The organism is uncultured Succiniclasticum sp. (assembly GCF_902793885.1).
GTDB lineage: Bacteria > Bacillota > Negativicutes > Acidaminococcales > Acidaminococcaceae > Succiniclasticum.
This window is the reverse complement of the sequence record NZ_CADBFF010000006.1, coordinates 57,672-115,342: the sequence shown is the minus strand read 5'-3', so window position 1 is coordinate 115,342 and position 57,671 is coordinate 57,672. Positions and strand designations below refer to the sequence as shown.

The window sequence follows — 57,671 nt, the reverse complement described above, 5'->3', positions numbered from 1 at the left end:
GGCGTTTGCCCAGGCCCTGGGGCAGGAACTGCATGTGAAGCATGTCCAGGCGGATAAACTGATCCATCGTTACGTGGCGGCAGCTGCCGGTGCGGTGGTGTGTCCGCTGCCCATGACGGATTCGGCAGCGCTGATTGCCATTCAGACTACGATGGCTACCCATCTTTTTAACTTCTGGGGTATTGACCGGGGGACGGATAAGATTAAGGAAGTGTTTGTCAACGTGGTGGTCGCCAATACGGGGCGCATCTTCTCCCGTTCGCTGCTGAAGCTGATTCCGGGGGCCGGCTCCATTGCGGCAACTGTGGTGAACAGCGGCGTGGCTACTTCCTTCACTTACGCGTTCGGCAGAGCGGTGAACGAGGTCTGCTATAAAACCGCATCCCGTATGGCCAACGGGGAAAAAGTGGACATTACGTCCGCCTTTGCCATGGACGTGATTATGAAGTTAATACAGAAGTATTATAATAAAAAGTAGAAACCGTTTAAGCATGTTCAGTGCAATGCAGCACGCAAACCGATAATACAGCGTGATGCGTAAGTGCAAGACTATTCTGTGAAAATGCAGGTGACATAGTTTATGCCAATCAGAATCTGGAACCGGACAGGAGGCAAAGGGCCGGTGAAACGGGAAAATGCTTCTCCCCATACGGAAAAGGCCGGACAGGATAACCATGACCGGCAGAAAACGGAAAACAAACCCAAACCACATAAACCTACAGTGCGGAACATTCTGGTGCTGGGCAAAACCGGTGTGGGCAAAACTTCCTTGTTAAATTATCTGTACGGCTTTGATCTGCCTACGGGGGCGGGTCTGCCCAAAACAGGGAAAGGCTTACATGAAAATGTCATTACCCGCAATGGAACGGCGTATCATATTTTCGATACCTGGGGCATCGAGGCGGATTCCATGCCGGAGTGGCGGAAAGAAGTGCTGGCCCTGGTCCGGAAGCGTAACACTTCGCCCCATATCAGCGACTGGTTCCACGCAGTGTATTACTGTTTTTCTGCTAACACGGCCCGGATTGAGGAAGCGGAGATCGAAGAGATCCTTGTGCCGCTGCTGCAGTCCGGCTGCAAAGTAATCATAGCGCTGACCAATGCGGAGGATGGGTTCCGGAAGCAGGAAAAGCTGGAAGGCATGAAAGAGTATTTGCAGGAAGAACTGACGAAACGCCTGCATCGGGACCCACAGTTGGAAATAATTCCGGTTGTCAGCATTGCCGGCGAAACCCTGGCGGGAGATTCCATTTCCCGTTTCGGCCGTACCGAATCGCTGGAAGCGGCGCGGTATAACCTGGCGGACGATATTGAAAAACGACTGCCCGCCATTTACAAAATGAATGTGATGAACAAGCTGGGCGCCTGGAAGGAGCGCAGTCTGCTTCTGCTTGCAAACGGCAAGATCAGTTTTGTATTGAACAACAATTCCGCCAAGCAGCTGATCGATCTGATCAATTACGATCTGCTGAATACTTTCGGCGCAATCGACGCAGACGGGGATAAGATGGAAGCGGAAGCCAACGAATACCTGTTGACGGCGGGCAACAAAAAGCCCCTGGACCGGCGCTGGCGTCCGGAGTTCAGCCGTATCACCTATGTAAAAGGTTATGAGTACAGCAAAGGCCTGTCCGTTGGTTTGGCGTTAGATGTGGCATCCAGCCTGCTGCGTTCCGCCAAAAGTATCCGGGAAAATCTAAGCCGCCGGGTCGTAAAGACCCACGCGGCCATTATAGAAAGTATGCAGAAAAAGTAAGTTGTGTGTAAAAAGGTGCGGCATGGACAAGGCATAAGAAAGCCGTCGGAAACGATTGCGTCATTCCGTGAGATGAAATGAGCCGTCGTGGCGAGGCTGTTTGAGGGACGGAGTCCCGAGTTCCGAAGCCACAGGCGAATAAATCCACGGAATCGTAATTGTTTCCGGGCTTTCGATGCCTTGCCCTGCCACCGTTTTTCAGAAATAGTAAAATCCAGTTTTCAGGAGGCTCGATTCGAGTGCTGAAAGAAATAGCGAAGGAAAAAATAGGTGAAGTCGTCAAGGCGATTGTGCCAATCGTTGCCATCGTCCTGATTTTGTCCGTGACCATTGTGCCTATGCCTACCCATGTGGTCATGGTCTTCTTTTACGGCTGTATCCTGCTGATGATCGGCATGGTATTCTTTACCATCGGATCCGAACAGGCCATGGAGCCCATGGGGAAACAGGTAGGCGCCCGCATCACAAAAACGAGGAAGCTTTCTCTGATATTGCCGTTAGGACTTTTGTTAGGGTTTATGATTACCATCTCCGAACCTGACCTGCAGGTATTGGCGAACCAGGTCCAGTCCATCCCCAACAGTGTTCTGATTATGTCAGTGTCGGGTGGGGTGGCATTTTTCCTGGTCATGGCTCTGGTCCGCATGGTATTGGGAATTCCCCTGCAGCGGATGCTGCTGGTATTTTATGTGATCGCGTTCGTGCTGGCGTATTATACCCCCCGCGATTTTCTGGCGGTGGCATTTGATTCCGGCGGCGTGACCACCGGACCGATGACAGTTCCCTTTATCATGGCTTTTGGTGTGGGTGTGTCTGCGTTGCGCGGTACCAAACACTCTGCCCAGGACAGTTTCGGACTGATTGCGCTTTGTTCTATCGGGCCTATCATCGCGGTCCTTCTGCTGGGGCTTATCTTCCGTCCGGAAAATGCGACCTATGAAGCGATTACCGTACCGAGGGTGTTGCATTCCATGCAGCTGGGCGGAATGTTTATGGATGAGATTCCGGACCAGATGCGCGAAATCGCGCAGGCGGTCGTACCGATTGCCATTTTCTTCGGCATCTTCCAATGTATTTTGCTGCATCTGGAAAAGAAAGCGCTGCTTCGCATCACGAACGGTATCTTTTTCACGTTTATCGGTCTGGTTCTGTTCCTCACCGGCGCCAACGTGGGGTTTATTCCCGCCGGTTTTGATTTGGGCGGTATTCTGGCGGCTATGTCGTATAACTGGATCATCGTTCCTATCGGCATGCTGATCGGGTATTTTATTATTAAAGCGGAACCGGCGGTGTATGTGCTGATGAAGCAGGTGGAAGATATCACCGACGGAGCCATCAGCGGACAGGCATTACAACGCAGCTTGTCTATCGGTGTGGCGATTTCGGTAGGACTGGCTATGGTGCGGGTATTGACCGGGATTCATCTGTTCTATATGCTGATTCCGGGGTATGCGATTGCGCTGCTGCTGACATTTGTTGTGCCTCCGATTTTTACGGCCATTGCTTTCGATTCAGGCGGCGTGGCGTCCGGTCCCATGACAGCGACCTTTTTACTTCCTTTTGCCATGGGCGCCTGCATGACGGTGGGCGGCAATGTGGTTACAGATGCCTTTGGCGTGGTGACGATGGTTGCGATGACGCCGTTGGTTGCAATCCAGTGTCTGGGACTTGCCTACAAGCTGAAATCCAGGAAAGTGCAGAAACCGCAGGTTCAGGAAGATACGCTGGAAGGTTTCGGCGATTATGACATTATCGATCTGTAGGAGGTAGCGGACCGTGAGCGAATTATATTTTATGATGACCATCACGAGTAGGGATATGCTTCCGAAATTTTTAGAAGCATTTGACAAAAATAACCTGCCAATCGGTTTTGTTTCATTGGGATACGGTACTGCAAAAGACGATATTCTGGATATGCTGGGACTGGTCCGGTCAGAGAAAGCAGTTGGGATGACAGTGGTTACCGGCGCAGGATGGGAAGAAGCTAAATGGTATTTGCGAAAAAAAATGTATATTGACGTGCCGGATACGGGAATCTCGTTCATTATTCCCATGAGCAGCATCGGCGGTAAGCGGGAACTGGCGTTTCTGACAGCGGGGCAGAATTACCGGAAAGGAGAAGAATCGGTAATGAAAGATACAACGATGGAATTATTGGTGGTAGTCAGTAACCAGGGACATAACGATCTTGTCATGGATGCGGCCAGGGGCGCCGGCGCTTACGGCGGCACGGTAATACATGCCCGGGGTACCGGCATGAACCAGGCGGAACTTTTCTTCGGGGTGTCGCTTGCTTCTGAAAAAGACCTGACCTTCATCGTAACGAAAAAAAACCAACGCAATGCCATCATGTCGGCCATTATGAAAGAAGCCGGCATGGATACGCCGGCCCAGTCCATTGTTTTTTCCCTGCCGGTTACGGATGCAGTGGGACTGAATACGGGGGGCGAAGATACCAAATAGATTGCGCTTGGGAGCAGGAGATCGCAGCGTTTCATGAATTGAAATGATAACATTAAGAAGACAACAAGTCCCGTTATGCCGGTTTTGTTCAGCATAACGGGACTTGTTTTTATTAATGTTGAATTTTTAATTTGCTGCTGCAAAAGACCGGTGAGGTTTTTGCAACTCTACGGAGTACTATACCCGTTGGAGGGCGTGTCTTTGTTTCAACCTAAATCTGGCATGTTGGCCGTTCTTACTTTACTTCCGCAATCATACTCTTGATGTCGATCTTCTTCTTCTGCATATCGTTGGCCAGCAAAAATTCCTGGGTTTCTTCCAAATCTTTCAGGTCTTTGGCGGTGATGGAGGTAGAGAAATCATACCAGGGCGCCATCAGTTTCACGTCCTCGGGGGAGAGACCGGTTTCTTTGGCGGTGAACTCGAAGGCTTTGTCCTGATTCTTTTTCATGAAGTCGATGCTTTCCTGATGCAGGGCCATGTATTTTTTCACAGTCTCCGGATGTTCTTTCAGGAATTTTCCGCTGACGCCGATGACGATGGTAGCGTTCACCAGGCCTTCTCCGTTTGCCAAAATGCGTGCGCCGGCTCGTTGGGCGCGCAGGACATCCGCACCGGCAACCAACGCGGCGTCAGCTTCCCCGGCAAGCAACGCGTTGACGGCGGCAGGGATACCGATGGACCGAAACTCCACATCTTTTAAGGTCAGTTTTTCTTTCACCAGCGCAGCGGCTAAAATCTGATGAAGGATTGTACCCTTGGGCCCTACCACCCGTTTTCCTTTCAAATCGGCCGTGGTTTTGATGGCCCGATCCTTTACCATGATGTTAAAAGCTTTCGGCGCACGGCTGTAGATGCCTACGACTTTTACGTCCGCACCGTTGGAAGCAGCCAATATGGCGCTGGTGCCGCCAAGGCAGCTGGCGATGTCCAAAGAACCCGCCGCCAGGGCTTCAGTCTGCTTGGCGCCGGAACTGATTTCCGGAAATGTGACCTTGGTTCCGTCTTTCTCAAACCCCTTTACGATTGTCTTGTTCGCTTTATCTACAATGCTGGGAATGTTCAGAGGCTGCTTCACGTACGTGACTTTCAGCTCCTTCAGCGGAGCGGCTGCTTTTTTTTCCGGCGCTTTGGGCGCGCTGCCGCCGCAGCCTGCAAGGATGGCGGTCAGGGTGAACAGTGTGAATAATACCAGTACAATTCTTTTTTTCATGGTTTTCCCTCATTTCCTAATCAATGTGTGATAAATCAAACGCAATACCTGCTTGGGTTTAGCTTGAGTTACCTATTGCTAATTATAGCATGATTTTTGAAAAAGGGAAGATACTATTGTAGGAAAATATCCCGACGAAGCTGGGAGGATTTGCTGATAATTTAACACCTTTTATGATAATCTGTTTGCAAAATCGAGCAAATTGTTGTAAGATGAGTACAGTATATATATAAGTAGGCTGGGTAGAATGGCCCGGCCGGCTAAAAAATGAAATTATATTGTTCTAAGGTTTTAGAGAGGACACCATGGACTTGACGAAGACGGCTGAGGCATTGAAAAAACGCGGATACGAAGTGAGCTGCTTTGGCACGGGAGCGGAAGCGGCGGCGTATTTAAACGGCAAAATTGACGGCATGACTGTAGGCTTCGGTGATTCGGAAACGCTGTTGCAAATGCATCTGTTTGAAATGCTGCAAACGCATAACGACGTGTATCACCCTAAATATCCAAGGGAGGGGAAAAATTTCTATTCCACTGCGAAGGACTGCCTCACTACGGATATCTTCCTGCTGTCTGCCAATGGGCTGGCAGAGACAGGGGAGATTGTGAACATTGACGGGACAGGCAATCGGATTGCCGGCTCTCTGTATGGACATAAGAAAGTGTATTTTGTCATCAGCCGGAATAAAATCTGTCCCACGCTGGAGGAGGCGGCGTTCCGGGCCCGGAATGTGGCGGCGCCTTTGAATGCAGAACGGCACGGATATAAAACGCCCTGTGCAATTAAAAAGGACCGCTGCTATGATTGCCGGAGTCCCCAGCGAATCTGCAGCGCCCAGACCATTTACTGGCGCAAGATGAACTATACCGAGATGGAAGTAGTATTGATTGACGAGGACATGGGATATTAATTTTATGAGGAGGAAATAATCATGATGAAGAAAATGTTGTTATCTGTTATTACCGGAAGTATGGTTTTAGTCGGATCTACCTGCTCGGCAACCGTACCTGCTGACCAGTTGGTACTTGGCGGGATACAGTATGGCGCCTCCATCAGCGCAGTGGAAAGCGCCTATGGAGCTCCCCGCAAGTCGGAACGGGAAATGAAGCCGTATGGTGATAAGGTTGAATACAAATACGGAAATACACTGGAATTTGAATTCCTCAACGGCAAGGTGGTTAAAATTAAGGCCGACGATTACAGCGATGCCAAAACAAAGGCGGGCATCGGCTTGGGAATGGATGCCGCTGCTTTGAAAAATGCATATGGCGCTCCGGACGCTATCCATGAAGAAGACCATATTTATTACGCGGCCGGAATGCAGGGCATCGGGTTAAAGTTTGAAGTAAAATACGGGAAAATAACCGACATTAAAGTGGGTTCCTTGTATTAAGTTGCGATATAACGGCTGTGCTTACAAATGTAGGACGCTGTAATACTGCTAAAAAGCTTAGGGGGTAGTAGTGTGAAACTCACAGCAAAACAAAGAAAATACTATAGTGAGCTGTCCCGCAAGATTGCGGTGGGGCTGGCCTCCGGTCTGCTCTTTGTGGGGATTGGGCAGTACCCGTCCATCGCGTTCGCGCATCCGGATCCATCTACAACAGGCAGCTACAGCACTACCGACGACGTGTCCGGCGGGAAGTACACCGTGGAACGAGGGCCCGGGTTAGCTGTTACTACCGAGGCCGCCGGCGGCGCCGCTGTCAATCCGGACAAACCCGCGGTTTCTGTCACCAACAGCACCCTGACGGTGAACGGTATGCTGAGTAACAGCGGCTACGGCGGCTATGCTTACCGCGACGCTCTCGCTGCTGCGGCAGCTACGCAGAACAGTCTCGTACTAAACGGCACCATTATGGTCACCGCCGACGACGACAGGCTGTACGGTGCCTTCGGCGGCTTTGCTTATGCCGGACTGGAGAAAGTTCCCGTTGGCAGCGACGGCACGCTGGGCGCCGACGCGTCAGGCAATACCGTAACAGGCACGGGCGCAGATTCCACATTCCATTTCGTTACAGATTTCAGCAAGATAACCATTCCGGAAGTTACGGAGTACAGCCCGGGAACCATTTCGCCGGAAGCCGGCCTGGAACTGAAGTCGGCTCTTATGGGCGGTTACGCCGCGACTTCGGTGACGAGCATTGAGGGCGCCGCGGGGAAACGAAACGCGCAGTCTATCCGTGCGTCGGCTGTAGCCGATAACAATACGGTAACGTTTTCCACACTGAACCTTCAACCGGAAGTTGCTGTCACAGGGCAGGACGGTTCCCAGGGACAGGCCATTGAGTACCGCAGCATGGTGACGGCGGGCGGCGGCCAGGCCATGGCCCTGAACAATACCAGGGGCAGTTATGTGGACCACAGCGACACCAACACCGCCTCCTCCGACGGAAATACATTCATCGTCGGCACGCTGAACCTGGAAGAAAGGGTCAACTCCGTTAAAGCTGAGCTTGAGCAGACTACCACCCTCAGCGGCGGCGACGCGCTGGCCCGGTATCAGTCTCCCTCTTCCATGGAGAAGCTGGAAAGCGAAGATCCCCAGAAGAATGGTAAGGTAAGCATAATCACCGAGAGTTACCAGAATACTACATACAGCAATATCATCAATACGGCAACCGCCGACAATAATACAGAAACGCTGGACGCCATCATTCTTGGCGGCAAACTCAATACTGACGACCAAGGCCAGGCAGCTACTGACATTGAGGCCGAGGGAGAGCTGGAAACAAGGGCTGGTCATGCCGAAGCTATCGTCTTCCTGAACGACATGGATTCGAAGCTAAACGGTCTTGTGAATAACGCCCAGGCCAATGGCAACGCCCTGACCGTAAGGAAAGTGGAACAGAATATCGCGCAAAATACCCAGCAGGATGCACAAGGAACCGTCATCCAGGCCTCTACCGTGACTATGATGTTGCACGGCGGCAATGCCCGGACCGAGGTCACACAAAACGGTACGCACAACGTAAGCTGGACGAATGTACAGAACTCTGCCGCAGCAAACAACAACACGATCACGCTGGAAAACATCAGCTCAAACGCAACGGAAAGTTCCCTGACCGGCGGCGCGGCCACTTCGGATATCATGCCCATGGAAGGCACGGGCGCCATGACGGTAATCATCGCATCTAATACAGCCTCAGCCAGCGGCAACACGGCGCAGATGGGTCTAAACACGCCGGTGAATATGGGGTTGGGTTGTGTCGTCAGCAGCGGTGTGGCTGACGTTTCCGTAGCGGCTCAAAACAATTTCAATAACAATGCCGGTACGGACAACGGCCTGACGATGACCGTGGAAACCATGAATGCCGACGCCAGCAACAATACCATTAAAGTGAATGGCAATATTGACAGCAGCGGCAACAACCAGTCCCCCGCCACGACTATCACTGCAAATGGCGGCTCGGCCACGGCGGGTCTGAGCTTTGTCGGCGCCACAACGAATACATACATAAGCTATGACAAGGCTTCCTGGCAAAACGGCGCAATTACAGCCAATAACAACACAGTGGATCTGACCACCGCGTATACCTATACAGCGGCGGGAAAAGGCGCCCTGCCAAAGGCTGCCCTTCCTACCTTTACAGCGGTGGGCGGCAGTGCCAGCGGCAGTCTGGGCAATATGAATACCAACGCCAATGTGACATTGGGGAATTTGCGCCTGGAGGGAACCGGCAATGCAATCACCATCAATAACAGCATAGACATTACCAACGCGCCGAAGGGTCAGCTGGACACGAGCTATACACTGACCGGCGGTGCGGCTTCCTTTGGAATCAATAATACAGCGCCGGTGCTGAAGGACGCGCAGGGGACAGCGCTGCCAGTTACTCCCCAGCCTTTCAATATCGCCAGCGCTGCGCCTACCATCACGGCCAGCAGCAATACCATCAACGTAACGGAGACCATCACGGGCACGGCTGGTTCGGCATCCGGGGAGACGGCTGGTTCTGCATCTGGGGAGACGACTGGTTCTGCAACCGTGGATACTATCGAAGGCGGTAATGCGTCCTTCACCTATCTGGACGATACAAGCACCGAATCTACGGTCAACCTCACGCCCACTATTGAGGTTGCCGGCAATACGGCCACAATTACAAGCACGGATACCAGCAATGGGGACGTCGCATCCATTGAAGGAAGCACTTTCTCCGGCGGTACGGCAGCTTCCACCATCACCAGCGGCAAAGCTCCGGCAGCGGGTGAAACAGCAGCTACCTATACGAAAGATAACACAATAAAGTATGCCCCGACGATGACCGTCAGCGGCAATACGATGACCCTCTCCAGCAGCTTTGACGCTTCCACCGGCACTACCGCAAGCGGGACAGCGGCCGGTGTCATCAGCGGTGGCAAGGCGATTCTCGACTTCGTCAATTACGGAAACAACACCGTCTTTGATGTCAGCCCCCGGGCGGACGTGACGGGTAATACGGCCCAGGTCACCCTGAGCAACATGGCTGCGACCAGCACCTTCACGGGTCTCGCCCGGGCTTACGGCGGCGCGGCGGAGATGACCCTTACAAACGGCTCCGCTGAGTCAAGCTCCAATGGCTCTACTGAGTCAAGTTCAAATGGTAGCTCGGGAACTGAGACAAAAACCGAGACAAAAACGCCGGCCTCCACGCCAAAAGGTCTTTCCTTTACCGCTTCTCCGGTGCTGAATGCCAGCGGCAACACGCTGACGGTTCAGGACACGGCCAGTGATGGAGCCAGTGCTTCACAAGCTGCAGGTGTCACGGGCCTTTACGGTGGACGATCTGCAGTGCATGTAACAGATCTTGGCACTGGCACTAAGTCTGCACTGTCTGATGGCAAATTGACCGCCGATAATAACACCGTCACTACGAACCGATCCGCGGTGGATGTTTACGGCGGGCAGGCGGCCATCGAGACAGATGCTCCACAAGATGCCCCGCTCACTGCCACAAATCTTACGATGAGCGCCAGCGGAAACGAAGTGAATATTGACGGAAACTGTGCAAAAGACGTTTATGGCGGCAATGTTCTGCTTTCAACCAATATAACGCTTGCGGATACGCCGACCCTCAGCGCGGATAACAATACCGTGAACTACAATGCCGGTAACGTGCTTGGCGTACTCTACGGCGGTCTGATCGATAACGGTGGGACGCAAAGCTTCGGAAAAGGAAACACGCTGAACGTAAGAGGTACCGGTCTTACAGCGAAAAATATCGCTGCATTCAACACGGTGAACTTCTACACTTCTCCCGGGAAGATAAAGGATACGACCCTGCTGACATTAAACGGCGGGCAACAGACAGACCTTTCCGGGGTGCAAATCAATACTACGATCCATAATGGTTCTGTATTGTCTGCGGGGGATGTGGTGCATCTTTTGGCCAATGACGCGACCATCAAGACCGATGCGGCTACAGATATTACAAACCCGGTACAAAGCGGGGTAGTTGAATACAAGGGCACAACGAAGTTAAGCGAAGATGGGAAGAGCCTCGACTTCACCGCGGAATCCAGTTCCCTCACCGAGCAGTCCAAGTCCCTGACGGAGACCCGGGCCGCCACCACCACCTTGCTGAACTCCGGCGCGGACTTTTTCGCCTCTGTCGGCATTACAAATGCGGTCGATGCGGCGGTACGCGAGGCCTTTGGCGACGCCGGGGGCGCGTCGGCAGGTGCACTGTCAGGCGGCGCCTCATCTGATGGAAGTAACACGGAAAGTGGAAACGACTCTGCTGGCGAAGTGAAAGCGGTACGGAGCGGCAGCTTTACTCCTTTCGTTGCCGTGGGCGGCTCAAACATGCGAGCCAAATCCGGCTCCTACGTTGATACGCATGGCTGGAACATCAACGCAGGCTTTGCCCGTGTACTGAAAAACAAGAACGGTACTATGGCCTTCGGCCCTATCGTGGAATATGGCCGGGGCAACTACACCTCCCATCTGGACGACGGCACCCGGGGCGATGGCGATGCAAAGTTCTTCGGCGGTGGATTGTTCCTGCGGCAGGACAATACGAGCGGCTTCTGGTACGAAGGGAGCCTCCGGGCGGGTCATATGAAGAGCGATTACCGGGGCAACCTGAACCTGGCGAACGTGACCTACGACACTAGCAGCAATTATTTTGCTGCCCACCTGGGTATCGGTAAAGTAAATAAAGTCAGCGAAAAAGGCAGCCTCGACCTCTACACGAAACTGTTCTATGCCCATCAGGGCAGTTCCGGAGCGGATCTGTCCACGGGACAGCATTTCGAATTCGGCGCTGTGGACTCGGTACGTTGGCGCGTGGGAGGCAAATACAGCCACCAGGTCAGCAAGACAGGGCTCATGTACGCAGGCCTCGCTTACGAATACGAGTTCAAGGGCGATGCTACGGCTTCCTATCAGGGCATGAGCACGCCCGGCCCAAGTATCAAAGGCAGCAGCGGTCTTCTGGAACTGGGTTACAGGATGAAACCGGGCGCCAAGAGTCCGGTTACCCTGGATTTCGGTCTGAATCTATGGGCGGGGAAAAAGAGAGGCATCGTTGGTCTCCTCAATGTGAGCTGGTAAGTGTAAGTAAAAAACCACAACCAGGTTGGCGGAAAACCAATAAACCGTTCCCTGTTAAGAAGACAATAAAATACTATTTTGAGACGCTGGCAGCTTCATGTTGCCAGCGTCTTTTGTCTCTATAAAAACCTTGACATAGTGGCGGGGTTTTAAGCATACAAAAGCAAAAATCCGGAGCTTTGTGACTCCGGATTTATTATTCTGCCAGCAAATCCAGAATTTGCTGGCGCATTTCCTGCAGTGGAGGATCGGCTGCTTTGCGGGGAGGAGGGAGATTAACCGGCATATCAGCTTTGATATTGCCGTTTTCCATGACCAGGATGCGGTCGCCCAGCAGCAGGGCTTCTTCCACGTCGTGGGTGACGAACAGGATCGTTTTTTTCTGATGCTGAAAGAGTCGCAGCACCATGTCCTGCAGGTTACGGCGGGTGAAGTAATCCAGCGCGCTGAAAGGCTCGTCCATGAGAATCAGTTCCGGATCGTAAAACAGCGTGCGCCCCAGGGAAACCCGTTGGGCCATACCGCCGGAAAGCTGTGCGGGATAAAGGTCGGTGGCTTCCGTCAGTTCCAGTTCCTGCAGCAATTGCCGGCAACGTTCTTCCGGTGAAGGTAACGAAATATCTGAATTAATTGAAGTGGTATTTTGCTTATGCGTTTTTTCTTTCTTGTTTTCAGAATTGGGTGAAAGGTTAGATACTGCCCATTGATTCTGATTCGAATTCGTTGCATTTCCGTCCAGTCCTTTCTGCGAAAACATGATATTTTCTTTCACCGTGAGCCAGGGCATGAGCCTTGGTTCCTGAAAGACGGGGGCGGTTTTGGCAGGCAGGCCGGTGATGCAGGAGGCAACGTTTGTGTTTTGACCGGTTGTGCTGTATGATGCAGTCGTCTGGTCTTTTACATTCGTAACAGTATCCGGCGTTTCCAGTCCGGCCAGCAGTCGCAGCAACGTAGTTTTACCGCAGCCGCTTTTGCCGACGATGCAGGTGAACGAGTGGGGCTGAATCGCCAGCAAATCAATGTTGACCGCTGTTTTATTGCCGTAAGTCTTCTTTAAGTTGTGAAGTGTAAGAAGAGTAGTATCCATAATTGTTTGTGCTTGCTCCTGTTGCCGAAGAGAGCGTCTGACTAAAAAGGGCATTTGTAAGTTATTTGTTGACGCGTAGTTTAAAACAAAGCAGTTTTACTTTTTCTGATACCAGGGAATGAGACGCTGCAGGATATGCAGGAACACCCAGTCCAAAATGCTGCCAATGATGCCGATGCACAGCATGCCTGCCAGAACAATATCCGGGCGCGACATTTCCTCGGCGTCAAGGATCAGGTACCCGATACCGGCAGAAGCGGCGATGAGCTCGGCGCCGATTAATGCGCGCCAGCTGTAGCCTAACGACAGCTGCAGTCCGGTGACGATGGCTTCCAGTGCGGCAGGCAACTGGATATGGCGGATCAGCTGCGTCTTGGAGAAGCCCAAAGACCGGCCTACTTCCAGCAGCTTCGGGTCGCAGTTGCGGATACCGCTGCAGGTGTTCAGGAACAGGGGAAAGAAAGAAGCCAGAAAGATGATGGTGAGCTTGGAGGCTTCATCGATGCCTGCCCATAATATGATTAAGGGAATGGCGGCCAAAGGCGGCACATGCCGTAAGAATTCCAGCAAAAACCAGCAGTAGGTGTAAAAATACCGGCTGCGCCCGCATAAAATACCCAACGGGATCGCGGTGCAGGCTGCCAGCAGGAACCCGAAAAATACCCGGCGCAGACTGATGGACAGGTGTTTCGCCAGTTCACCGGAAGCGGCCAGTTCCGTCAGCGCCTCCCATACCATTCCCGGGGAGGGGAGCAGATAAGGGCTGAAGACCTGCATGCGGGTGATGATATACCACAACAGCAGCAGTATTACCGGTAAAATCATTCCGTTACGAATTCGTTTCATGGATAACTCCGAAAATGAAAATTAGAGCGGCACAAATCTGTACCGCTCTAAGTATAACATGAATACGAGGTCAAGAAAAGATACGGACCAAACAACGGAGAGAATTATATTACTTCATTGTCGGCTGATTAGCGCAATGGCTGCAGTGGGAACATTTTCCGCTGCAACAGCTGCAGCCGGTTTCACCCCCGTCGTTTTTTAATGCACTGAAGAGGCGTTTCATCAGCCGGTAAGCGGTGAAAACGAACGCCAGAAAAATAACGGCGAAAAGAATAGAAGATGGAAGATTCATGACGGGTCTCCTATAAAAACTGAATGTGTTGCCAATACTATTTATGCATGTACATTTTCCTGCGGCTTCACATAGGGCCTGGCCGGACGGAGAATGAAGTACAGCGCAACCAGAACCAGGAACAGCGCGATACCCTGCATGGGTCCGAAGGGCACGTTGCCGATGTACCAGCTGCCCAGATTATAGAATACGAAAGCCAGGGAGTACCCTAAAATCGCCTGGAACGCAATAGCGAAAAGTCCCCATTTACGGCTGCCCATTTCACGGTAGCAGGTGGCCATAGCAACAAGGCACGGTGGGTCAAACAGGTTCAGGATCATGTAAGAGAAGGCTGCCATGGGAGGCATCAGTTTGGACAGGGATTCCATAACCTGGGCTTCCTCTGCATCTTCCGCAGCGCCGGCCAGCATCGCCAGCACGCCGACGGCGTCTTCTTTGGCCAGGAAGGCGGCAATGGAAGCCACAGTGGCCCGCCAGTCGCCCAGACCGATGGGGGCGAAGATCCAGGAAATGCTGTTGCCCACAACGCCTAACATGGATTCTTCTACTTCTTCTACCATTTCGAAGCTGAAGTTATAGGTCTGCATGAACCACAGCAATACGCAAATCGGGAAAATAATCATGCCGGCTTTGATGATAAAACCACGGGCCCGTTCCCACATGTGGATCAGCACGCCTTTAATAGAAGGCATGTGGTAAGCGGGGAGTTCCATGACGAAGGGAGCCGGTTCCCCGGCAAACCAGGAAGTTTTCTTTAACGCGATGCCGGCCAGCACGATGATGGCCAGTCCCAGGAAATACATACCGGGAGCCATGAACACGGAATTGGGGAAGAATACGGCGGTGATCATGCCTATGATTTCCGCTTTGGCGCCGCAGGGAATAAAGGTGGCCAGAAGAATGGTCATGCGGCGGTCCCGCTCTTCTTCAATGGTACGGGCAGCCATGATGGCAGGCACGCCGCAGCCCATGCCGATGAGTACGGGGATAAAAGACTTGCCGGACAGGCCGAACTGACGGAAGATACGGTCCATGATGAAAGCAACGCGGGCCATGTAACCGGAGTCTTCCAGTAAGGACATAAAGAAGAAAATCAGCAGGATTTGGGGAACGAAGCCCAGTACGGTGCCTACGCCCCCGATAATGCCGTCAACCACCAGACCGCTGAGCCATTCCGGCGCAGCGATGGATTCCAGCATGTTTTTGGCCGCATCGGTGACGATTTCACCGAAGAACACATCGTTGGTCCAGTCGGTCATCCAGCCGCCGACGGTGGTGATGGAGATGTAGTACATCAACGTCATGATAATGAAGAAGATGGGCAGACCCAGGAAGCGGTTGGTCACCACCTGGTCGATTTTGTCGGACAGGGTCAGCGCATGCTTCGGACGGTTTTTGGTAATGCAGGCGTCGATGATGCTGCCGATATATTCATACCGCTGGTTGGTGATGATGCTTTCCGCGTCGTCGTCCATTTCCGCTTCGCAGTCTTTGATATGTTCTTCCAAATGGGCGGTGAGGCCGGCAGGAAGCTTCAGATCTTCCAGCACCTGCTCGTCACGCTCGAACAGCTTGATAGCAAACCAGCGCAGGGTGTTTTTGTCCACCTTGTCGCTGATACTTTCTTCGATATGGGCCAGGGCGTGTTCCACGCTGCCACGGAATACGTGCGGCAGTTCCGGCGCTTTGAATACCTGATGATTCTCCGCAACCTTTACCGCAGCTTCGGCAACGTCAAGGCAGCCTTTGCCTTCTAGGGCGCTGATGGGGTAGACCGGGGCTCCGATTTCCGCAGACAGTTTCTGCAGGTTGATGGTGTCGCCGTTCTTGTTGACCAGATCCATCATATTGATGGCGATGACCACGGGCAGACCTACTTCGATCAGCTGGGTGGTGAGGTACAGGTTGCGTTCCAGATTGGTGCCGTCGATGATGTTCAGGATCACGTCGGGCTTTTCGTTGATCAGGTATTTACGGGTGACAGTTTCTTCCAGCGTGTAAGGGGAAAGGGAATAGATACCGGGTAAATCCTGAATGATGACATTGTCGTGGCCTTTCAGCCGGCCTTCTTTTTTCTCAACCGTAACGCCGGGCCAGTTGCCAACGTACTGGGAACTGCCGGTGAGTTCATTGAACAGGGTGGTCTTGCCACAGTTGGGGTTGCCTGCTAACGCGATTTTGATATCCATTTCGTTTCTCCTTACTGTACTTCGATGCTTTCTGCTTCGCTCTTGCGAATGGAAAGTTCATAGCCCCGCACGTTTAACTCCATGGGATCTCCCAGGGGGGCAATCTTTACGACCTTGATCTCTACGCCTTTGGTGATGCCCATGTCCATAATTCGCCGGCGCAGTTTGCCTGTGCCGTTCAGTTTGGTAACGGTGCAGACACCGCCTACCGGAATTTCGTTTAATGTCATTTCAGATATCCTCCTTGCAATTTATGATTAGTTATTGCTAACTTAGGGAAATAATGATGCTGTATTTTTCAGATTTTAATGAGCTTGGTAATTCGCTAATGCACTGCTATAGTAAACTGTACTGATTATGTACTGGTCAGATTGCACTGACCGGCTTGAATAACTGCTTAGTACATGATGCGCCGTGCCATGGATTCGTCCAACGCTACGCGGGAATCGCGTACCTGCAGGATCATGTTTCCGCCCAGACGGGTGACGACGGTGATTTTGCTGCCGACGGTGAAGCCCATTTCCGCCAGATGCAGGCGGGTGGCATCGTTGCCGGTGATTTTTTTGATTTCCAAAACTTCGCCTTCCTGAGCGGTGGGAAGTGGTAACATGGTGAGAACCTCCTTGAACAGCATATATGATTAGCTGTAGCTAACTTATGGCTAAAATATTGGCCCCGGTCGAACTGTCCGAATCATAAAGCGTTAGCCGGGACTAACCAAATGATACACCAACCCCGGAAGTTTGTCAAGGCTAACCGGATTACGACTTACAGAAACGCTGATTCATTTGTCTGCACACAAACTCATTGAATCAATGTCTCCTTAAAAAAATCAAATTAGTTCTTGACATAGAGTCAAGTTTAGCAGGTATAATACATATATAAGGTAGGAAACATATAAACAGAGATTTTGAAAAAGGGAGGAAGCATCATGGAAAAATCAAAGGTGTATTTTACAGATTTCCGGGTACAGGTGGGCGTAAGCCTGTTGCAGAAGCTGAAAACGCTCTGCCTTGTGGCAGGCATTAAGAAGATCGATATGGAAGGCAAGTTTGTGGCTATCAAAATGCATTTCGGCGAACTGGGCAACATGGCGTTCCTGCGTCCCCAGTATGCGAAGGTGGTTGCCGATCTGGTGAAGGAGCAGGGCGGGATCCCCTTCCTGACAGACTGCAATACCCTCTATCCCGGCAGCCGCCGGCATGCGCCGGAGCATATGGACTGCGCGAACCTGAACGGTTTCAATCCCACTACAACCGGCTGCCAGATCATTATTGCTGACGGTCTGCGGGGCACGGACGAAACCGAGGTTCCGGTTAAGAACGGCGTGTACGTGGAAAAAGCGAAAATCGGACGCGCTATCATGGATGCGGACGTGTTTATCAGTCTGGCCCATTTTAAAGGACATGAAATGACGGGGTTCGGCGGTGCGCTGAAGAATATCGGTATGGGCAGCGGCAGCCGGGCCGGTAAAATGGAACAGCATTCTTCCGGGAAATGCGTCGTGGATGAAGCATTGTGCCGGGGCTGCCGTCGCTGCGCCAAGGAATGCGGCTCCAATGCCATCACCTATGAAAACAACAAGGCCCATATCGACAAAAATATCTGCAAGGGCTGCGGCCGCTGCATCGGCGCCTGCACCTTCAACGCCATCAGCAACGATGAATGGGATGCCGGCGACAAGCTGGACTGCAAGATGGCGGAGTACGCCCAGGCCGTGTGCCAGGACCGTCCCTGCTTCCATATCAATCTGGCCATGGATATTTCCCCCAACTGTGACTGTCACGGCGATAACGACGCAGCGATTCTGCCCAACATCGGCATGTTCGCGTCCTTTGACCCGGTAGCGTTGGACCAGGCCTGCGTGGATGCCTGCCAGAAAGCGGCGCCCATGCCCAACAGCCAGCTCAGCGACAATCTGGCGAAACCGGACTGGAAGCACTATCACGATCACTTCATGGACAGCAATCCCCATGTGCACTGGAAAGAAACGCTGGAACATGCGGAAAAGATCGGCATGGGTACCAGAGAGTACGAGCTGATAAAGGTGAAATAAAAAGGACGTGCTGACAGGTTTTAAGCAGGATGAATGGGAAAAGAAACTGCTGTAAACGTCTTTAATACGAATCGTAGCGGCCTGATAGAGCTGAAACCCTAAAACAGTCGTGGTATTTCCACGACTGTTTTGATATAATGGGAGATAATAAAAGATTGTGGGGAGAAATCTATGCGTTATTACACAGTTCTTATGGATGGGGAAGAAAAAGTTGCAACCAGTGTGGACGGCAAATCATTGTATGTGTTAGACGGATTTAACGATATGGACGCCCTGATTGCTGCCGGGGGAGTGCAGGGATTTCCAAAAGATGCGCGGAAGGTAAGTCCGGAAGCCGTTAAACTTCTTTCGCCGATTCCCCGGCCCCGGCAGGACGTGCTGTGCCTGGGTATCAATTACACGGCCCACGCGGAAGAAGCAGAGCGGTTTTCCAAAGAAAGCTTCGGCGGGGAACGCCCGTATCCCATTTTCTTTTCCAAACGGGTCTGCTATTCCCAGGGAACGGATGCACCCATTCCCGCGTACACAGGGCTGGTGGATTCCCTGGACTATGAGTGCGAACTGGGGGTTGTCATCGGTAAAGACGCGAAGAATGTAAAACGGGAAGACGTGCCGGACTTTATTTTCGGTTACACCATCGTCAATGATGTAAGCGCCCGGAATCTGCAGACAAGGCATAAGCAGTGGTACTTCGGAAAGAGCCTGGACGGTTTCACACCCATGGGTCCCTGCATCGTGTCCGCAGATGAGTTCGCGTTTCCTCCAAAACAGCGGATTGCCTGCCGGGTAAACGGGGACGTGCGGCAGGATTCCAGTACGGCGAACCTGATCACCGGCATTACGGATATTATCGTCATGCTGAGCGAAGGGATGACACTGAAAGCCGGAACGGTCATCGCTACCGGTACCCCGGCGGGCGTGGGAATGGGCATGAAGCCGCCCACATTCTTAAAGCTGGGCGATGTGGTGGAGTGTGAAATCGAAGGCATCGGCGTACTGCGGAACTATATTGAAGGGTAAGATTGCAATCAGTACACACTGAGATTTCCGTAAGACTTTTGCTGTTTATTTTGGTTTGGGACAGAGATTATGCAACAGTCAGTTCATCAGCGATGGATCATGCACGTAGACATGGACGCGTTTTACGCATCGGTAGAAATACTGGATAATCCCAAATTGAAAGGATTGCCGGTCATTGTGGGAGGGCGGTCTGCCCGGGGCGTGGTTTCCACCTGCTCTTACGAGGCCCGCAAATTCGGCGTCCATTCCGCCATGCCGCTGTTCGAGGCAAAACGGCTGTGCCCTCAGGGTGTTTTCGTGCCGGTGCGCATGGGCCGCTATGCTGAAATGTCGGCAAAGATCATGATGATTTTCCGGGAAACGTCACCGTTGGTGGAACAGCTTTCCATTGATGAAGCCTTTGTGGATTTAACCGGCATGGAACGGCTGGGCGGGGCAGAGGCCATTGCCCATCAGGTGCAGGACCGGATCCAGGAAGAGCTGAAACTCAGCGCGTCTGTAGGACTGGCTCCCAATAAATTCCTGGCCAAACTGGCCTCGGATATGCGCAAGCCTCACGGCTTTGTGAGAATCACGCCGGAAGAAGCGGCCGGGCTGCTGGCTCCCCTGCCGGTGACCAAAATATTCGGCATCGGACGCAGCGCAGAAGAGAAGCTGAAACAGTTTGGTATTGAAAAGATCGGGCAGCTGGCCGCGGCAGATGTGGCAATACTGCGCAAGGTGTTCGGCGTAAATGCGGAACAGGTGAAGCGGCTGGCCCTGGGCTTAGACGACAGGCCGGTTGTCAATGAAGAAGAGGCAAAGTCCATTGGCAGGGAAACCACCTTTGACAGGGATCTTACAGATATGGATTCCTGCCGGGAGGCAGTACTGGACCTGTGCGGTCAGGTGGGCTGGCGTCTGCGACGGGAGCATCTGGCAGGGCACACGGTGACACTGAAAGTGAAGTTTGCGGATTTTCACACGATTACCCGCAGTTCCACCGGCGACAGACTGATTGCCTGGGATGAAGACATTTTCCTTTTGGCGGAGCAGATGCTGCAGAAGATTAATGTGAAGCCGGGCGTTCGCCTGTTAGGGATATCGGTGAGCAGTCTGTTCCGACCGGAGGACGAGCCGGTACTGGGTTTTGAAGACAATGAGCGGATGCAGAAGCGCAACCAGGCCATCGACGCCCTGAAAAGCAAATTCGGGGAGAACATCATCAAGCGCGGCATTACGGGGAAAAGAAAATAGGAAATTGGTGACTGCGTATGAAACAGAGCAAAAGCTTCTATAAAAATCTGATGGCAGTTTTGCTGACGCTGGCCTTTGGCATATTAGCCCTTGTGTTTGGCGTGTTGTTTATTGGCTGCGGTAACGGAGCGCCCAAAACGGGATCCGGGAAGCCAGAGGAGCGTTATATCGCCTTTACGAAAGCAGACGCCTTTAATCTCCGGCAGGTGATTACGGCTGACAGTTCTTCGTCGCGTACCATCATGTGGCAGTCGGAACCGGAAAACAAAGACGCGTTTGTGGAATACCGTGCGATTAGCAAAGCAGACGCACCTTCTAGCACACAAGATACTAAACCGGTGCAGAAAAATACAAACGATGCCGCAGTGAAAAGCAGTGTTTCTACACAAAAAGAACGCCTTAACGACAAGTTTACCGATAACGGAAAAACCACCTACGTCCACACGGTGACCCTGCAAAACCTGCAGCCCGGTACGGAATATGAATACCGGCTGGGGCATGAAAACCGGCGCAGCCAATGGTACCGGCTGAACACGGCGAATACTCACAACACCTATAAGGCACTGATTTTTCCGGACAGTCAGAGCGCCAAATATAAAGTCTGGGAAGAGGTAGCCATGCCGGCCTGGGAGCGCAACAGGGACGCCCGGTTCTTCATCACCATGGGAGACCTGGTGGATAACGGGGAACATTCCTACCAGTGGAATGAATGGTTCACCCGCATCGGATCCATGATCACCCGGATTCCCGCGGCGCCGGTTATGGGTAATCATGAAACGTACACCATGGACTGGAAAGTGCGGATGCCCCAGGCATATCTCCATTATTTCCAATTGCCGGAAGGAGCGCCGGCTTCCTACAAGAACCAGTTTTATTCCTTTGATTACGGTGACGTGCATTATGTTGTGCTGAATACCCAGATGCGGGAGATGGAAGAGTTTCAGCCCAATCTCCTGCAGGATCAGCTGGCCTGGTTCAGGGCGGACATGGAAAAAACCAGGAAAAAATGGAAAGTGGTGCTGATGCACAAAGACGTACTGCGGTATGGCTTCCTGACCCGCAAAACGCCAAGGGAAGAAGGCGTTTCCGAAGAAGGAAAAATCTTTATGCCGCTGTTTGACAAATATAATGTGGACGCAGTACTGACTGCCCACCTGCACACGTACCGGAACCGGGGGCATATTTACGGGTTCAAGCGGGACACAAAAGGGCCGCTGTATATTCTCACCGGAGTGGCAGGAGATGTGCGGTACCCGAGCCTGTGGAAACGGCATTTGCTGGACGTTGCTGTTGCGCCCCAGCCGGAAACCAATAACTACATGGTACTGGAAGCTTCTGCCGGGAGTTTGCGGTTCAGCTGCTATCTGCCGGACGGGACGAAGATTGATGAAGCGGAAGTAAAAAAATAGTGTTGTGTTCTCAAAATGCCTGATTTGTCGGAACACCTGTTTCAGCCCTGAAGGAATATGCGCCTTCAGGGCTTTTGTATGCATGGATACAGTATATTTTTCGACGATCATATGAAAGTGTTAAAAATATAATATAAATATCTTTTTGCAATGGATTTTATGTTCCTGAATACTGGTTTTTTGTTGACGGTTTTCGATTATATTGTTATACTGTGTACATATATTATTCTGATACAAAAAACCTGGCATAATTGGAGAAGGTGCCAGGTTAGGATTCAGTAAACACCGGTTACCGGAGTTTGTACGTGTACGGAGTTTGAACGTGTACAGACGAAAGAAGCCGTGATTTATGGGAGGGGGAACATCTATGAATCGGAAACTGAGAGATTTACCGGCGCCGCAGGGCTTATATGACCCGGCGTTTGAACATGACGCCTGCGGTATCGGGTTTGTTGTGAATATTAAAGGGGAAAAATCCTACAGCATTATCGACGATGCCCTGAAGATTCTGGAGAACCTGAATCATCGCGGCGCAGAAGGCGCGGACCAGAAAAGCGGCGACGGGGCCGGTATTTTGGTACAGATTCCCCACGACTTTTTTGTCCGGGAATGCGAGGTGCTGGGCTTTTCCCTGCCACCGGCAGGCGAATACGGCGTAGGCATGATCTTTGCCCACCGCTATGAATCCTTCCGCAAAAAGCAGATGGAAACGTTTGAGAAGATCGTCCGGGAGGAAGGGCAGAGCATTTTAGGCTGGCGCGAGGTCCCCATTGACGAGAGCATCATCGGGGAAGCGGCCAAGTCCATCCGTCCCCGCATCATCCAGGTGTTTATCGGCAAGGCGCCGGATGTGAAAAGCCAGATGGATTTTGAGCGCAAGCTGTACATTATCCGTAAGGTGGCGGAAAAGGAAATCATTCCCCAGAGTCAGGTGATGGGATCGGACTTTTATATTGCCAGCCTGTCTTCCCGGACTGTTGTGTATAAGGGAATGCTTACCTCCCTGCAGTTGCGGCATTTTTATCTGGACCTGTCCGACCTTGATTTTACGACAGCTATGGCGCTGGTCCATTCCCGCTTCAGCACCAATACGTTCCCCAGCTGGGCCCGGGCCCATCCCAACCGTTATATTGTGCATAACGGGGAAATCAATACGATCCGGGGTAACATCAACTGGCTGAACGCCCGGGAAAGCAAGGCCAAGTCGCCGTTCTTCCCGGATATGGAAAAGGTGTTCCCGGTAGTCGATGAGACCGGCAGTGATTCCGCCATGTTTGATAACTGCCTGGAGTATCTCATGATGACAGGGCATTCCCTGCCTCATGCCATGGTGACCATGATTCCGGAGCCCTGGGAGAAGGATCCGTCCATGCCTCAGGATAAGAAGGATTTTTACCGCTACCAGACCTTTATGATGGAACCCTGGGACGGTCCCGCGGCCATCTGCTTCTGCGACGGTACGGTGATCGGCGGCATGCTGGACCGAAATGGCCTGCGCCCTGCCCGCTACTATGTGACGAAGGACGACCGGGTGGTGCTGAGTTCGGAAGCCGGCGCGGTTCCGGTAGCCCAGGAACAGATCGCCTATAAAGGGCGCCTGGAACCGGGACGCCTTTTCCTGGTGAATACGGCGGAACAGCGCATCATAGAAGATGATGAGATCAAGCACATGCTGGCTACGTCCCATCCGTACGGGGAATGGTGCCGTGAGCACATCATCGAGATGGACGAACTGGTGGAAGAACGGGGCAGCATGATCAATGATACGCTGATCCCCTTTGACCTGAAAGAACAGCAGAAGGTTTTCGGCTACACCCAGGAAGACCTGACCCAGATGATCGTTCCCATGGCCCGCATGGGAAAGGATCCGGTAGGCGCCATGGGTATCGACGCGCCCCTGCCGGTGCTTTCGGAAAGACCCCAGATGCTGTATGATTATTTCCAGCAGAATTTCGCCCAGGTGACAAACCCGCCCATCGACGGCGTCCGGGAAAGTATCGTAACCTCTTCCCGGGTGATGATCGGCAACGTGGCCAACATTATGGAACCGGATGAAAAAGGCACGGCGGCGCTGGAAGTGCTGCGCCCCATCCTGACCAACCGGGAGATGGCGGTCATCAAGAACCTGCAGACCGACAAGCTGCGGACCGTGACCCTGTCCATGCTGTATCCGGTGAACGGCGGCGCGGAAGCCATGGAAACGGCTATCGAATCCATTTGCATCGACGCCTACCGGGCCATCCGCAACGGCGCCAATATTTTAGTGCTGTCTGACCGGGGCGTGAACTCCCGCATGGCAGCGGTGCCGGCGCTTCTGGCGTCAGCGGCGGTGCACAATTACCTGATTAAAAAGACGGTGCGCTCCGACGTGGGACTGGTGCTGGAATCCGGCGAGCCCAGGGAGACCCACCATTACTGTACCCTGATCGGCTACGGCATTACGGCTATCAATCCGTACCTGGCGCTGGACACGGTCCACGCGCTGGCAGCGGAAGGCAAACTGTTGCAGGGACTGGATGCGGCGCAAGCGCAGGCGAACTATCTGAAAGCTGCCGTGGGCGGCATTCTGGCCGTTATGGCGAAGATGGGCATTTCCACTGTGAAGAGTTATCACGGAGCCCAGATTTTTGAAGCGGTGGGCCTGAAACAGGAACTGGTCCAGAAGTATTTCGTCAATACGCCTTCCCGTATTGAAGGGCTGGGATTGGCGGAAATTGCGCGGGAGACCCAGCTGCGGCACCAGAACGCCTATAAAGACGAAGGGGATCTGCCCAGCGGCGACTATTATATGTACCATAAAGGCGGAGACCAGCCCCACATTCTGGATCCGGAAGCCATCCGCCTGTTGCAGAAGGCCTGCAAAGAAGAAGATTACAAGGCCTATAAAGAGTATGCGAAGATCGTTGACAAGGGCGCGGTGTACCGGTTGCGCGACCTGCTGGATTTCTACTGCCCGCCGGGCTGCAGCATTCCTATTGAAGAAGTGGAGCCGGTGGAGAAGATTTTGCTCCACTTCCGTACCGGCGCCATGAGCTACGGCGCCCTGAGCAAGGAAGCCCACGAGTGCATCGCCATTGCCATGAACCGTATCGGTTCCATGAGCAACTGCGGCGAAGGGGGCGAAGATCCGGCCCGGTTTGTGAAACTGGAGAACGGGGACGACCCCAGCGACGGGGTGAAGCAGGTTTCCACAGCCCGGTTCGGCGTTACCAGCAACTATCTGGTAAACGGCCGGGAACTGCAGATCAAATGCGCCCAGGGGGCCAAGCCCGGCGAGGGCGGTCACCTGCCCGGCGCCAAGGTGTTCCCGGAAATCGGCAAGACCCGCCATTCTACGCCAGGGGTAGCGCTGATTTCCCCGCCGCCTCATCACGATATCTATTCAATCGAAGATTTGTCGGAACTGATCTTTGATCTGAAGAATGCCAACAAGGATGCGGACATCAGTGTGAAGCTGACGGCAGGTTCCGGTATCGGTACCATTGCGGCGGGTGTGGTCAAGGCTAAAGCGGACGGCATCACCATCAGCGGGTTTGATGGCGGCACCGGCGCATCTCCCCGCTCCAGCATGCGTCATGCGGGCATTCCCTGGGAACTGGGGCTGGCGGAAGTTCAGCAGACCTTGTTGCTGAATAAGCTTCGTGACAGAGTGCGCATCGAAGTGGACGGCAAGATACTGACCGGCCGGGATGTGGCCATTGCCGCCATGTTCGGGGCGGAGCTGTTCGCCTTCGGCACGGGTCCTCTCATTGCCCTGGGCTGCCATATGCTGCGGGTGTGCAACCTGAACACCTGCCCCTTCGGCATCTGTACCCAGAATGAAACGCTTCGGAAACGGTTCAGCGGTAAACCGGAATACGTGATCAATTATCTGAAATATGTGGCGCAGGATCTGCGGGAAATCATGGCCCGCCTGGGCTTCCATACGGTAGATGAGATGGTGGGCCGGTCCGACCGGCTGAAGCAGCGGGAAAGCGCCGCCAACTGGAAAGCGGCGGAAGTGGATCTGGACCGTCTGCTGTTCCGTCCCTATACGGACATGGAAGTGGGACACCGCTGTCTGCACCGGCAAAAGCACAACATCGGGGAAACCCTGGATATGTCCAAACTGGTGCGCATGTGCAAGCCGGCGCTGGACTGCAAAAAGACCATCCGGGCCCGGCTGCGCATCCAGAATACCAACCGCGTAACCGGGACTATTCTGGGCAGCGAGATTACCCGCCGTTACGGGGAAGAAGGACTGCCGGAGGATACCATCAAACTGTCTTTTGTGGGTTCGGCAGGCCAGAGCTTCGGCGCCTTTATTCCGAAAGGTCTGACCCTTTCCCTGGAAGGGGACGCCAACGACTATCTGGGCAAAGGGCTGTCCGGCGGCCGGCTGATGGTGTTCCCGCCCCGTGAGGTTTCCTTTGCGGCAGAAGCAAATGTGATCATCGGCAACGTGGCCTGCTTTGGGGCCACCGGCGGCGAGGTGTATATCAACGGCCAGGCCGGGGAACGGTTCTGTGTACGTAACAGCGGGGCCACGGCGGTGGTGGAAGGCATCGGCAACCACGGCTGCGAATATATGACCGGCGGCCGTGCGGTGATCCTGGGAAAGATCGGACGCAACTTTGCCGCAGGTATGTCCGGCGGTGTGGCCTATGTGCTGGATATGCAGCCCGAGCTGTGCAACCGGGATCTGGTGGAACTGGAAAAACTGGAAGACGCCGCAGAACAGGATGAAGTGAAAGCCATTGTGGAGCGGCATATGGAGTTTACCGGGAGCCCCCTGGCAAAACGCCTGCTGGATGCCTGGGAAGACACGGTGCAGCGGTTTACGAAAGTCATCCCCAGAGAATACAAGGCCATGATGCTTAACATTGCACGCTTTAAGGCGGAAGGCCACAGTGACGCGGAAGCCAGAAGGCTGGCGTTTATGGAAAACAACTAAAAAACCGTAACATTGTTTACATATCGAGACGAGTTTTTGAATTTTTGCTTTAAAATGCGAAAAACCATTTGACGAAGTGTTTATCCGGTGTTAGACTACTTTACAAGTAAATATTGACCACAAAACCGTTGAGACGGAGATCAAGCCAATATAAGCGCTCACAGAGAGTCCGGGCAGCTGGGATCCGGATAGAAATGCTGGTTGGTAAATGGACCGTTGAGGGTGTGCTGAAATCGCAGGAGGCTGTACAGACAGAATCGCAATCTTGTTGCGAAATTCCGGTGAGAGTATTGCACAACGTTTCGTCCGCGTTAGGGAAGGAGGATGTGTTGGCATCCGCAGAGGGCACAGCAATGCTGTGAATCAAGGTGGTACCGCAGGTTAGATACTAGTATGACCTGTCCTTGTTAAATGCGAGGACAGGTTTTTTGTTGGGCTTTTTGAACAGGCGCCTGTAACTCGTAGGAAGATGTCCAAATAGGATGTGTGTCTGTATTCAAAAAACAAATGAGGGGGATTGGAAAATGATTAAAGAGGCCATCGTCAAGATAGTAAGCAAAGAGGACCTGACCTACGAAGAAGCTTACACGGTGATGAACGAGATTATGAGCGGGGAAACTACGGCTACGCAGAACGCGGCGTTTCTGGCCGCTCTCTCCACGAAAAGCGCCCGGGCGGAGACGACGGATGAAATTGCCGGCTGCGCTGCTGCCATGCGGGCCCATGTAACCCGAGTGGAAACGGGCATGGATGTGTTTGAAATCGTGGGTACCGGCGGTGACAACGCCCAGAGCTTTAACATCTCTACCACTTCGGCGCTGATTGCGGCGGCGGGAGGCATGAAGGTGGCCAAGCACGGCAACCGGGCGGCGTCCTCCCTGTGCGGGACGGCAGACTGCCTGGAGGCGCTGGGAGTCAATATCAACCAGAGTCCGGCAAGGTGTGTGGAGCTGTTGAAGGAAGCGGGCATGTGCTTCTTCTTCGCCCAGAAGTATCACACGTCCATGAAATATGTGGGCGCGATTCGTAAAGAACTGGGTTTCCGCACGGTATTCAACATTCTGGGACCGCTGACCAACCCGGCTTCGCCGTCCATGCAGCTGCTGGGTGTGTACGACGGCTATCTGGCGGAGCCCCTGACCCGGGTTCTCACCAGTCTGGGGGTGAAACGGGGCATGGTTGTGTACGGGCAGGACAAGCTGGATGAGATTTCCCTCAGCTCGCCGACCACCATCTGCGAGATCAAGGACGGCTGGTATAAGACGTATGCGATCACGCCGGAAGAGTTCGGCTTCGAACGCTGCAAGAAGGAAGACCTGAAGGGCGGCACACCGGCAGAAAACGCGCAGATCACGCTGGATATACTGAACGGCGTGAAAGGACATAAACGGAACGCGGTGCTGCTGAACGCCGGGGCGGCGCTTTACATCGGCGGCAAGGCCGGGGACATGAAAGAGGGCATCGCGCTGGCAGCGGAACTGATTGACACCGGCAAGGCGCTGGCCACGCTGCAGAAGGTCATCGAGGTCAGCAACAGGCCGGAATAAACGGGAGAGACGCTGGCTGTATCCTATATTATGGAAGAAAAGTTTGATAAAAAGGTTGTTAAAACATCGTGATCTTAGATACATTAGCGGCAGCGGCGAAAGCGCGGGTTGCCAAACTGGAAAAACAGAAAAACCTGGTAACGGTGCGGGCAGAGGCAGAGCAGGTTTATCACAGGGAAACCTACTATTATAAATATACAGCTTCTGCTGATTCAGAAGCCGACAGGAATAGGACGAAAAGGGATGCAAAGCAGGTCACGGACGAAAGAGATCCTGTGAAAGACGCAGTATGTGCAGGCCAGACGTCTGCCAAGCTAACGAAGCGCTTTCAGGAAAACCTGCAGCGTCCCGGGCTGAACTTCATCTGCGAATGCAAGAAGGCATCTCCTTCCAAAGGGCTGATTTCCCCGGAGTTTCCCTATCTGGAAATTGCGAAATCCTATGAAAGAGGCGGTGCGGCTGCCATCTCGGTTCTGACGGAACCGGAGTATTTCCTGGGGTCGGACGTGTATTTAAGGGAGATTGCGGCACAGGTTTCCCTGCCGGTGCTGCGGAAGGATTTCACGGTGAGTCCGTACCAGATTTACGAAGCGAAGGTACTGGGCGCCGATGCGGTTTTACTGATCTGCGCCATCCTGTCTGCGAGTCAGCTGGAGGAGTACAGACTGACAGCGGAAAGCGTAGGACTGGACGCCCTGGTGGAGACGCATGACGGGTGGGAAATTGAAACATCGCTGAAGAGCGGAGCAAAGATCATCGGCATCAACAACCGCAACCTGAAAGATTTTACGGTGGACATCGGCGCCTGCCTGCAGCTGCGGAAGGAAATTCCGGAAGACCGCGTCTGTATCGCGGAAAGCGGAATCCGGAATGAAGACGACATCCGCAGTTTGAAAATGAAGGGATTCAACGGCGTGCTGATTGGCGAAACGCTGATGCGCAGCGGAAACCCGGAAGAGATGCTGGGGAAGTTGAAGGAAGCGTGATTAAGTCGTCTGCATGCTGACCGGTTCTTTTTGTGACCTTAAGGGAAGCGTGAGGCGGGAATCATGTCCCACGACTAACAGATGAAGCAGGCGGGGATGAATTATGGTAAAAGTGAAATTCTGCGGCATACGCAGAACCGAAGACATAGAAGCGGTGAACCGGCTGAAACCTGACTTAGCAGGCTTTGTGTTTGCGAAAAGCAAGCGGCAGATCAGCAAGGATCAGGCTGCTGCGTTGAAAGAACTGCTTGACCCCGGAATCAAAACGGTGGCGGTGCTGGTAAACATGCCTGTTGAAGAAGCCGCGGCCCTGGCAAACACAGGCATCGCCGATTTGCTGCAGCTGCACGGAGATGAAGACGCTGCCTACATTGCAAAGCTGAAAACCCTGACCGGAGCGAAAATTATCAAAGCAATCCGGCTGCGGAGCGGGGGCTTGCCGGTACAGGGAAACGGAGCAGAGGAAAGGGTTTACACAGCGAATGCCGGACTTTTGGCAGAAGCGGCTCAGGCAGACTACTACCTGTTTGACACCTTCCTTCCGGACACCTACGGCGGAACGGGAAAGACCTTTTCTCTTTCCTTATTAAATAATCTTCTTATAGACAAACCGTTCTTCCTGGCCGGAGGACTGGACGCGGACAATGTGGCGGAAATCATCAGGCAGGTACAGAAAGACACAACACTGCTTCCATTCTTTTACGGCGTAGATGTCTCCGGCGGAATAGAAACTGACGGAGTTAAGGATCCGATAAAGATGAAAGCATTTATGAAAGCGATACGAGGGAAGGAAAAGACATGAGCAAAACCTAGAGAACGGTTGTGTCATTCTGTTGAAAGTTGGAGGGGCGACCCGGAAGGGTCCCAGTCTGACGATACCGAGCAACGCGAAGCTTGCTGAGCGTGCGCAGTGAGGAAGTGGGAAACGGGGCGCCCCACAACGCGACTCCGTTTTTGAGAAGTCTTTTCCTCACTGTGTGGTTCATACATATTTAGAGATTAATCAGGAGAGGGGTTTATCATGACAAAGGGAAGATTTGGAATCCACGGCGGACAGTACATTCCGGAAACGCTGATGAACGCAGTGCTGGAACTGGAACGGGCATACGAATACTATAAAAACGACAAGTCCTTCTGGGACGAGCTGCGCCAGCTGTACCGGGATTACGCCAACCGCCCCAGCATGCTGTACTACGCGGAAAAGATGACAAAGGATCTGGGCGGGGCCAAAATCTACCTGAAACGGGAAGACCTGAACCATACCGGCGCCCACAAGATCAACAATGTGCTGGGCCAGTGCCTGCTGGCGCAGCGCATGGGCAAGAAGCACGTCATCGCGGAGACCGGGGCAGGCCAGCACGGGGTGGCCACGGCGACGGTGGCGGCGCTGATGGGCATGGAATGCACTGTGTACATGGGCAAGGAAGACTGCGAACGGCAGGCCCTGAACGTGTTCCGCATGGAACTGCTGGGGGCGAAAGTGGTGCCCGTCACCACAGGAACCGGCACCCTGAAGGACGCAGTGAACGAAGCGCTTAGGGTTTGGACGGCCCGGGTGGAAGATACCTATTACGTGTTAGGCTCCGTTATGGGACCCCATCCGTACCCGGAAATGGTGCGGGACTTCCAGAAGGTCATCGGGGAAGAAGTGAAAGCCCAGCTGCTGGAAAAAGAAGGCCGGCTGCCGGATGCGGTCATCGCCTGTGTAGGGGGCGGGTCCAATGCCATGGGTCTTTTCTACGATTTCATCCCGGACAAGGACGTGCGCCTCATTGGTGTGGAAGCGGCCGGGGAAGGTGTGGATACGGAGCGGACGGCGGCTACCATTGCCAGGGGTTCGGAAGGTATCTTCCACGGCATGAAATCCCTGTTCCTGCAGGATGAATACGGACAGATCGCGCCGGTGTATTCCATTTCCGCCGGGCTGGACTATCCCGGCATCGGGCCGGAGCACGCGTACCTTCATGACATCGGCCGGGCGGAGTACGTGCCGGCTACGGATCGGGAGTCGGTAGACGCGTTCCTGTACCTGTCCAAGACGGAAGGCATCATCCCCGCAGTGGAAAGCGCTCACGCCCTGGCCTACGCCATGAAGCTGGCGCCCACCATGGACAAGGATAAAATCATCGTAGTGAACCTCTCCGGACGGGGAGATAAAGACGTGGCGGCCATTGCCAGATATTTGGGGAGGGATTTGCATGAGTAAGATAGCAGAGGTACTGAAGAACCATAAAAAGATGTTTGTACCGTTCATAACAGCAGGCGACCCGGACCTGGAAACCACGAAGAAGCTGATCCTGGCTATGGAAGAGGCGGGGGCCACGATTATCGAATTAGGCATTCCCTTCAGCGATCCCATGGCGGAAGGCCCGGTGATCCAGGAAGCCGATATCCGGGCTCTGAACGCAGGTACTACCACGGACAAGGTCTTTGATATGATCAAAGAGGTGCGGAAGGAGACAGATATACCGCTGGTGTTCCTGACTTACGCCAACCCGATTTTCCATTACGGCACGGATAAGTTCTATGCCCGCTGTGCAGAAGCAGGAGTGGACGGGACTATCGTGCCGGACGTTCCCTATGAGGAACGGGGCGAACTGGAAACCGCCTGCGAAAAGTACGGCGTGGACCGTATTACCATGATCGCACCCACATCGGAAGACCGGATCCAGCAGATTGCCAAAGACGCGAAAGGGTATGTGTACATCGTTTCCAGTTTGGGCGTGACCGGTGTTCGCAGCGAGATTACAACGGATATCGGGACGATTTACAAAAAGATCCGGGAAGTGACGGATACGCCGGCTGCCGTTGGCTTTGGTATTTCCACCCCGGCCCAGGCGGCAGAGATGGCCCGGCTCAGCGACGGGACCATCGTGGGCAGCGCTATTGTGAAGATGATCGCGGAGTACGGCAGGGACTGCGTGGAACCGGTCAAAGAATATGTAAAGAAGATGGCGGACGCAGTAAAACGGCAGTAATTAATAGATAGATTGATTTGATGTTTTGGAGGGGAATCATGGATTTTCGCAGTGTAATCGCCAGGCTGGAGCAGCAGGGCAAAGTGGTTCATGTGAAAAGCGAAGTGGATCCGGTACATGAGCTGGCAGGCATTGCCAAGAAATTTGAGGGGCAGGAAAAGATCGTTGTGTTTGACCGGGTCAAAGGGCAGAAGTATCCGGTGGCCTGCGGTCTCTGGTGGAACCGGGATATCATCGGTTCCCTGTTCGGTGTAAAAGCGGGAGAGGTTCCCGGCGTTTTCGCGGCAGCCGGGAAAAGCTTTCAGGAGAAACCGGTGGCGCCGGTTATCGTGGAAAATCCGCCCTGCCAGGAAGAAGTGACCCTGGCCCCGAATCTGTACGAACTGACGGTGCCTACCCTGGCGCTGGAGGACGGCGGCGCGTATTTCAGCAACTGCATCGTCATTGCGAAAGATCCGGATACGGGCGTGCGGAACACGTCTATCCACCGGCTGATGATTACCGGAAAAAACCGGCTGGCCATGCTGATGGATGTGGGGCGTCACCTGCGCAGTTATTATGAACGGGCGGAAGCCAAGGGCCAGCCGCTGGAGATTACAATCAACAACGGTGTGGACCCGGCAGTGTATGTTTGCGCCACCTATCCAGGGACCGGCATCCGTGATGATGAATTAGGCGTTGCCTCTGCCCTGAACGGGGGAGAGCCGGTACGTCTGTCCCGCAGCAAAACGGTAGGGGTAGAAGGACTGGCCGATGCGGAAGTCGTCATTGAAGGACGCATGCTGCCAAACATCCGGGAACCGGAAGGTCCCTTTGGAGAAGTCAGCGGTTTTTATGCCCAAAAGGATAACCGCTGGGTCGTGGAAGTAACGGCGATCACCAACCGGAAGCAGCCTCTCATGTCCACGTTGCTGCCGGGCAAAGAGGTCTGGAACTCTGTTGGCTGCACCGCGGAGGCTTCGATTCTGGCGACGGTTTCCAAAATGGTGGGCGGGGTGAAGAACGTATACCTGTCCCACGGCAACTGCGGCTTCTTCGGCTGTGTGGTACAGATGGAGCCAACCCGCCCCGGCATGGGCAAAAATGCTATCATGGCTGCGTTTGCCGCCTTCCCGCCCATGAACATGGTGACAGTAGTGAATTCCGATGTGAACATCTTCGACGCGGAGGATGTGATGCGGGCCATTACCACCCGCTGCAATGTGGCGGAGGACATGGTGATCATCAAACACGCGGCCTGCCACGAACTGAATCCGGCTACGGATTACGGGGTGGGAACAAAATTCGGCTTTGACTGCACCGTTAAGCCGGGTCAGGAAGAACGGAACAAAAAAGTCGCATTCCGGGATGTAGACCTGAGCCGTTATGAAATAGAATAGGAAATAGTAGTAAAATGCGAATTATTGTGGGAGTTACAGGCGCTTCCGGGGTCATCATGAGTTATTATCTCCTGAAAGCACTGAAGGATGCGCCTGACTGTGAAATACATTTAGTGACCAGCAAAGCGGCCAGGCTTACCTGGCAGTATGAAACCGACAGGCCTTTTGAGGAACTGACGTCTTTAGCCGATGCGGTGTATGAAGAAGACGACCTGGCGGCAAAAATTGCCAGCGGCTCGTTCGTAACCGACGGAATGATCATCCTTCCCTGCAGTATGAAGACTCTGGCGGGGATCGTCAGCGGCTACGCAGAAAACCTGCTGCTGCGGGCGGCGGACGTCTGCCTGAAAGAAAACCGGCGCGTGGTGCTATGCCCCCGGGAAATGCCGTTGGGGAAGATCCATCTGCACAACATGAGCCTGGCAGCCCAATACGGCTGTACCATCATCCCGCCGATGCTGACCTTTTATAACGGGCCACGGACGGTAGAAGACCAGATCCATCATGTGGTGGGTAAAGTACTGCTGCAATTCGGAATCATCTATGAACGGATGAAGTCCTGGGAAGGAAGGCGGTAGCGGATATGTTTGAACTTACGCAGGGGGAAGGAAGATATCAGGTTCGGTTCCGGGTGCTGACTGCCGATGGCAACGGGCTGGTGGTTTTTATTACCGGCGGGGAGCGCCCCCATTTAGGCGGTACAGCCCTGGCATCGCTGCCGCCGCAAGGCTGCGGGGACCTGTCCAGCTGCGATACCTGGGATATCACACTGCCCGGCCATAAGGACAAAGAACTGGCCCGGGAGCTTGCGCGGAAAATCTGCCTCGCCGTGGGCGAACCTGTTTCCGTAAATGTGGGGATCCACACAGACAATGCTTCCGGGGAAGAGATACGGTATCTCTGCAGTCAGGCGGAGGAACTGGCGGAACGGTTCATCGGCCAATATATTACAAATAAGGAAAAACACGGTTGACAGGTTATAAATTTTTACATGATTTTACATAATCTTATTTATATAATAAATTAAAGTGTTCAGGAGGAATGAAACATGACAAAGAAAGCACCCCACAGATTATATTTAACGGAAGAGCAGATCCCCACAGCGTGGTATAACCTGCGGGCGGACATGAAGGAAAAACCGGAGCCCATGCTGAATCCCGCAACGGGAAAACCGGTATCCGAGGAAGACTTGTATCCTGTTTTCTGTAAAGAACTGGCCCATCAGGAGATGGATAACGATACCCAGTATATCGAGATTCCCCCTGAAGTGCTGGAGATGTACAAGAACTACCGTCCGTCCCCGCTGTGCCGCGCCTACAATCTGGAAAAAGCGCTGGATACTCCGGCAAAGATTTACTATAAATTTGAAGGCAACAACACGTCCGGCAGTCACAAGCTGAACAGCGCCATTCCCCAGGCTTATTATGCAAAAAAGCAGGGACTGAACGGTGTGACCACGGAAACAGGCGCCGGTCAGTGGGGTACCGCCCTTTCGGAAGCCTGCTGCTATTTCGGCCTGCCCCTGGAAGTGTTCATGGTGAAGGCTTCCTATAATCAGAAACCGTTCCGCAAAGCAATCATGCAGACCTTTGGGGCCAGCGTGGTAGCCAGTCCCAGCAATACCACCAATGCAGGCCGGGCGATCCTGGCGGATAATCCGGATAACCCGGGAAGTCTGGGCTGCGCCATCTCCGAAGCGGTGGAACGGGCTGTTTCCGGCGACAATGTGAAGTATGTACTGGGCTCTGTGCTGAACCAGGTGCTGCTGCACCAGTCCATTGTGGGTCTGGAAAGCGCTAAGGCGATGGAGCTGCTGGATGAATATCCCGACGTAGTGGTTGGCTGTGCCGGCGGCGGTTCCAATCTGGGCGGTCTCATTGCGCCCTTTGCCAAAGACAAGCTGCAGGGGAAGGCGAATCCCCGTCTGGTAGCCATCGAGCCGGCTTCCTGCCCGTCCCTGACCCGGGGCCGTTACGCCTATGACTTCTGCGACACCGGAAAAATTACGCCCATGGCGAAGATGTACACCCTGGGCTGCACTTTCACCCCGTCCCCCATCCATGCGGGCGGGCTGCGTTACCACGGTATGGCGCCCATCCTGTCCAAGCTGTACCATGACGGCTACATGGAAGCCAAAGCCGTGGTACAGACCAATGTGTTCGAAGCGGCGACGCTGTTCGCCAAATACGAGAGCATTCTGCCTGCGCCGGAATCCGCCCATGCAATTCTGGGCGCCATTGAAGAAGCAAAACGCTGCAAGGAAGAAGGCCGCAGTGAAACCATCCTGTTCGGCCTTACCGGTACCGGCTTCTTTGATATGCTGGCATATGAAAACTACCAGGCCGGCAATTTGAACGACTATATCCCCACAGACGAGGAACTGGCGGTGAGCATGGACCGGCTGCCCAAGATTCCGGGAATACAGGAATAATTGAGTATCATTAATATTGAGACCAATACTGCAGCAGGAGGTCGGGCAGATGCCTCCAGGCCGCCTGTCAGATAAGGTGTCGGGTGCGCCCGGTTTTGCTTCATTAAGCAGAGACCGGGCGTTTTTATTGGCGCTAAAGCCCCAAAAACAAATTAGCCCCGCAGCAGCCTGCGGGGCTTTTTGGAGAAACAGAAGTCATTATATTTGACAAAAACAAATTTTTATGTTACATTGTCAGCTTAGTAAGGGAGTAGTCAGCACGTATTTCGTGCGGGATATCAACAGACTGGAGCAATCCTGGTATCGCCTTAATTGACGAGACTTATCTGCAGCGGGTGGATAAGGATCGTCTTTTTTTATTCACCGCTGAATAAAACATCACGGGGGAAAATAACCATGACGCTTTTGGAATTGTTACTTCTGGCTGTAGGGTTAAGCATGGACGCGTTTGCGGTTTCGATTTGCAAGGGGCTGGCGATGCGAAGGGCTACCTTCAGGGCGGGAATGACCTGCGGCATCTGGTTCGGCGGCTTTCAGGCCCTGATGCCGCTGATCGGATTCTTTCTGGGGACGTTGTTCGCGGATGTCATTCGCGCTATTGATCACTGGGTAGCCTTTGTCCTGCTGGGTCTGATCGGCGCCAATATGCTGAAGGAAGGGTTCGCAAAGAAAGAGGAAGACGAAGCGGACGGAAAAGGTGCGGATATGTCCATAAAAACCATGTTCGTGCTGGCGGTAGCCACTTCCATTGATGCCCTTGCCGTTGGGATTTCCCTGGCTATGGCAGGCAATGTGGATATTTGGACGGCCGTCGCCCTGATTGGTCTCTTTACCTGTTTCTTTTGCACGGCAGGAGTAAAAATCGGCAATGTGTTCGGCAACCGGTTTGAAGATTCGGCGCAGATCGCCGGCGGAGTCATTTTGATTCTCCTTGGCACCAAAATTTTGCTGGAGCACCTTGGTTATCTGGCGTAACAGCCACTGGGTTGTTGTCCGTCAGGCTGCAGCGGATGGTTGATGAAGACAAAACCGTTGCGCGGTTTACGAAAGCGATGGAACGGTTTGCCAACATGAAATAAACAGCCTGGGGAAAACGGCATTGACAATGGATTAGGAGTTTGTTAGAATAGGACATGTTAGCAAATGCTAACATGTCCTATTACTATTTTTCAAACTGTTATGGAGGAACTATGTTAACCACTGTCTGTTTCGCAAACTATCACATTGAACCCGGCACCAAATTACGTACTCTCATTGATGTTCCGCGTACCTTGAATGCCATCCCTGCAACGTTTATCAATGGGAAATATGACGGCCCTACCGTGCTCGTCACCTCCGGCGTACACGGCAGTGAATATCCGGGCATTGCCGCCTCCATGGAGCTTGGCAGGGAGTTGGATCCCAAAGACATCCACGGCTGTCTCATCATCATGCACCCTGTGAATGTTTCGGCCTTTTGGGCGCGCATGGCAGAGACCTGCCCCGAGGACGGTCTTAACCTGAACCGCGTTTTCCCCGGCAATTCTACATTAAGCCGCACCTATAAGCTCGCTGATTTCCTGCTGCGCGAATTCATCCTCAAGGCTGACTACTATCTTGACCTGCACAGCGGCGACCTTCAGGAAGATCTGCATCCCTATGCCTATTTCCCCGGAAACGCTTCGGAAGAGGTCAACAACAAGTCCCGTGAACTTGCCAGCCTGATCAACGTGGAGTACATGGTACGTTCTACCGCTACGACGGGCGCATACAACTGCGCGGCGCTGCACGGTGTGCCCAGCATCCTGGTGGAGCGCGGCGGTACGGGTTTCTGCTGCCGCGAAGACATCGACGAGTACAAGGACGATGTCATGCATGTACTGCAGTATGTGGGTATGGTCCCGGATTACGATCACGGTCATTCCCACACTTTTACGCCGCAGGAGCTGACCCGGATTGAATATCTTGAGGCTGACAAACCGGCGTGCTGGTATCACGCCAAACACAGCGGCGAAATGATTGAAAAGGGCGAACTGCTCGGTTACACTACTGACTTCTTTAATGAAAAACAGGAAGAGTTCCATGCTAAATTCAGCGGTGTGATTCTTTACATGACCCCGTCGTTTTCCATTACTCCGGGCCGCGTGCTCTGTGCATACGCGGAACTGCCGGAGGACTATGAGCCCCAGGTTCCCCATACCCACGTTCATACCCATTCGTTACCGGAAAAGGTGAGTGAATAAGACGGACTGGCTGGCGTTAAAGCCCCAATCAAAAAACCTCCGGCAGATTTCTCCCAGGAGAAAATGCCGGAGGTTATCTTTTTACTTTTTAATCGTCGTCGTCATCTTCCACGACCTGGCCGTACCCTACAAGGATGGTCCCTTTCGGTGCGGAGAGGGCCGGGCAGACGTACAGGATGACGCCGGAGATTTCCGCGTAATACTCAGTAATCGTCTGGCCGAACAGATCCGTGGTACGTCCCAGCACCTGGCCTTTCTGTACAAAGTCGCCGCTGTGGATGTGGTGGAACCAGCAGCCGGTCTCCATGGATTCCAGATAAATCATGTCCGTGATATCCCGAGGGTGGTAATGCCGCGGTTTAACCGGCAGTTCAAACATTTTCAGACGCCGCAGGATGTTGCGGATATCGTCCTTGTAGGCTTCGATATCTTCGTGCAGGCAGAGCCCCGCGCCGCCCCGTTCAATTAAAATGGAGGGCAGGCCGGTGCTGGCCGCGTAGTTGTAGGCACCGCCGGTGGCCAGGGAGCGGACCATGTATTCCACGTCTACTACTTTCGCTATACGCTTGGAGGCCTTCTCCACTTCCGGCGTGGGCTGGCCCGGATAATACACATAGGGATGCAGGCTTTCATGGATATCGCCGCTGTGCATGTCCACATAGTAGTCCGCAATGGTGAACAGGTTGCTGCTGATGAGGTAGGCGGTCTTGTCCGCCAAAGTTCCAAGCGGAGTGCCTGGGAAGACCCGGTTCAGGTTTTTGCCGTCTTCGGGTACGATGAATTCGCGGCGCGCCCAGAAGCCCTGGATATTGACCGGGTGCAGCAGAATCAGGCAGCCGTGTACATGCTCCGGCTCAATGTCCCGGCCCAGTTCTATGGCTGCGGCGATGCCCGGATATTCGCCGCCGTGGATGCCGGCGGTAATCAGCAGGGTGGGGCCGTCTTCCACACCGTTGATTACCGTCAGGGGTATCTTCGTCATCGTATCGGGAACCGGCAGCATGGTCCGCAGCTTGGTCCCCCGTTTTATTTCCAGTCCGCAAATCGTCATGTCCTGTGACATTGTAAATCTCCTTTTCTATGGGAATTGATGTGGGTATTATAACATAAAACATCGATTCGTTACAAGATTTTAAAACATTTAATAATAACTATTATTAATTTTGTTTATTATTCTTTGAATGCATGTGTAAAATACACTTTATAATGCTAATGAATACATGCCCGGGCGATTACATGAACCTGCGTATTTGCTGAATTAAAGCCTGCAATCTTTCGTTTGCCGACAAGATGGGTTCAAAGCAGGATTAATTACAGTTTTCTCTTGCAAAGAATACATCGATTTGGTATAGTAAGCGTAATAATAATCAATCTCAATAACTTAAGGAACTCAGGTGACTCATTTTGGCTAAAACCCTTGATTTGACCCACGGCCCCATCGCACGCAAACTGCTGTTGTTTGCGCTGCCCCTGCTTGGCGCCAGTCTGATTCAGCAACTATATACCACCGTTGACATCCTCTTTGTCAGCAATTACTTGGGCACGGAGGCTTCGGCAGCGGTGGGGGCCAGCGTACTGCTGAACTCGGCCCTCGTAAACCTGTTTACGGGTATCAGCATCGGCGCCGGCGTGGTCATTGCCCAGGCCTTTGGCCGCAAGGAAGAGGTACAGCTCAGCAAATCCATCCATACTTCCATGATGCTGGGCCTCATCGGCGGTGTGATCCTGACCGTTATCGGCGAAGTGACCGGATCTGCTTTTCTAAACGCGGTGAACACGCCGGCCAGCATTTTTCAGGACGCCCTGGACTATGTGCAGGTATTTTTCCTGGGGCTGACCTTTATGCTGGTCTTTAATATGGCGGCCGGCGTTATGCGGGCCCTGGGCAATTCACAGACCCCCATGCTGATCCAGCTGGTGTGCGGCATCATTCACGTAGTGACCAATTATCTGTTTATTATGTATATGAAGAACGGTATCCTCGCGGTAGCCTGGTCGTCGGTCCTGTCCCAGGTGCTTTCGGCCATTATTGCCGTGTATTACCTGCTCCACGATGGCGTCATCAGCATCCCGAAACTGGCCGTTGACCGGCCGCTGATGCGGGAAATCATCCGCATCGGTCTGCCTGCGGGCCTGCAGGGAGTGGTGGTGACCCTTTCCAATGTATTCGTACAGTATTTCATCAACGGGTTCGACGTGGTGGCTATTGCGGCCTTTACTGCCTACTACCGCATCGAGCTGCTGTTTTACATGCCGCTGGTCGCCCTGGGCCAGGCCATGATGACCTTTACCGGGCAGAATGTGGGGGCACGGCTCTATGATCGGGTAAAGAGCGGTCTGCGTACGACGCTGATTTTCGGCGTGGGTTATTCGCTGGTGCTGGCGGCCATCCTGCTTTATTTCGGTCGGGAGACCTTCGGCGTCTTCTACTCCGACCCTGCCGTCATTGACATGGGAGTCACCATTATCTGGGTCTCGTTCCCGTTCTATTTCTTCTATGTATTTCTCGAAGTCTTTGCGGATACCCTGCGCGGGGGCGGTCTGTCGGACGTACCGATGTATATCGTGCTGTTCAACCAGTGCCTGCTGCGAACGCTCATCCTGTTCGGGTTCATGCAGCTGGCTCATGACATCCGCCTGCTGGTTGCCGTGTACCCCATAACCTGGGGAACGGCCGGCGCCATGCTGTACTGGTATTACCGGAAAGGCACATGGATGAGGCAGCCCCCGGTGTAACGGAGCTTCATTTACCGGGTGTTTCCTGCAGGCCGGTTTTCGGAATGCAGGAACGATAACAGTGTGATATTAATAATAAAAATTACTAATAAGCATAATGGATATATTGACATCTTATTTTCGATATGATAGTATAAGCAAAGATAAGAATTAGTGTCTGCTAAATCCGTGATGGAAGGATAAAACCATGGAATCAGCTGAAAGAAACGGGCTTTTACCCTGTCGGACGCAGGCAAATGACAACAGGCTTTTGGGTGAATTTTTTCTTTTTATTTCACCTTTTTATATAATATCTAACTTGGAAAGGAAGGAACTCTATGAAAAAATTATCTAAAAAATCCGCAGCGTTATTGGTAGCAGGTCTCGTTACCTGTGGCTTGCTGGCCGGTTGCGGCGGCGGTGACAAGAAGGATGCTCCGAAAGACGGCGGCAAGGGTGCTGTTAAAGTACTGAACTTTGGCTGCCAGATGTATTCCGACGGTCTGATCGATCCGACCCTCCAGACCAACACCGCCTGGAATGTAAGCCGCTTTGGCATCGGCCAGACGCTGTTCCGTTTTGACGATAACGTAAAAGCCATTCCGCAGCTGGCGGAATCCGCGACTCCCAGCGATGGCAACAAGACCTGGACCATCAAACTGAAAAAGGGCGTTAAATTCAGCAACGGCGTTGAAATGACGGCTACGAAGGTTAAGGAATCCCTTGACTGGGTACGTGAAAAAGGCGCCAAGGGTTCCACCAACCCCACCAAGTTCCTGGATGCGAAGGCTGTCGTAACAGCTGACGATAAAGCCGGCACCATCACCATTAAATCCGAAAAAGCCTATGCCAATATGCCGGCAAGCCTGGCCGACCCCGCAATGTGCATCTTGGATTACACAGGCTCCAAAAACCCGAAAACCGGCATTATCGGAACCGGCCCTTACATGGTTAAGAGCTTCAAGGATCATGTAGGCTATGAACTGGTTGCCAATCCCCATTACTGGAATGGCAAGGCTCCGTATGAGACCGTTAACATCCTGTTCATGGGCGATGCTTCCGCCAAGGCTAATGCGCTGCGCGCCGGTCAGATCGACCTGGCTGAAAACATCATGAACGTTGCGGACCTGAAGGCCCTGCAGGCTGACAAGAAATTCACGGTTCAGGTTACGGCAGGCACCCGTTGCGGTTTCAGCTGGATGAACATGAAGGAAGGCAAGCCCCTGGCTAACAAGGCGCTGCGTCAGGCTATTCATAAGGCCATCGATTATAAGACCATCTGCAAATCCAACACCATCGGCGGTCTGTACACTCCCGGTCCATCCGTTATCCCCAGCTCTTTGGGTATGGGCTTTGACAAGCTGAAGAATCCCTATGAATACGATCCGGAAGGCGCCAAGAAGATCTTGGACGACGCCGGCATCAAAGATACCAACGGCGACGGCATCCGTGAACTCAACGGTAAAAATATCGAACTCCGTTACATCTCCTATGCGAACCGTCTGCTGAACGACTTCTCCGATGCCCACACTCAGTATCTGAAGGCTGTAGGCATTGGCGTAAAGAGCGAGTACGGCAGTTCTGACGACCAGTGGACCAAACTGGTTGCCGGCGAATATGACCTGAACAACAACAACTGGAACACCATGATTGCCGGTTCCAATACATCCTATATGGGTAACTGGTGGAGCAAGAACAAGGATAACTATTGCGGCTTCAAGAGCGATGCTTACGACAAGGCGTATGAAGAGATGATGGTTACCATGGATCAGAAGCGCTACGAAGAGCTGATGTTACAGTGCCAGCAGATCCTGATCGATGAAGCTGCGGTTCTGGTAGACGGCTACTACAACAGCTGCATCATCTACAACGACAAGGTTGCTTCCGCCCATATGTATCCGCTGGATTACTACTGGATCACCGACGAAATTAAGCCGGCCGGAGCGAAATAATATAGTATAAAATCCGCTTATAGGCGGCTATAAAAGCAAACACAAAGGATGCGGTGTACACCGTATCCTTTGTGTGATATTATTTTCTGTGGAAATCTGCAAAAGTTGCCTATGACGAGGAGAGAAGTCAATGAATAAGAACGCAATTATATCCAGATTGCTGCAAATGGTGATCGTACTGATCGGCATCAGCTTTCTGACCTTTTTATTAACCTACCTGTCTCCAGGCGATCCCGCGCGTAATATTTACACCCACAGCGGTGTTATGCCTACTTCGGAAATGATTGAAGAAATGCGCAGAAATCTGGGACTGGATAAACCCTTTTTAACGCAGTATACCGACTGGATCATCAACTGCCTGAAGGGGGATTTCGGACAGTCTTTCATGCTGCAGAAACCGGTTGCAGATCTGCTGATGGACCGTCTGTGGCCTACTCTGAAGCTGACTCTGGCTTCCACCATCCTCATGCTTTTGTTTGCAGTACCCTTAGGGGTTATTTCTGCTGTACACCACAACAAACCGATCGATTATCTTGTGCGGGCAGTCACTTTCTTTGGGGTGTCCATTCCCAACTTCTGGTTCGGCCTGATGCTGATCCTGATTTTCTGTGTTAAACTGAGGCTGTTGCCGGTAGTTTCCTCCGCCGGTGATTTTAAGTCGCTGATTTTGCCAGCGGTGACGCTAGCGGTTGCCATGACGGCCAAATATACCCGTCAGGTACGCACAGCAGTACTAGAGGAACTGCATTCAGACTACGTAATCGGCGCCCGGGCCCGTGGCGTTTCGGAAAGCAAGATCCTGTGGGGCAACGTGCTCCCGAATTCTCTGCTGCCGCTGATTACCATGCTGGGCCTGTCCGTGGGTTCCCTGCTGGGTGGCACCAGTGTAGTCGAAATCATTTTCTCGTATCCGGGCTTAGGAAATCTTGCGGTATCCGCCATTATGTCCGCAGATTATTTCCTGCTCCAGGGGTATGTACTCTGGGTTTCTGTCATCTACATGATGATCAACCTGCTGGTAGATATCTCCTACAATTATGTGGATCCCCGCATGCGGCTGAGGAGGTAAGCGTATGGATACGAACAAGAACAAATTTCTGAGTAACAGAGGCTTTGTCCTCTTCTCTGTATTGGCTATAATTATTGTGCTTATCGCCATTTTTGCCCCGGTACTGTCCGGAGGCATCGATCCCACGGCCGGAAATCTGGGGGACGCCATCATGGCGCCGGACGCGAAGCATTTGTTCGGTACGGATAAAATGGGCCGTGATATTTACGCCCGGGTTCTGTATGGCGCCCGTATTTCGCTGGCATCCACCTTTGTTCTGGTTTTGGCTGTCTTTGTAATCGGCACGGCGCTGGGTGTGCTGGCCGGTTATTTTGGCGGCTGGGTTGACGCAGTCATCATGCGTATTGCGGATATGATGATCGCATTCCCGGGCCTGGTACTGGCCATTGCCGTAGCCGGTATGCTGGGCGCCAGCATGCGGAACGCCATCATCGCCATTGCGCTGGTGACCTGGCCTAAGTATGCGCGTATGGCCCGCTCCCTGGTGCTGAAGGTTCGTCACACGGATTATGTGTACGCGGCCATCGTTACCGGTTCCAGTACCTGGCGCATGCTGTGGAAATATATGTTGCCGAACACGATTACGACGCTGGTCATTACGGCAGCGACGGATATCGGCGGTATGATGATGGAGCTTGCCGCCCTGTCCTTCCTGGGCTTTGGCGCACAGCCGCCTACACCGGAATGGGGCTCCATGCTGAATGAGGGCCGCGATTTTATGCAGTCGGCTCCCTGGCTGATGGTGTATCCCGGTGTGGCCATCTTTATTACGGTCGTGATCTTTAATATGCTGGGGGATAATCTCCGGGATATTCTGGATCCGCGGGAAGAGTAAGGGGGGAATATCATGTCACTGTTAGAGATTAAAAATGTAGATATTTCCTATGGCAAGAACCTTACGGTAAAAAACTGCAGCCTGAACCTGGAAAAGGGGGAAATCTGCAGTATCGTCGGCGAGTCCGGCAGCGGCAAGACCACCGTGATCCGTGCGGTCATGGGACTGCTGCCCGGTGCGGGCAGGGTTTCCGCCGGTAACATTACTTATGACGGAATTGATTTGTTGAAACTGACACACAAAGAGTGGCGTAAGCTGCGGGGTCATGACGTGTCCATGATTTTCCAGGACAGCGGCGCCATGATGAACCAGACCCGCCTGATCGGCGACAGTTATGTAGAATACATTCTGACCCATGAGGACATATCCAGGAAAGATGCCTGGGCCAAGGGTGTGGAAATGATCGAGCGGATGCGTCTGCCGGACGGGGACCGGGTGATGCGTTCCTATCCGTTCCAACTCTCCGGAGGGCAGCGTCAGCGCGTGGGCATTGCCATGGGCATGACCTACCAGCCTAAGCTGTTGCTGGCCGATGAACCGACTTCGGCCCTGGACGTGACGACCCAGGCGCAGATCGTCCGTCAGTTCATGGAGCTTCGGGACGAATATGGTACCAGCATTATCATTGTAACCCATAATCTGGGCGTTGCAGCCTATATGGGCGACAAGATCGTGGTTATGAAGCACGGCGAAGTTGTGGATAAAGGGGAACGGGAGTATATACTCCACCAGTCCACCAATCCGTATACCAAGCTGCTGTTGGATGCGGTACCGACGTTAGGAGGTAAGCGCTATGTTTGATGAAAAAGATCTGCTGATTGACGCGCGTCATGTGACCCGCCGTTTTCCGACTAACGACGGCCGCCTGCTTACCGCCTGCGATGATGTCAATCTGAAATTCTATAAAGGGAAGACCCTGGGCCTGGTAGGTGAATCCGGCTGCGGCAAGAGTACCTTCATGCGTTTTCTGGTATGGCTTGACAGCCCCACAGAAGGCGAAATCTTCTTCCACGGGAAGGATATCACGAAGATGAAGGGAAAGGAGCTGCACGAGAACCGTCAGCATATCCAGATGGTGTTCCAGGATCCCTCCACATCGTTTAATCCCAAGATGAAGATCAAGGAGATCGTCTGCGAACCGCTGCTGAATTTTAACCGAATCAGCCCGTCTGAGGTAGATGCGAAGGCGCGGGAACTGCTGGAACTGGTAGAGCTTCCCGGCGATTTTGCGGACCGGTTCCCCCATAACATGTCCGGCGGTCAGCGGCAGCGCGTGGCCATCGCCCGTGCCATTGCCCTGGAACCGGAGTTCATCGTAATGGATGAAGCCACCAGTGCGCTGGACGTTTCCGTACAGAAAACGGTGATTGAACTTATCACCCGTCTGCAGCGGGAAAAGAACATTGCTATCGGCTTTATCTGCCATGACCTTGGACTGATTGAATCCTTTGCCCATCAGGTGGCGGTCATGTACCTTGGGAATATCGTAGAGGTCATGCCGGGCGAAGGGCTGTCGGATGTATGCTGCCATCCCTATTCAAGGGCATTGCTGGCCTCTGTCTTTGATACCAAGATGGACTTTACCAAGAAGATCGAGAATATCAAGGGCGAACCGCCCAGTCCGCTGGACCTGCCGCCGGGATGTCCTTTCAGCAACCGTTGCCCGCACTGTACGGAACGCTGCGAGCACGAAAAGCCGAAGCTGGTTGAACTGACACCGGGCCATGAGGTGGCCTGCCATCGGTTTACCAAATAGGTTATACTCTGATTTTAAGAAAACTTCTGACCGAAGTAATCTGGTGATCCTTAACACAGGCGCTGCTAAACCATGGCGCCTGTGTTCCAGGATAAAGAAAACGTAAAGACAGTTTTAAAAGATAATCATAGACAATACTATAAATAGATATAGCTATGAAAACACATCTTCATTTCACACTATTAGCTGAAAAATCGGAAAATGTTGTAACATTTGATACAGATAGAACTAATAGATGTGAAGAAAATGTGAAATGACGGCTATTAACATATGAACAATTGCTCATATGTTATAATATAAGCATGAAATACATATCTACTATTAAACCTTATCCCGAAAGGGATATCAGGGACAGGGAATCGGGAGAACCGTTCCGCAGTCCCGGAGCGCAGGCGCAAGGAAAGGTGAATTAAAATGGCTAAAGAAATCAGAGATCTGGAAGACGTCCGCAGCAGTGCGGAAGACGCCGCAGTACGTACCTTTGCAAAAGGGAGCGGCGTAATGCAGCATGTGGATGCAGTGGAGGAAAACGCTGTAAAAGGAATCGTGGAGCAGCATGCTCACGACCACGTACATGACCACGACCATGTACCGGCTCATTCTCACGGAGAAGGGCTGGCTCACGACCACGACCATGACCATGACCACGGACATGACCATGACCACGGACACGACCACGGACACGACCATGACCACGGGCACGACCACGATCACGACCACGGACATGACCACGATCATGGCCACGATCACGACCATGACCACGACCACGACCATGACCACGGTCACGACCACGGACACGACCATGGGCACGACCATGATCACGACCACGGAAGCTGCGGCTGCGACGATTGCGCAACCCACGACCACAGCGAGCACGAACTGGTGCACCACAATGCGACCTATACCCACGCAGTGCACCTGGCCGGTCATCCGGACAACTGCGAGTGTGCCGCCTGCAACTCCCATGAAGAGTATTGCGATTTCTGCGGCGAAAGCCTGGCACACTGCAAATGCCGTATGCCGGATGCCGACGATGTAAAACGGGTGTACAGCCTGATCAATCTGGACTGCCCCATCTGCGCGGCAAAGATCGAACATAAAGTGAAATCCCTGCCGGGGGTTTCCTATGCGGCCGTCAGCTTCGGCACCAAACAGCTCCGTGTTTCCGCCAAGAATCCGGACGCCATGCTGCCGATCTTCCAGGAGATCTGCCGTTCCTTCCTGTCCTACGTAACCGTAGTACCCAGGGAAGAAGGCCCGGGACAGTCCGATAAATTCCGTACCTACAATGTGGCCGGGCTGGACTGTGCAGCCTGCTCCATCAAAGTACAGGACGCCATTGCCGCCATTCCCGGCGTAAAGATGGCTACCCTGGTGTACGAAACCGGCCAGCTGCGGGTTACCGCCGATAACTATGACGACCTGCTGGGCAAAATGCAGGCCGCTGCGGAAAAAGCCGAAGACGGTGTCACCATTACCGAACGGGTCCGTGCCTCTGCCCAGAAAAAATACCGTACCTATAAGGTGGAAGGCCTGGATTGCGCGGCCTGCTCTGTAAAAGTACAGGACGCCATCGCCGCCCTGCCGATCGTGGATGAAGCCATTCTGGTCTATGAAACCGGCCAGCTCCGGGTCAGCGCCCGCAGCTACGACGGCCTCCTGCCCCAGATGCAGGCGGCAGCCGATAAAGCGGAAGAGGGCGTGACCATTTCCGAAAAAGAACAGTTCGGTGCTGCCAAATTCCGCACCTACGATGTACAGGGCCTGGACTGCGCGGCCTGCGCAACCAAGGTGGAAGACGCCATCAAAGCCATGCCGGAAGTAGAAGAAGCGGTTCTGGTATACGCTACCGGCCAGCTCCGGGTTACCGCCCGCAGCTACGACGGTCTCACCGCCAAGATGCAGGCTGTCACCGACAAGGTGGAAGACGGCGTGACCATTGTGGAACGGGCAGACAACGCGCCGGTTCCGGAACGGAAAAAGGAAAAGAAATCCTTCCTCAGCGAAAATGCAAGGGAACTGGCTGAACTGGTAATCGGCGGCCTTATCTTCATCGTAACCGAGTGGCTGGGCCTGGTTCCCCATGAATACCACATGTACTGCCTGGTGATCGCCTATGTGATCCTGGGTTGGAAGATCGTCCTTACGGCTCTGAAGAACCTGACCAAAGGCGAATTCTTTGATGAAAACTTCCTGATGACCGTGGCCACCCTGGGCGCCTTTGCCATCCAGGCCTGGGAAGAAGCGGTAGGCGTTATCTTCTTCTACCGGGTGGGAGAATGGTTCCAGGACCGTGCCGCAGACCGGAGCCGCGACCAGATTATGGACGCGGTGGATATGCGTCCGGAAGTGGTAAACCTGCTGGTGGGCGACGATGTGAAGGTGATTCCTTCCGCGGAAGCCCGGGTCGGCGATATCCTGCTGGTTCGTGTTGGTGACCGTATCCCGCTGGACGGCGTGGTGGTGGAAGGTGAAAGCCTGCTGGATACATCCCCGGTTACCGGTGAACCCGTACCAGTACGCAAAACCTACGGCGACGAAGTGCTGTCCGGCTGCGTGAACACCTCCGGCATGCTGAAGATCCGCGTGGAAAAAGAACTGCAGGAATCCATGGTCACCAAGATCCTGGACTCGGTGGAAAACGCGGCGGCCAACAAGCCGTATATCGACAAATTCATCACCCGTTTCGCACGGGTTTATACTCCTATCGTAGTAGGGCTGGCCATTCTGGTAGCCGTTGTACCGTCTCTGATTACAGGCGACTGGCATAAGTGGATCTACACCGCGCTGACCTTCCTGGTTATCAGCTGTCCCTGCGCTCTGGTACTGAGCGTGCCCCTGTCCTTCTTTGCGGGCATCGGCGCCGGTTCCAAGCTGGGCATCCTGTTTAAGGGCGGCAACGCCATGGAAATGCTGAAAAACGTGGCGGCTGTGGTCATGGATAAGACCGGCACCGTTACCAAGGGCAACTTCGTGCTGCAGCAGGTGAATCCTGCCGGCGGCGTAAGCGCTGATGAAATCCTCCGGGAGACCGCGGGGATGGAACAGGTTTCCACCCATCCGATCGCCGTCAGCATCGTTAATGCGGCTAAGGAAAAGAACCTGGCGCTGCAGCGTCCGGACCGGTTTGAAGAAATCGCCGGCGAAGGCCTGGTAGCCTACTACGGAAAAGACGTACTGCTGGCCGGCAACACCCGCCTGATGAACCGCTACAAGATCGACTTCAGCGGGTACCAGGCTGCGGCGTACGGCAGCGAAGTGCTGGTAGCAAAGAACGGGACCTTCCTGGGCAGCCTGTTCATCAATGATACCCTGAAAGACGACGCCAAACAGGCTGTGGCGGATATCACCAAACTGGGCCTGACTACGGTTATGCTCACCGGCGACGCCCGGAGAGAAGCGGAAGCGGTTGCTGCGGAAGCAGGCATTCAGGAAGTGCGGGCAGAACTGCTGCCGCAGGATAAGCTGAAAGAAATGAACGACCTGCGCAACAAATACGGCGGCGTCATGTTCGTAGGCGACGGCATCAACGACGCGCCCGTACTGGCCGGCGCAGACGTAGGCGCGGCCATGGGCAGCGGCGCGGACGCAGCCATCGAAGCGGCGGACGTGGTATTCATGAACTCCGAAATGAGCGCGATCCCCAAAGCCATTGCCATTGCCAAGGCGGTCAACAATGTTGCCTGGCAGAACGTGGTGTTTGCCCTGGTTGTCAAAGTCATCATTATGGTGGCGGGCCTCTTCGGCTACGCATCCATGTGGGCCGCGGTATTCGCGGATACCGGCGTATCCGTGCTGTGCGTGCTGAACGCCTGCCGCGTGCTGTATAAGAAATTCTGATTTCGCAGTAACGGAAATCGCGGTTGCAGGCAATCACACGACATGCCTGCAGCCGGACCCTCTAACGGAAACAATAAACGCTCTCACGTTTCCCAGAATCAGCGGCGTCTGCTGTATCCGGCAGACAGAAGGAGGTAAAGCATGAAAAAAATTCTATGCTTTGTGTTAGCAATCGTTTGCCTGCTTGCCGTTGCGGGCTGCGGCGGACACGCGCCGCAACAAGCGGGAGCGCCGGTCCATAAAGAATCCCATACGGAACAGGTACTGCGCGTGGGCACCGACGCGGACTATCCGCCTTTTGAATATTATCAGGAATCCACCAAGGCCTTTATCGGCTTTGATGTGGAGCTGATACAGGGCGTGGCCAGGGAAGCCGGTTACAGCAAGGTGGAGTTCGTGGACCTGGAGTTCAACAATCTGCTGCCGTCCCTGAAGGACGGGCAGGTGGACGCGGTGATCTCCTGCATGAACATGACGGAGGAGCGGAAAAAGGCGGCGGATTTCACGGAACCCTATCTGGCCAGCTCTAACGTGGTGGTTGGAGCTGTGGATGCGCAATTCGGCAGCGCAGACGTCATGAAGGGCAAACGCATTGCGGCAGAGATCGGCAGTATCCACGAGAAACAGGTTAAAAAGTATTCCGATGCTGTCATTGAAACCGGCGGCGCCGACGAAGCCCTGAAGCTGGTCATAGATAAAAAGGCGGACTATGCGGTCATGGATCATTACACGGCACGCTTTTTCATCACCAATTTTTACAACGGAAAGCTGCAGATCGTGGCGACCCTGCCTGACGAATCGGATAACGGGATTGCCATAGCCGTTGCCAAAGGCAATACGACATTGCTGGCCCAGCTGAACGAAGGCCTGAAGAAATATCAGGCGCATGCGTCTTTCCACCAGCTTAGGAACAACTACTTCGGCAAACTGAAATAGAAGGAGCCTGTCTTTTCGCTGCAAAGCACTGAAAAAATTCACAAAATGTTCATAAAAATTAACCCGGTACGGAGACGACGTACCGGGTTTTTGTTTGGCCTGAAAGCGGCTTCAATACAGGGTGTGACAATCTGGAACCCCCCTTGACTGACGGAAAAAATCTATTGTAAAATAAAAGTGGAGTAGTGTGTATATATATATAAGGAACAAGATAATTGGACAACAGATTAATAAATAAAAGTGAAAGATATAAATGTGAAAGAACGGGAGAATCATTATGAAGAAATCAAATCTTGTTTATCTGGCCCTTGTCATGGGGCTGCTTGCGGAAGGTCATGCGGCGGTAGCCGCACCATCGACGGGGGGCGCTGATATCGCAACTCAGGTTGCCCGCTCGAGTGCCGGTGCGCAGATGGAACGGGACCGCCGGGATATAGAACGTGAACGTATCATGGAACAGATTGCGGAGGATGAGGCCGCCAAAAAGAACAAGGTGGAGCAGGGAGAGAAACCTGCTGCAGAAGAAGCAGGAGCGGAGATCAGTTTTGCATTGCAGCAGGTGATCTGGAATCCCACGGAGATTCTGACTAAGGAGCAGATTCAGGCTGTTACGGAATCCTATATCGGAAAGCAAGTCACCCTGAAGGACTTGCGTGAGATGGCAGAAAAGGTTACGAACCTCTACCGGGATAAAGGCTACATGACCTGCGGGGCGGTACTGCCGCCGCAGCGGATCCATGACGGCGTGGTAGAGTTACGGCTGATCGAAGGTAAGACGGGAAACGTAAACCTTACGGGAAACCGCTACACAAAAACCGGATATATCATGAACCGTATGGGCCTGAAACCGGGAGAAGTCGCCAATACGGAGAAACTGAACCGGGATCTGCGCTGGTTCCAGGGGACCAATGACATCCAGCTCCGGGTGGTGATGAAGCCCGGCGCTGAGGAAGGCACCACAGACTACGACATCATGGCCTTTGAGCCCCAGAACCAGTCCGTGACACTTTATACGGACAATGACGGCTACGAAACCAGCGGCCGCTGGCGGGCCGGCATTTTCTACAACATGAAGAGCGTGAGCGGATACCGGGATTCCCTCCGGGCCCACTTTATCGGAAGCCGGGGCACCAAGGCCTGGGGCCTGGGGTACAGCGTTCCCATCTCCCGGAAGGGGATGCGGCTGGACCTGGACTATTCCGGCAACAGGACGAAAGTGGTGAAAGGGGAGCTGGAACCCCTGGGCGTGGAAGGCAGGTCAAACTCGTATTCCCTGACTTTTCGGGCGCCTTTCCATGTGACGGAGAAATCCCGCCACGAAGCGGGCCTCCAGTACGTCCACCAGACGACAAAAACGGATTTTGATCATGGCGCAGTCCCATATGTGGATGACAGGATCGATCGGGTGATACCATATGTTTCCTTCACCCATTACGGGAAAGACAGCGTGCTCTATCACAAACACTCCTTTGTGGTGGCGCGGCGGCGCGATATCGACGGAGATTCCGATACGGCCAAGCTCTACCGGCTCTCTTCCTTCTGGCAGAAGCGCAACAAGGACGGGCAGTTCTGGCAGGCCCGGCTGGACGGACAGCTTGGATCGAGCGACAACCTTGGCGCTTCGGACCGGTTCTTCATAGGCGGGGTCAACAGCGTCCGGGGCTACGAAGAAGGCTTCATCGGCGGCAGCAGGGGTATGGCGGCCAGCATCGAGTACCATATCCCCATAGATAAGGAAAAACGCTTCTTCGTTTACCCCTTCTTTGACTGGGGTACCGTGGGCGGATATGCCGCTCCGGAGCATAATAAGCTGATGAGCGCGGGCCTCGGCTTTGAAGCAAGGTACAAGCACCTGTACAGCACATTGACCGTAGGATTCCCCTTCAAAAAGGACTTTTACGAGGATAAGGTAAGCAGCGCCCGGGTAGATTTCTCCCTGTCGGCTGTTTTCTAAGATAAATAAACAGTACAATCATGGTCCCGCAGGAGAGGTTCTCCGGCAGGGGCAGCTTCCCCCATTGAAAGCGAAAAAGTCCTTTGTAAGTGTAAAAAGGATGAACGGATAGAAAAGGATAACACAGAAAGCAGGTAACTACGATGGCATATGTATATAACAGCAATAAGAGAGGGCGCAAACCGTCACGTTCCAAAACCAAACAGCTGGAACTGCGCAGGATTCTCGCATCCCTGACCATGGCGGCAGGGATTCTTGCCATGCCTTTCAGCGTGGGCGAGGCGGCCATTGTCAGGAAAGAGGGAACGGGACCGGCGATTGCTCCGAACGGGAATGTCTACAACATCGATCCGGAAGGGAGCAACGGCAATTTTGCCTACAACCGGTTCAAAGAATTCAATTTGCCGCAAGACCAGATTGCCAACCTCAAATTCGGTAATGCAGCGACCCTTGCCAATCTGGTGAACAGCAAAGTCACCATCAACGGTATTGTCAATGCCGTGAAAGGCGGAGCCATTGACGGGCACCTCATCTTTTTAAGCCCCAACGGGATTGCAGTAGGGGCGAAAGGTATCATCAATGCGGGGTCGTTCACGGGTATCGTGCCGACGCAAACGAATTTTGACAAGTTATATAACTCTGCCAATCCTGCTACTGACATTACTTTGAATGCTGTTAACACGATCAGGGACGGGGCTTATGCCAACGATAAAGCAATTGACATCAGCGGGCAGATCAACACCCACAGCGGCGTCATGCTGGGCGCGGGCATCATCAACATCAAAGACGGCGCTAAGATTCAGAGCACGAAGAATTTAGATTTTACGAATTTGGTTAAAATCCAAGGCGGGACAGATGCGGGCTTAGGGACATTGACCAAGGTCGAGGGATCCGGCGGAGACATTATCCTGGCGGCGAAGCAGTCATCGGAAGTTAAGGACACCAAAGTTACGAAAGGCCAAAACGGCCAGGATAAGACTGAGGCCAATATTATCCATTTGAGTGAACGCTCTACGGATCTTTCCGCTGCTGTCAACGTTGGGAAGAACGTTACTATCTCCGGCAGCGACGGGGCGGTAAAGCTCACGGCAGAAAGCACCAGCACCTACGAAGACAGCACTCCCATGACCCTGACGAGTGCTATCCTGAAGGACAAGATTCTGGGAGAGGACAAAACAATACTGGATGGCGTCGTCAACAAGCTGGCGGGCAAAGAAGCTGCAGCGAATCAGTCTCTCCTGACCAATTATTCAGTCAAGAAGAACAAGTCGTCTGTCAAAATCGGACAAAACAGTACCATTACAGGTAAAAATATTGACATAGCTGCCACCTCCAAGGTGGAAATTGAACAGTCCATTGCCGTGCCTAAAAGCACAGGCGCGACGGACAGCAACGGCCGGCCGGTAAGTAACTCCAAGGTGGTGGCAACCGTAACGGTTGCCCGCGTTACCAACACAGCAGACGTTGTCATCGACGGCAACCTGACCGCCAAGGGAGCGGATACAGAGGGCAACGGCATTAAGATAGCAGCCAACGCGGACACGAAAGTATCTCTTTCCGCTACTGCTGGTACCGGGGAAGGTAATGCCGTTGCGGCGGGCGTGGCGATTCTGGCCGGAGACACCAAGGCGAAAGTGACGGCGAAGGAGGGCGCGACGGCCCTGACTGCAGCCAATGGCAAGGTATCCGTTGGAAGTACTACGGGCAGCGACATCGACGTGAATGTGGGCGCTGCCGGGGCTACCAGTGCCGTGGCTTCTACGGTAGGCGTAGTCAACTATGACACCAGCGCCGATGTGATTCTTGATCGTTCCATTACGGCGGGCGCGGTGGACATCAACGCGGAAAACAACTATACCGGTCTGAAGCTGACGGTGGACAACACGATAGGGTCGTCTTCAGCAAATACTGGCGGCAACAGCACTGCCCCTGCTGCCGATGATTCGCAGCAGTCAGGCGAAGGGCAGCAGACTGACGGCGGTGCAGCAGGCAGCGAACAAAGGTCCGTCGATCCCACCCGGGTAATCGGAGATGCCTCTGCAGACACCAGCAATAACACCCAGGACGCGCAAACCCGGGACTCCCGGACCGGCATCCAGAATGTCACAGACAGGGTTACGGGCACCAATGCGGGCGGAAACAACGCACAACAAACATCCGCTTTTGGCTTGGGCGCCAGCGTAGGTGTCGTTTCCAACAAAAACGACACCAATGTTACCATTGGAAAGAATGCCGTTATTACGGCTGCACCGGTGGCGAACGGGCCGGACGGTTCTGTCAACGTATCGGCTAAAACCCTGATGACGGCTTCCACTGCGAAGGAAGACGCCCTGCAATTTACTGTGAAGAATACGCTGGGCAATGCCAAAGTGGAAATCGGCGCTGCCGTTCTGGTCAGCAATGTGAAGAACAACGCTACGTTACTGCTGGATACCGATGGGACTCATTCAGCCCAGATCAAAGGCGATAAGGTATCTCTGAGCGCAGCGTCCGGCATGGGAAAATACCCGGCGCCCCCTGAAAAGGATGGAGGAACCACCGGCACCGGAACGGGGACAGGAAGCAATCAAAACACTGGAGCCGGAACGGGGACCGGTACTGGTACTGAAACCGAGACCGAAGAAAAAACCAGCGTCCTGTCTTACACTGTAAGCGCCGAGGGTACATCGGAGGAAGAGACACCCTCTACGTTTGCGCTGTCCGGTTCCGTGGGCGTCAACACCCTGAAGAACAACGCGGTTGTGCTTTTGGGACAGAAGAGCAAGGTGGAAGGTTCTGCCGTAACACTGTCTTCTGATGCTGTCACCGGTGCGGAGGGCACCTACGGCGCCAACGAATCGGAAACCAAAGTAGGCATCGGGGCCTCGGTAGGCATCCAGAACATCCGCGGCAACAGCCTGGTCATGGCCGGGAAAGGCGTGCAGCTTACGGGAACGGAGTCCCTGGAAGCCTCGGCAAACAACGAGATGGACCTGAAGAACAGCGTTCAGAATGCCGGCAAGGGGAATTCTGTCGGTGTTTCGGGCATGGTAGCGCTCAGCTTCGGGGACAGCAACAGCATCGTGTCCCTGGATGATGAAGCAGCCATCAGTGCCGGATTTGCCACTCTCAGTTCCATGAACTCTACCAACGTGGAAAATTCCGCCCGCACCGAATCGAATGGAAACGCAGGCGCCAAAGCATTTGGCATCGGCGTGGGAATTGTCAATTATGATGTGAACAGCATTGCCATGGTCGCAGACAATGGCAGTGGAATCAGTGCGCCCTCCGGCAATACCACGGACGAGGAGAAGGCCGCTCAGAAGATCTATGGGGATGCGAAACTGGCGCGGGATGTGGCCGGGAGTACCCTTGCCGGGAAACTGGGGTCGAAAACGGCCGCCGGCACGAAGGGCAGTATCACCACGGGCGGGCTGGTCGGCACGGCTGTCACTACAGGCATGATCCAGAATGATGCCAAGGCCAACGCCAACGCTGTCCCTAAGGAGAATAACTCTGAAGAAGGCAATAATAATAATGCAAACGGAAACCAGAATTCCGATAACTGGACCCAGTGGACCGAACAGGGCAGGGAAGGAGCCAATGAGGCCGGGACTACTACGCAAAACCTGGAAGAAGACAATGTGACGTCCCAGAATGAGAGCGGCGCCCCCAACGCATCGGGAGCAGGGCGTGAAGCCAGTCAGGCGGCCAATCCGGATGCAACGTCATCAAATCCCACTGAGGTTACGCCTACAAACGCAGGCGCTTCCATCGGCATCGCGGGCAGTGCAGCCCTCACTTTCCTGGGTGGCAGGACGGACGCCGTACTGGATAACGTGACGGTGAATAGCGGAACGGCGGAGGAGCCTGCGCCTGTGGCTGCGGTTTCCCTTTCCGCGACGGATTTCCTCGGCTCCATCACCATTGGCGGAACGGGCGTCAAGAATAAGCTGGAAGAGGGCGGCTCCGGAACCAAGGTGGGCATTGGCGGCACCTTCGCCATGAACAGCTCCAAACGGGATGTGGATTCCCTGATACGAAATGCAGACCTTC

At 53.5% G+C, this 57,671-nt stretch carries 40 protein-coding genes (2 of these 40 cut by a window edge); 33 read left to right on the top strand and 7 right to left on the bottom strand.

Annotated elements, in window-relative coordinates; translation table 11 throughout:
* From QZV31_RS04705 to QZV31_RS04690, 4 genes are all read left to right on the top strand, one after another.
* Positions 1–478: the end of a GTPase gene (locus tag QZV31_RS04705; RefSeq protein WP_295358628.1), read on the top strand. The gene continues 638 nt to the left of window position 1, outside the view; the window shows 478 of its 1,116 coding nt (coding positions 639–1,116); its start codon lies off the left edge, out of view; the stop codon is at positions 476–478.
* 102 nt (positions 479–580) lie between these two features.
* Positions 581–1,756 (top strand): GTPase, encoded by a 1,176-nt coding sequence (locus tag QZV31_RS04700; protein WP_295358626.1) that lies wholly within the window; start codon positions 581–583, stop codon positions 1,754–1,756.
* A gap of 239 nt (positions 1,757–1,995) precedes the next feature.
* Positions 1,996–3,519, top strand: a complete 1,524-nt coding sequence (locus QZV31_RS04695) for a DUF1538 domain-containing protein (RefSeq protein ID WP_295358625.1) — start codon at positions 1,996–1,998, stop codon at positions 3,517–3,519.
* Positions 3,520–3,532: 13 nt separating this feature from the next.
* Positions 3,533–4,219 carry a P-II family nitrogen regulator gene (locus QZV31_RS04690; protein WP_295358623.1) on the top strand — a complete coding sequence of 229 codons (687 nt, stop codon included), beginning with the start codon at positions 3,533–3,535 and terminating at the stop codon, positions 4,217–4,219.
* A gap of 235 nt (positions 4,220–4,454) precedes the next feature.
* Here the strand turns inward: QZV31_RS04690 and QZV31_RS04685 are convergent, their stop codons facing one another.
* A complete protein-coding gene (locus QZV31_RS04685; protein ID WP_295358621.1) occupies positions 4,455–5,432 on the bottom strand; it encodes an NrtA/SsuA/CpmA family ABC transporter substrate-binding protein in 978 nt (325 codons plus the stop codon).
* 305 nt (positions 5,433–5,737) lie between these two features.
* Here QZV31_RS04685 and QZV31_RS04680 point away from each other — a divergent pair, with 305 nt between their 5' ends.
* The 3 genes from QZV31_RS04680 (at position 5,738) to QZV31_RS04670 (ending at position 11,968) form a co-directional block, all read left to right on the top strand.
* On the top strand, positions 5,738–6,343 hold the full coding sequence (locus QZV31_RS04680) for a lactate utilization protein (protein ID WP_295358619.1): 606 nt from the start codon (positions 5,738–5,740) through the stop codon (positions 6,341–6,343).
* 21 nt (positions 6,344–6,364) lie between these two features.
* The gene (locus QZV31_RS04675) at positions 6,365–6,826 is read left to right on the top strand and encodes a hypothetical protein (RefSeq protein ID WP_295358618.1); all 462 of its coding nucleotides are present in this window, start codon (positions 6,365–6,367) and stop codon (positions 6,824–6,826) included.
* Positions 6,827–6,898: 72 nt separating this feature from the next.
* Complete coding sequence (locus tag QZV31_RS04670) at positions 6,899–11,968, top strand: hypothetical protein (RefSeq protein WP_295358616.1); 5,070 nt, start codon at positions 6,899–6,901, stop codon at positions 11,966–11,968.
* A 196-nt stretch (positions 11,969–12,164) separates the two neighbouring features.
* Here the strand turns inward: QZV31_RS04670 and QZV31_RS04665 are convergent, their stop codons facing one another.
* The 5 genes from QZV31_RS04665 to QZV31_RS04645 form a co-directional block, all read right to left on the bottom strand.
* Entirely contained in the window at positions 12,165–13,055 is an 891-nt protein-coding gene (locus tag QZV31_RS04665; protein WP_295358614.1) for an ABC transporter ATP-binding protein, read from the bottom strand.
* Between the two features lie 96 nt (positions 13,056–13,151).
* Complete coding sequence (locus tag QZV31_RS04660) at positions 13,152–13,901, bottom strand: ABC transporter permease (protein ID WP_295358612.1); 750 nt, start codon at positions 13,899–13,901, stop codon at positions 13,152–13,154.
* A gap of 333 nt (positions 13,902–14,234) precedes the next feature.
* Positions 14,235–16,382 carry a ferrous iron transport protein B gene (feoB, locus tag QZV31_RS04655; RefSeq protein ID WP_295358610.1) on the bottom strand — a complete coding sequence of 716 codons (2,148 nt, stop codon included), beginning with the start codon at positions 16,380–16,382 and terminating at the stop codon, positions 14,235–14,237.
* 11 nt (positions 16,383–16,393) lie between these two features.
* Entirely contained in the window at positions 16,394–16,612 is a 219-nt protein-coding gene (locus QZV31_RS04650; protein WP_093730161.1) for a ferrous iron transport protein A, read from the bottom strand.
* A 167-nt stretch (positions 16,613–16,779) separates the two neighbouring features.
* Positions 16,780–16,992: a FeoA family protein gene (locus QZV31_RS04645; RefSeq protein ID WP_295358606.1), complete on the bottom strand. Its 213-nt coding sequence runs from the start codon at positions 16,990–16,992 to the stop codon at positions 16,780–16,782.
* Positions 16,993–17,313: 321 nt separating this feature from the next.
* On the opposite strand from QZV31_RS04645, the gene QZV31_RS04640 reads away from it, so the two are divergent.
* The 16 genes from QZV31_RS04640 (at position 17,314) to QZV31_RS04565 (ending at position 38,579) form a co-directional block, all read left to right on the top strand.
* Positions 17,314–18,438, top strand: a complete 1,125-nt coding sequence (locus QZV31_RS04640; protein WP_295358604.1) for a DUF362 domain-containing protein — start codon at positions 17,314–17,316, stop codon at positions 18,436–18,438.
* A gap of 171 nt (positions 18,439–18,609) precedes the next feature.
* Positions 18,610–19,458, top strand: coding sequence for a fumarylacetoacetate hydrolase family protein (locus QZV31_RS04635; RefSeq protein ID WP_295358603.1), 849 nt, complete (start codon positions 18,610–18,612; stop codon positions 19,456–19,458).
* A gap of 69 nt (positions 19,459–19,527) precedes the next feature.
* Complete coding sequence (locus QZV31_RS04630) at positions 19,528–20,694, top strand: DNA polymerase IV (RefSeq protein ID WP_295358601.1); 1,167 nt, start codon at positions 19,528–19,530, stop codon at positions 20,692–20,694.
* A 17-nt stretch (positions 20,695–20,711) separates the two neighbouring features.
* Positions 20,712–22,103, top strand: a complete 1,392-nt coding sequence (locus QZV31_RS04625) for a metallophosphoesterase family protein (protein WP_295358599.1) — start codon at positions 20,712–20,714, stop codon at positions 22,101–22,103.
* Between the two features lie 367 nt (positions 22,104–22,470).
* Entirely contained in the window at positions 22,471–27,036 is a 4,566-nt protein-coding gene (gene gltB, locus QZV31_RS04620; RefSeq protein WP_295358597.1) for a glutamate synthase large subunit, read from the top strand.
* Positions 27,037–27,560: 524 nt separating this feature from the next.
* On the top strand, positions 27,561–28,583 hold the full coding sequence (gene trpD, locus QZV31_RS04615) for an anthranilate phosphoribosyltransferase (protein ID WP_295358595.1): 1,023 nt from the start codon (positions 27,561–27,563) through the stop codon (positions 28,581–28,583).
* A gap of 68 nt (positions 28,584–28,651) precedes the next feature.
* The gene (gene trpC / locus QZV31_RS04610; protein ID WP_295358593.1) at positions 28,652–29,569 is read left to right on the top strand and encodes an indole-3-glycerol phosphate synthase TrpC; all 918 of its coding nucleotides are present in this window, start codon (positions 28,652–28,654) and stop codon (positions 29,567–29,569) included.
* A gap of 103 nt (positions 29,570–29,672) precedes the next feature.
* Positions 29,673–30,371 carry a phosphoribosylanthranilate isomerase gene (locus QZV31_RS04605; RefSeq protein ID WP_295358591.1) on the top strand — a complete coding sequence of 233 codons (699 nt, stop codon included), beginning with the start codon at positions 29,673–29,675 and terminating at the stop codon, positions 30,369–30,371.
* A 219-nt stretch (positions 30,372–30,590) separates the two neighbouring features.
* Positions 30,591–31,775 carry a tryptophan synthase subunit beta gene (gene trpB / locus QZV31_RS04600; RefSeq protein WP_295358589.1) on the top strand — a complete coding sequence of 395 codons (1,185 nt, stop codon included), beginning with the start codon at positions 30,591–30,593 and terminating at the stop codon, positions 31,773–31,775.
* Positions 31,768–32,547, top strand: a complete 780-nt coding sequence (gene trpA / locus QZV31_RS04595) for a tryptophan synthase subunit alpha (RefSeq protein ID WP_295358587.1) — start codon at positions 31,768–31,770, stop codon at positions 32,545–32,547. Before trpB ends, trpA begins: the two co-directional genes overlap by 8 nt.
* Before the next feature lie 38 nt (positions 32,548–32,585).
* Positions 32,586–33,926, top strand: coding sequence for a UbiD family decarboxylase (locus QZV31_RS04590; RefSeq protein WP_295358585.1), 1,341 nt, complete (start codon positions 32,586–32,588; stop codon positions 33,924–33,926).
* A gap of 14 nt (positions 33,927–33,940) precedes the next feature.
* A complete protein-coding gene (locus QZV31_RS04585; RefSeq protein ID WP_093730173.1) occupies positions 33,941–34,504 on the top strand; it encodes a UbiX family flavin prenyltransferase in 564 nt (187 codons plus the stop codon).
* A gap of 5 nt (positions 34,505–34,509) precedes the next feature.
* Entirely contained in the window at positions 34,510–34,899 is a 390-nt protein-coding gene (locus QZV31_RS04580; protein WP_295358582.1) for a hypothetical protein, read from the top strand.
* A 75-nt stretch (positions 34,900–34,974) separates the two neighbouring features.
* Positions 34,975–36,357 carry a TrpB-like pyridoxal phosphate-dependent enzyme gene (locus QZV31_RS04575; protein WP_295358580.1) on the top strand — a complete coding sequence of 461 codons (1,383 nt, stop codon included), beginning with the start codon at positions 34,975–34,977 and terminating at the stop codon, positions 36,355–36,357.
* A 396-nt stretch (positions 36,358–36,753) separates the two neighbouring features.
* Positions 36,754–37,332: a manganese efflux pump MntP family protein gene (locus tag QZV31_RS04570; RefSeq protein ID WP_295358578.1), complete on the top strand. Its 579-nt coding sequence runs from the start codon at positions 36,754–36,756 to the stop codon at positions 37,330–37,332.
* Between the two features lie 215 nt (positions 37,333–37,547).
* Positions 37,548–38,579 carry a M14 family metallopeptidase gene (locus tag QZV31_RS04565; protein WP_295358577.1) on the top strand — a complete coding sequence of 344 codons (1,032 nt, stop codon included), beginning with the start codon at positions 37,548–37,550 and terminating at the stop codon, positions 38,577–38,579.
* 88 nt (positions 38,580–38,667) lie between these two features.
* Here the strand turns inward: QZV31_RS04565 and QZV31_RS04560 are convergent, their stop codons facing one another.
* Positions 38,668–39,642, bottom strand: coding sequence for a M14 family metallopeptidase (locus QZV31_RS04560; protein WP_295358575.1), 975 nt, complete (start codon positions 39,640–39,642; stop codon positions 38,668–38,670).
* Positions 39,643–39,983: 341 nt separating this feature from the next.
* Here QZV31_RS04560 and QZV31_RS04555 point away from each other — a divergent pair, with 341 nt between their 5' ends.
* The 10 genes from QZV31_RS04555 to QZV31_RS04510 form a co-directional block, all read left to right on the top strand.
* Entirely contained in the window at positions 39,984–41,315 is a 1,332-nt protein-coding gene (locus QZV31_RS04555; RefSeq protein WP_295358574.1) for an MATE family efflux transporter, read from the top strand.
* Positions 41,316–41,632: 317 nt separating this feature from the next.
* On the top strand, positions 41,633–43,246 hold the full coding sequence (locus QZV31_RS04550) for an ABC transporter substrate-binding protein (protein ID WP_295358573.1): 1,614 nt from the start codon (positions 41,633–41,635) through the stop codon (positions 43,244–43,246).
* 130 nt (positions 43,247–43,376) lie between these two features.
* On the top strand, positions 43,377–44,315 hold the full coding sequence (gene nikB, locus QZV31_RS04545; RefSeq protein ID WP_093730182.1) for a nickel ABC transporter permease: 939 nt from the start codon (positions 43,377–43,379) through the stop codon (positions 44,313–44,315).
* Positions 44,316–44,319: 4 nt separating this feature from the next.
* Positions 44,320–45,150 carry a nickel transporter permease gene (gene nikC / locus QZV31_RS04540; RefSeq protein WP_093730183.1) on the top strand — a complete coding sequence of 277 codons (831 nt, stop codon included), beginning with the start codon at positions 44,320–44,322 and terminating at the stop codon, positions 45,148–45,150.
* 18 nt (positions 45,151–45,168) lie between these two features.
* Entirely contained in the window at positions 45,169–45,951 is a 783-nt protein-coding gene (locus QZV31_RS04535; RefSeq protein WP_093730195.1) for an ABC transporter ATP-binding protein, read from the top strand.
* Positions 45,944–46,906 carry an ABC transporter ATP-binding protein gene (locus QZV31_RS04530; RefSeq protein WP_295358566.1) on the top strand — a complete coding sequence of 321 codons (963 nt, stop codon included), beginning with the start codon at positions 45,944–45,946 and terminating at the stop codon, positions 46,904–46,906. Before QZV31_RS04535 ends, QZV31_RS04530 begins: the two co-directional genes overlap by 8 nt.
* A 414-nt stretch (positions 46,907–47,320) precedes the next feature.
* Complete coding sequence (locus QZV31_RS04525; protein ID WP_295358564.1) at positions 47,321–50,746, top strand: heavy metal translocating P-type ATPase; 3,426 nt, start codon at positions 47,321–47,323, stop codon at positions 50,744–50,746.
* 141 nt (positions 50,747–50,887) lie between these two features.
* Entirely contained in the window at positions 50,888–51,682 is a 795-nt protein-coding gene (locus QZV31_RS04520; RefSeq protein ID WP_295358562.1) for a transporter substrate-binding domain-containing protein, read from the top strand.
* A gap of 277 nt (positions 51,683–51,959) precedes the next feature.
* Complete coding sequence (locus tag QZV31_RS04515; RefSeq protein ID WP_295358560.1) at positions 51,960–53,636, top strand: ShlB/FhaC/HecB family hemolysin secretion/activation protein; 1,677 nt, start codon at positions 51,960–51,962, stop codon at positions 53,634–53,636.
* A 143-nt stretch (positions 53,637–53,779) separates the two neighbouring features.
* Positions 53,780–57,671 carry the 5' end (the start) of a hypothetical protein gene (locus QZV31_RS04510; RefSeq protein ID WP_295358558.1) on the top strand. Its footprint extends 14,639 nt past the window's final position, so only the first 3,892 of its 18,531 coding nucleotides appear in the window; it begins with the start codon at positions 53,780–53,782; its stop codon lies beyond the right edge, outside the window.

What these genes read in the sequence shown, in the direction of transcription:
- QZV31_RS04635 (WP_295358603.1), top strand. Translation starts at nt 18,610, where the DNA reads ATGCGTTATTACACAGTTCTTATGGATGGGGAAGAAAAAGTTGCAACC.
- QZV31_RS04570 (WP_295358578.1), top strand. Translation starts at nt 36,754, where the DNA reads ATGACGCTTTTGGAATTGTTACTTCTGGCTGTAGGGTTAAGCATGGAC.
- trpB (WP_295358589.1), top strand. Translation starts at nt 30,591, where the DNA reads ATGACAAAGGGAAGATTTGGAATCCACGGCGGACAGTACATTCCGGAA.
- QZV31_RS04700 (WP_295358626.1), top strand. Translation starts at nt 581, where the DNA reads ATGCCAATCAGAATCTGGAACCGGACAGGAGGCAAAGGGCCGGTGAAA.
- trpD (WP_295358595.1), top strand. Translation starts at nt 27,561, where the DNA reads ATGATTAAAGAGGCCATCGTCAAGATAGTAAGCAAAGAGGACCTGACC.
- QZV31_RS04605 (WP_295358591.1), top strand. Translation starts at nt 29,673, where the DNA reads ATGGTAAAAGTGAAATTCTGCGGCATACGCAGAACCGAAGACATAGAA.
- QZV31_RS04665 (WP_295358614.1), bottom strand. Translation starts at nt 13,055, where the DNA reads ATGGATACTACTCTTCTTACACTTCACAACTTAAAGAAGACTTACGGC.
- QZV31_RS04550 (WP_295358573.1), top strand. Translation starts at nt 41,633, where the DNA reads ATGAAAAAATTATCTAAAAAATCCGCAGCGTTATTGGTAGCAGGTCTC.
- QZV31_RS04590 (WP_295358585.1), top strand. Translation starts at nt 32,586, where the DNA reads ATGGATTTTCGCAGTGTAATCGCCAGGCTGGAGCAGCAGGGCAAAGTG.
- QZV31_RS04530 (WP_295358566.1), top strand. Translation starts at nt 45,944, where the DNA reads ATGTTTGATGAAAAAGATCTGCTGATTGACGCGCGTCATGTGACCCGC.
- QZV31_RS04660 (WP_295358612.1), bottom strand. Translation starts at nt 13,901, where the DNA reads ATGAAACGAATTCGTAACGGAATGATTTTACCGGTAATACTGCTGCTG.
- gltB (WP_295358597.1), top strand. Translation starts at nt 22,471, where the DNA reads ATGAATCGGAAACTGAGAGATTTACCGGCGCCGCAGGGCTTATATGAC.
- QZV31_RS04640 (WP_295358604.1), top strand. Translation starts at nt 17,314, where the DNA reads ATGGAAAAATCAAAGGTGTATTTTACAGATTTCCGGGTACAGGTGGGC.
- QZV31_RS04625 (WP_295358599.1), top strand. Translation starts at nt 20,712, where the DNA reads ATGAAACAGAGCAAAAGCTTCTATAAAAATCTGATGGCAGTTTTGCTG.
- QZV31_RS04630 (WP_295358601.1), top strand. Translation starts at nt 19,528, where the DNA reads ATGCAACAGTCAGTTCATCAGCGATGGATCATGCACGTAGACATGGAC.
- QZV31_RS04520 (WP_295358562.1), top strand. Translation starts at nt 50,888, where the DNA reads ATGAAAAAAATTCTATGCTTTGTGTTAGCAATCGTTTGCCTGCTTGCC.
- nikC (WP_093730183.1), top strand. Translation starts at nt 44,320, where the DNA reads ATGGATACGAACAAGAACAAATTTCTGAGTAACAGAGGCTTTGTCCTC.
- nikB (WP_093730182.1), top strand. Translation starts at nt 43,377, where the DNA reads ATGAATAAGAACGCAATTATATCCAGATTGCTGCAAATGGTGATCGTA.
- QZV31_RS04560 (WP_295358575.1), bottom strand. Translation starts at nt 39,642, where the DNA reads ATGTCACAGGACATGACGATTTGCGGACTGGAAATAAAACGGGGGACC.
- QZV31_RS04650 (WP_093730161.1), bottom strand. Translation starts at nt 16,612, where the DNA reads ATGACATTAAACGAAATTCCGGTAGGCGGTGTCTGCACCGTTACCAAA.
- QZV31_RS04585 (WP_093730173.1), top strand. Translation starts at nt 33,941, where the DNA reads ATGCGAATTATTGTGGGAGTTACAGGCGCTTCCGGGGTCATCATGAGT.
- QZV31_RS04645 (WP_295358606.1), bottom strand. Translation starts at nt 16,992, where the DNA reads ATGTTACCACTTCCCACCGCTCAGGAAGGCGAAGTTTTGGAAATCAAA.
- QZV31_RS04575 (WP_295358580.1), top strand. Translation starts at nt 34,975, where the DNA reads ATGACAAAGAAAGCACCCCACAGATTATATTTAACGGAAGAGCAGATC.
- QZV31_RS04685 (WP_295358621.1), bottom strand. Translation starts at nt 5,432, where the DNA reads ATGAAAAAAAGAATTGTACTGGTATTATTCACACTGTTCACCCTGACC.
- QZV31_RS04675 (WP_295358618.1), top strand. Translation starts at nt 6,365, where the DNA reads ATGATGAAGAAAATGTTGTTATCTGTTATTACCGGAAGTATGGTTTTA.
- trpA (WP_295358587.1), top strand. Translation starts at nt 31,768, where the DNA reads ATGAGTAAGATAGCAGAGGTACTGAAGAACCATAAAAAGATGTTTGTA.
- feoB (WP_295358610.1), bottom strand. Translation starts at nt 16,382, where the DNA reads ATGGATATCAAAATCGCGTTAGCAGGCAACCCCAACTGTGGCAAGACC.
- QZV31_RS04680 (WP_295358619.1), top strand. Translation starts at nt 5,738, where the DNA reads ATGGACTTGACGAAGACGGCTGAGGCATTGAAAAAACGCGGATACGAA.
- QZV31_RS04525 (WP_295358564.1), top strand. Translation starts at nt 47,321, where the DNA reads ATGGCTAAAGAAATCAGAGATCTGGAAGACGTCCGCAGCAGTGCGGAA.
- QZV31_RS04580 (WP_295358582.1), top strand. Translation starts at nt 34,510, where the DNA reads ATGTTTGAACTTACGCAGGGGGAAGGAAGATATCAGGTTCGGTTCCGG.
- QZV31_RS04565 (WP_295358577.1), top strand. Translation starts at nt 37,548, where the DNA reads ATGTTAACCACTGTCTGTTTCGCAAACTATCACATTGAACCCGGCACC.
- QZV31_RS04515 (WP_295358560.1), top strand. Translation starts at nt 51,960, where the DNA reads ATGAAGAAATCAAATCTTGTTTATCTGGCCCTTGTCATGGGGCTGCTT.